The following is a 55,557-nucleotide window of genomic DNA, read 5'->3' on the forward strand; positions in this document are numbered from 1 at the left end:
GCATTGGGACTCCCCGTGTGGAGAGAACTCACCCGGCGCTACGCGCCGACCTCTCCCGCAAGCGGGAGAGGTGAAGTCGGCGCTAGGGGCGCAGCACTTTGGCGGCGCGGCGGTAGTCGGTTGGGGCCATGCCGACATTGGCGGCGAAGAAGCGGGTGAAGCCGCTTTGCGAGGAGAAGCCGAGATCGTAGCCGATATCGGCGATCGGCGCCTCGGTGGCGACCAGCGCGTCCAGCGCCTGCTCCATCATCAGCGTGTTGCGATAGAGATGCGGCGTGACGCCGGTCTGGGTGCGGAACAAGCGGTAGAAGTGAGGCCGCGACAGGCCGGAGGCGCGGGCGATCGAATCCAGCTCGATCTCGGCGCCGGGGCTTTCGGACAACAGCTTGACCGATTTGCGGATGCGAAAATCAGTGATCGCGGCGGCGGTGCGAATTTCCTGCGGGACTTCGGATTGTCGCCAGCTTTCTTCGTAACTGAGATCGATCAGGCGCCGCAATTCGCCATCGAGGCTCTTGAGCGAGGGGGCGCCGCACACGAGCGCTGCGGTGTGGCGGATCAGCCTGTCGAGTATGTCGCTGCACTTGAAATGCGTGCGGCCGAAGCGGAGGCCTTGCGTGCAGGACGCGTCGGGCGCGAACCATTCGGCGTTGACATAAAGCACGAAGAAGATCGCGCCCCTTTCCATGTCCATCGGCAGGAAGTTGTGCGGCTCCCACGGGTTGACCGCAACGACGGAATCCTCGGTCAGGAGCCGGCGCTGATCGCAGACGTCGATCTGCGCCGGCGTGCCGCCGACATGGAAGATCAGATGTCCTTCGCGGTGCGCATGCACGTTGAAGGGACGGTTCAACTGATAGACCGTCGCGCGACCGAACCGGCCGTGGAAGACGGCAAGCGCTTTGCTCATGCCCTCCCGCGGGATGTTCTTGTCTTTTTTAACCAGCGTTCAACATCCAGGAAAAGAACGCAAGCGTGAGAACGCCGCGCCCGTCAACCAACGGTCGGTTCGCACCAGCAAAAATTAGGTCAGTACTTCTTGCATTCCGGGACGGTGCGGCTCGGCAGGCCGATCTTGGCGAACACCGCCGGATCGTAGCCGAGCGTCTGGTTCACGTTCGGGATCACCTTCACGACCTTGCTGAACAGGGCGCCCTTGCCGTCATCCACCACCTCGGTCACGAAATTGGTTCCGATCGCTTGGCGGTTGGAATCGAGCTTGATCTTGCCGTTGGGCGCGTCGAGCTCGATCTTGGCCAGCGCTTCCTTGAGCTTCGCCTGGTAGTTGCTGAGGTCGCCATTGACCTGACGCAGCGCCAGGATCAGGGCCATGGTCGAGCCGTAATAGTTGGTGGCGAGCAGCGAGGGGCTCGGGAAGCGCTTGTTCGGCGGGAAGGAGTCCTGATAGGCCTTCACGAATTTCTGCCAGCCGGGATCCTCCCAGGTGTCGGCCTGGCCGCTCGCGGCGATGGTGCCGATCAGCGCGTTCTTGGCGTTGCCCTTGGAAGACAGAATGGTCTGGTCGATCATGATCGAACCGCCCATCAGATGCGCCTTGCCGCCGGCCTGCTGATACTGGTTGAGGAAGTTGACGGCGTCGGCACCGCCGAGGCCGAGATAGATCGCGTCGACATCGTCGGGCAGGGCGGCGATCACGGAGGCGAAGTCCTTGGTGCCGAGCGGCACCCATTGCCGGTTCGTGACCTGTCCGCCGGCACCGCAGAATTCAAGCACCAGGCCGAACACCTGGGTGTAGATGAAGGAGTAATCCTCGCCGACGGTCGCGATCTTGCGATAGCCCTTGTTTTCATAGGCATATTTGCCGAGACCGACCTGCCACTGCGCGCCGTCCATGTTGTAGCGGAAGAAGTTCGGGGCAGGGTCGACATAGGTCGTCTCCTGCGCACCGGAGGCGGCGTTGACGAAGGTCAGCTCGGGACGTGACTTGGCAAAATTCTTCACCGCGATGCCTTCGTCGCCGGAGAGCGGCGAGAGCAGGATCTGCACCTTGTCCTGCTCGATCAGCTTGCGCACCGCGCGCACCGCGGAATCGGGCGTCGCATCCGTCGAGGCGATGACGAATTCCAGCTCCTTGTCGCCAACCTTCTTGCCGAGCGTGTTGAGCGCGGTCTGGAAACCGCGGATGCCGTCCTCGCCAAGCACGGTGTAGGTGCCTTCGAGGGTTGCGGTGACGCCGACCTTGATCTTCTCCTGCGCGACTGCGGCGCCTGAAAGCAACAGGCCGCCTAGCGCGATCAGTCCCACACTGCCTTTCAACATTGCTCTCCTCCTCCCATTTTGCAGCGTCTTGCATGCGGCCCGCGCGTTTGCGCTGGCTGCGACGTCTGGTTGTTGGGCGAAGGCTAACCGATGGCGGATGCAGCGCGGACGTCTCCGCGCCGCGCGGCTTGACGGGCAGTCTCATTTTGCATGCTGCGCCGCAGCGAGCCGCGCGATGACGGCGTGGCTCACGCTAGGCCGGCTCGGACACGTGAAATCGGCTATGCGCCTCCGCGAGATGCAGGAAGCGCGTCAGACTCTGCGCGATCGGGTCGCGCGTGAGTCCGCGGGTGATGAACACCAGGAACGACGGTTGCCCGGCGTCCTCGCCGGTGAGATGAACCGGCGGGTGCATGGAATGCTGCACGCCATGGATCACCACCGGATTGGCGCCGGCTGACGTTCGGACCAGGCCTTTGACGCGCAGGATGCGGTCGCCGTGCCGGTGCAGCAGTGCGGAAAGCCAGAGCGTGAAAGCAGGCCAGTCGATCCGCTCGGGCAGCGCCAGCGTGAACGAGCCGACGTCCTGATCGTGCTGCGGGACCTCGGTGGCGGTGAATGGCGTCCCACCGCGGGACGCACTCTCGCCCGCCGTCCGGTCGAACAGCCGTGCGAGGCTGAAGTCGGGATCCTGCGCATCGTGCGGGACAAGGTCGGGCGCGATCGTTGTCGCTGCCGCGGTGATGTCGCGGGTAGGATGTGCGGCGCGAAGATCGGTCTTGGTCACCACCAGCGCGTCGGCGATCGCGACCTGTCGCCGGGCTTCGTCAAAGTCCCGCAGATTGCGCAAGCCTGCGACGGCATCGATGACCGCGATCACGCTGACGAGTTCGACATGCTGACGCAGCCATGGGTCGCGCGCGATGGTGCCGACGATCGGGGAGGGGTCCGCAAGTCCGGAGGTCTCGATGATCGCGCGGGTGAAGCGGGACTGTCCGTCCTGCCGCGACATCCGCACCAGATCGTAGAGCGCTCGGCCGACATCGGCGCGCCGCGCGCAGCACATGCAGCCATTACCGATCAGTTCGACGTTCTCGGCGGCATGCACCATCAACCGATGGTCGAGACCGGCCTCGCCGAATTCGTTGACCACGACACCCGTGCCCTGGCCTTCCGGTTCCCGCAGAAAGCGCTGGACCAGCGTCGTCTTGCCGCTGCCGAGAAAACCCGTGACGATAAAGAGCGGCAGGCGATCAGGCATGTCGGCTACCGCCGGCGAACGATGGGTCAAGCGGGTCGATGCGCCGTCCGGACAGCGCCTCCGTCGCCGGCCAGACATCGTTGAGGGTCGGCGCGATCCTGGAGCGGCCGACCCGGTCGAATACCATCAGGGCCTCGCCGTCCCAGTCCTCGCAGCTCGCTTCAAGCGGCGCGAGGATGATGTTCAGGAGCTCGATGCGGCGCTTGCGCTCGTCCCGATAGTGCTGGATGTCATCGAACGGAAAGCGCTCGTCGCGCAGGCGGCCGAAGTCGCTCCAATGCTCGCCGGCGCCGAAGATGGCGCATACTTCACACATCGGCCACCTGTTCGCCAAGCCGGATCTCCATCGCCGGCGTCATCGTCTGCGTCAGGCTCTCCGACACCCGCTTGCGGGCGAGGTCGGCATGGGATCGCGCCAGCTCTTCGGCGCGATCGCCGTCGCGCTCGCGGATCGCTTCCACCAGTTCCCGATGCTCGCGGACGATCTGGCCCACATGGCTGCGATACGAGCGCTCGGTCGGAAAGCACTCGCTGGTCATGGCGAGCCGCGCAATGCGCAGGTCGGCCGTAAGCTGCTGGATATAGAAGCGTTGCAGCAGGGAATTGCGGCAGGCGGCTCCGATCACGGCGTGAAAGCGGAAGTTGGCGTCCAGCATCGCCACCGAGTCGTCCTGCCTGAACGCGGTCTCGAACGCCTTGCGCTCGATATCCATCTTCGCGACCTGCTCGTCGGTGCGGCGGATTGCCGCCCATCGCGTGACGAGGCGCTGTGACACGTCGAACGCTTCGAGATGTTCGCGGATGTCGTTCCAGCCCATCGGCGCGACGCGTGCACCGCGATTGGGGACGAGCTGCACCAGGCCTTCGGCGGCAAGCCGCACAAGGGCTTCGCGCACCGGCGTGCGCGAAACGCCGAAGCGGGCGACCAGCGTCGCTTCGTCCAGATCCTCGCCCGGCACCAAGGTGAAAGAGACGATCTCCTGCATCAGGGCGCGGTACGCATGCTCGCTGCTGGCACCCTTCAGTGCCTTAACATTAGAGCGCGATGCCTTGTTTTTGCTCATTGCGGCCTCCGTCGCTTTATGTATATTTTGTGTATGCACCGTTTGCAACTCATCGTCGACAAGGTTTTTTGATGCTCGCACAAGCCACCGTGAATGGCATCTTGCTGGGAGGCCTCTACGGCCTCGCGACGGTCGGCTTTTCCATGGTGTGGGGCGTGATGGGGGTGATCAATCTCGCCCACACCGCCTTCATCACGCTCGGCGCCTACGTCACTTACGTGCTGTTCGAGCGCTACGGCCTCGATCCCTTGCTCTCGATGCCGCTCGCCATGGCGTCGATGTTCGTGCTCGGCTACGGCATCCAGAGATTGATCCTCAATCACGTCATCCGCACCAGCCTCTTGCTTTCGCTGGTCGTGACGTTCGGCATCGAGCTCGTCCTGACCGATGCCACCGTGCTGATCTTCACTTCCGATGTGCGCTCGGTGAACGCCTCCTACGCCAGCACCTCGGTCGCGGTGTTCGGCACGCTGGTGCCGGTGGTGCGGTTGCTTGCCGCCGGGCTCTCACTTGCGCTGGGCGTCGGGTTCTTCGTGTTCCTGCGCCGCGCCAGCCTCGGGCAGGCGATCCTCGCGACTGCGCTGGACCGCGAGATGTCGAACCTGATGGGCATCAATCCGCAGCAGGTGTTTGCGCTCACCGCAGGCGCCGGCGCGGCGCTGGCGGGGGCCGCGGGCTCGCTGTCGAGCATGCTGTTTCCGGTATCGCCGACCATGGGCGTCAGCTTCCTCGGCGCTGTGTTCGTGATCACTGTGCTCGGCGGCATCGGCAGCGTCGAAGGCTGCATCGTGGCAGGCTTCCTCTATGGCCTCGTGCAGGCCTGGGCTGCCTATTGGCTCGGGACCAGTTTCCAGGAAATCGTCGCGTTCGCGATGTTCCTCGGTGTGCTCGTGGTGCGGCCGCAGGGCCTGTTCGGTCGCGCCTTCTTCGGAGAACACGCATGAGCGAGGCCGCAGTCCTGGAGCAGGGCGCCAAGGCGTCCACCATGCGCCCCCTGGTGTGGGCTGCGGTCGCGATCGGTCTTCTCGTGCTGTGCGCGGCGCCGCTCGGCATCAGCTCCTACTGGCTGCGGGTGCTGACCACGGTGCTGATGTATGTGATCGTCACGCAGGGGCTCAACGTGATCGTCGGCATCACCGGCTATCATGCCTTCGGCAACGGCGTGTTCTTCGGGATCGGCGCCTATGCGTGCGGCACCGCGATGGTGGCGGGGCTGCCGTTCGTGGCCGGCATCGCGCTCGCCATCGTGATGTCGGCGGTTTGCGCGTTCATCCTTGGCTGGCCGATCCTGCGGCTGAAGGGCCATTACTTCGCGATCGCGACGGTGGCGCTGAACCTTGCGGCGGTGCAGATCATCATCCAGATCGGCGGCATCACCGGCGGCGCGCAGGGCCTTGCGCTGCCGCTCAGCGACTGGGACCCGAAGCCGCTCTACATCGCGCTCTATTATCTGATGCTCGGCGGCGCAGTGGCGTCGACCGCCATCGTCGCCATCCTGTTGAAGCGTCCGCTCGGCTTCGCGCTGCGCGCGATCCGCGACAGCGAGCGTGCCGCCGCGGTGATGGGCATTAACACCACGAAGGCGAAGGTCTATGCCTGGGCGATCAGCGCGGGCCTGACCGGTTTCGCCGGTGGCGTCTGGGCCTACTGGATCACTTTCATCGAGCCGTCCAGCGCCTTCGATCCGGCCGTCGGCGTGAAGGCCTACATCATGCTGATCATCGGCGGCATGGGCAGCATCCTGGGGCCGGTGATCGGCGCTTTCGTGCTGGAGATCGTCTCCACTCTGGTCTGGAGCGGATTCCTGAAGGCGCATCAGTTGATCCTGGGGCTCCTGATCGTCGTCGTCTGCATCGTCGCCCCCAACGGCATCATCAACGCCTTTGCACGGCTCGTTCGATCGGTGAGGAGGAACGATGGCGCTGCTTGAAGGCCGCAACCTCACTATCAAGTTCGGCGGCGTGCTCGCGCTCGATGGCGTCAGCTTCGGCGTGGAAGCCGGACAGATCTTCGGCGTCATCGGCCCCAATGGCGCCGGCAAGACCACGCTGCTGAACGCCATCTCCTCGGTCTACAAGCTCGATGGCGGCTCAATTTCGTTCGCCGGGGAGGACGTCACCAACGTTCCCTCGTACCAGCTATCGCAGCTCGGCGTGGCGCGCACGTTCCAGATCGTGCAGCCGTTCAACCACATGACCGTGCGCGAGAACGTGACCGTCGGCGCCATGTATGGCCACGCCCGATTGCGCCAGCGCAACGAATATCTCGATGCCGCCGACGAGGCGCTGGAGCGCGTCGGCCTGATCGCCAAGGCGCATTTCATGCCGCCGCATCTGACGCTGTCGGACCGCAAGCGGCTCGAAGTCGCCCGCGCGCTCGCCATGCAGCCGCGGCTCCTGCTGCTCGACGAGGTCATGGCGGGGCTCAACCTCACCGAGATCGAGCGCATGATCGACCTCGTTCGCGAGATCAATGCCGCAGGCATGACGGTGATCGTGATCGAGCACGTCATGAAGGCGGTGCTGGCGCTGTGCCACCGCGCCATGGTGCTCAATTTCGGCCGCAAGCTGACCGAAGGCCTGCCGCATGACGTGGTCAACGAGCCTGCCGTGATCGAGGCCTATCTCGGCACCCGCTTCGCAAAGACCCGCACAGGGAGTGCCGCATGAGCCTGCTGTCGGTCGAACAGCTCGCGGTCAGCTATGGCGACAGCCGGGTCCTGGTCGATGTCGGCTTTACGCTGCAGCAGGGAGAGATCGTCGCGCTGGTCGGCGCCAACGGCGCCGGAAAGACGACGCTGCTGCGAACCTTGACCGGGCTGGTGTCGCCGCGATCGGGCTCGATCACGTTCGACGGCCAGCCGATCCTCACTGTCCCGCCCTATGAGCGCGCGCGGCTCGGGCTTGCGATGGTGCCGGAGGGACGCCGCCTATTCCAGGGGCTGACGGTGCGACAGAACCTGGAGCTGGGTTCGCGCGCCGCGCCTGATACCTCGCACAAGACAGAAGATATCGACTTCGTCTTCGAGCTATTCCCGGAGCTGGTGCGGCTGCAGAACCGGCTGTCGGGCCTTCTTTCCGGCGGCGAGCAGCAGATGTGCGCGATCGGCCGCGCGCTGACGGCGCGGCCAAGGATGCTGCTGATCGACGAGATGTCACTCGGGCTCGCGCCTGTTGTCGTCGAGCGCATCGCCGGCGTGATCCGCACCATCAACCGCGACCGCGGCATCAGCATCCTGCTGGTCGAGCAAGACGTCGGCCTCGCGCTGGAGATCGCAGCGCGCGGCTACGTGCTCGACACCGGCCGCATCATCATCGACGGCCCGTCGTCGGAGCTGCTGCTTCGCGACGACATCCGAGCGGCCTATCTCGGGCTGCAATAGATCAAGCTGGAGGAGTTAGTGAGCGTAGCCTACGATCTCGTTATCGAAAACGGCACCATCTGGTCGCCGACGTCGTCCTACCGCGCCGACGTCGCGGTGAAGGACGGCAAGATCGCCGCGATTGGCGGCCCGTTCCCCGATGCCGCCAAGCGCATCGACGCGCGCGGGCAGGAGGTGCTGCCCGGCATCTGGCACGTGCACTGCCATTTCCGCGAGCCGGGGCACACCTACAAGGAAGACTTCCAGACCGGATCGGCGGCCGCGGCGGCCGGTGGCGTGACGTTCTGCATCGACATGACCAACAACACGCCGCATCCGACCAGCCTCGAGCATTTCGAGGAGAAGAAGGCAATGGTCGCGCCGAAGGCGCATGTCGACTATGCGCTCTATGGCGGTGGGCTCTATCCGCGCACGGTCGAGGCCCTGGCGAAGGCCGGCGCGATCGGCATCAAGATCTTCAACACCCGTCACATCAAGGAAGTCTATCCCTATATCTCCGAGCTCGGCGTGCTCGACCACGGCATCCTCTACGAGCTCTACGAGGCGACCCGCGATGTCGGCCTGGTCGCCTCCGTGCATCACGACGATCCGGAGTGGTGCAAGCGGCTGACCTTCCGCGACTACATCGACAAGGGCCGCACCGACGCGATGGCCTATCAGGAAAGCTTCGCCAAGGGCTACATGTACGGCCATGGCATGGTCGCCGGTCTCGCCGCATCGCTCTATTACGCGCGGATCGCCGGCGTGAGGCTCCATGTTCTGCATCTCGGCGTGATGCCGCCCGGCGCCAACGAGATGATTCGCCATGCCAAGTTCGAGCTAGGCCAGGACGTTACCGCGGAACTCGAACTCGGCACGCTGTTCATGACCCGCGAGCAGATGGAGAAGGTCGGGCCCTATACCTACAACTGGGGCTACGCGCCAGAGCACGGTTGGAAAGCGATCGAAAACGGCGTTGCCGATTTCATCGTGCTGGAACACGCGCCGCATACCCGCGACGACGTCGAGCCGGGCTGGAAGGACATGTTCTCGGTTCCGCTCGGCATGACCGGGGCGCAGGAATTCGTGCCGCTGATGATCAACGCGGTCAACGAGGGAAGGCTGACGCTCAACCAGGTGGCCCGCATGGCGGCCGAAAAGCCGGCGCGCACCTTCGGAATCTATCCGAAGAAAGGCGTGATCCAGGTCGGCTCGGACGCCGACTTCAGCATTATCGACATGAACCGCGAAGGCGAATTCCGGCATGAGGACATGCTGTCGAAGTCGGCGCATACGAGCTGGGTCGGCATGCGCACCAAGGGCGCGGCGACCTACGGCATCGTTCGCGGCACCGTGGTGATGCGCGACGGCAAGGTCGTCGGCTCGCCCGGCTATGGCCAGTTCACGCCCGGCACCGCCGGCCGTTCGACCTAACTGCGAACTGAAGGGGGAAGGCGATGAGGATGAGTAGATCTGCGTTTCTGGCTGGCGCGCTTGCCAGCGGTTTGTTGCTGATCGGCGGCGCGCAGGCGCAGGAGGTCGTCAAGATCGGCGCGGCCGTGAGCCTGACCGGCAACTTCTCGCGCGAAGGCAATCTTCTCAAGAACGGCTATGCCTATTGGGAAAAGCTCGTCAACGAGGCGGGCGGCATCAATGTCGCCGGCAAGAAGGTCAAGGTCCAGGTCATCTATTACGACGACGAAAGCAAGCCGCAGAGTTCGGCGCGCCTGACCGAGAAGTTGATCACGGAAGACAATGTCAACTTCATCCTCGGGCCGTATTCGTCCGGCATCGCCACCGCCACGGCGGCGATCAGCGAGAAATACAAGGTCATCACCATGACGCCGATGGCCACCGCCGACAGTCTCTATCAGCGCGGCTACAAGTTCATCTTCTGCCCCGCGCCGCTCGCCTCGACCACGCTCGATCCGATGCTGGACATGATCAAGAAGCTGCCGACGCCGCCGGCGACGGTCGCGATCGCCGGCCCCGACGATCTATTCCCCAACGTCTTCGCGGGCGCCGCGCAGAAGAAGGCCGAGGCGCTTGGCTTCAAGATCGCCTACAACAGCAAGTATCCGAAGGGCGCCGTGGATCTGTCGTCCGTCGCCACCGCGCTGAAGGACGCCAATCCCGAGGTGCTGATCCTGACCGGCTATGTGCAGGATTCGATCCAGCTCGTGAAGGCGCTGCAGTCCTTGAAGGTGAACCCGAAGATCATCGGCTTTGCTTTCGCCGTCGGCATTCCCGACGTCCTGAGCGCGCTTGGACCGGCTTCGGAAGACCTCATCGGCGTGCAGATCTGGGATCCCGCGGTCAAGTACAAGGGGCCGCTGGTGGCCGACGCTGCCGCCTATGTCAGCGGATATGAGAAGGAGTTCGGCGGCTCCAAGCCGAACTACATCACGGCATCGGGCACGGCGGGAGCGCTCGCGCTGCAGCTCGCGATCGAAAAGGCCGGTTCGCTCGATCCGGTGAAGGTGCGCGACGCCATGCTGCAGCTCGATGTGGAGACCTTCTTCGGCCACGTCCAGTTCGATCAGACCGGGGTCGACAAGAAGGCATCGGCGGTGATCTCGCAGGTTCAGGGCGGCACTGCCGTTCCGGTTTATCCGGCGGAGATCGCGGCCAAGCCGGTGCGCTATCCGCGCAAGCCGTTCGAATGATCATCGACGTACACGCCCATGCGCTCACGCGCGCGTTCCTGTCGGAGCTCGCGCGCGAGAAGGCATTCGGGATCGAGGCGAGGGAAGAGGGCTTCGGGTTCGGCGGCTATGGGCCGCTCGATCCGCTCCTGTTCGATATCGAAAGCGCCGCACAGAGTGTTGCCGCGCGCGGCATCGCATTGCAACTTGTGTCACCACCGCCGCGCATCGTCAGTCATGCGAGCTGGGGAGCCGATCGCGCATTCGCGCGCAGGCTGAACCGGCAGACCGCGGATTTCGTAAAGGAGGCTGGTCGGCGCCATGGCGGTCTCGCGGTGCCGGCATTGACCGAGCCGGAGCATGCCGTCGCCGAGATCAGCCGCGCGCTCGACGAGGATGGACTGACCGGCGTAGCGCTGCCGACCTCGGCGGCAGGCCGGCCGCTCGACGATCCGGCCTTCGAGCCATTGTTTGCGGAATGCGCCCGGCGCGGCGTGATCGTGTTCATGCATCCGACCACCGGCATCGAACGCCCGGCGTTCGGCCAGTACACGATGCTGCAACTGGTCGGCTGGCCGTCGGAGACGGCGTTGTGCGTAGCGCGTCTCATCTTCGCCGGTGTGTTCGAGCGCCATGCGGGATTGAAGCTTGTGTTGGCGCATGGCGGCGGAACGCTGCCGATGCTCGCCGGACGGCTCGATCTCGCCTATGAGGCGCCGCGCTACGAGGCCAATCCCGATTGCCGCAAGAACATCTCGCGGCCGCCGAGTTCATATCTGAAGCAGATTTTCTACGACACTGTGGTCGCCCATGCCGCGCCGTTGCGCTACCTGATCGACCTCGTCGGTCCCGGGCAGATCGTGTTCGGCTCTGACTTCCCGTTCGAGATCGGTGATCCCGTCGGCGCCAAGGCGCTGCCGGCGATCGCGCAGCTTCCCGAGGCTACCGCGGCCGCAATCCTACACGGCAATGCGTCGCAGATTCTCGGCGGGAGCAGACCGAACGCGGTGTGACGGAAGCGGGTATCGTGTGGGAGGCTTGATACTTTCAGGGCGGCGTTTCGGGTTGAAACGCCGCCCTGATTTCTTGTCTATGGCTTGCGACAGCCTTCAGGGTCTCAATAGGCCACGAGGTCGAAGCGGTCGAGGTTCATGACCTTGGTCCAGGCCGCCACGAAGTCCTTTACGAACTTCTCCTTCGCGTCCGAGCTCGCATAGACTTCCGCTAGCGCGCGGAGCTGCGAGTGCGAACCGAAGATCAGGTCGGCGCGGGTGCCGGTCCACTTGACGTCGTTGGTCTTGCGGTCGCGGCCCTCGAACACCAGTCCGGCGCTGTCGGACGCCTGCCACTGCGTGCTCATGTCGAGCAGGTTGACGAAGAAGTCGTTCGTCAGCTTGCCCGGCTGCTTGGTCAAGACGCCGTGCCCGGACTTGCCCGTGTTGGCGCCGAGGACACGCAGGCCGCCGACGAGAGCCGTCATCTCCGGCGCCGTCAGCGTCAGCAACTGCGCCTTGTCGACCAGCAGCTCCTCGGGCGAGATGTGCTGCGCGCCGTGCTGATAGTTGCGGAAGCCGTCGGCGATCGGCTCGAGCGGCGCAAAGGATGCGACGTCGGTCTGCTCCTGCGAAGCATCCGTGCGACCGGGCGTGAAGGGCACCTTCACGTCGAGGCCGCCGTCCTTGGCGGCCTTCTCGATCGCCGCGCTGCCGCCGAGAACGATCAGGTCGGCAAGCGAGACTTTCTTGCCGCCGGACTGCGAAGCGTTGAACTCCTTCTGGATTCCTTCCAGCTTCTGCAGAACCTTCGTAAGTTGAGCCGGCTCGTTGACCTCCCAGTCCTTTTGCGGCGCAAGGCGAATGCGCGCGCCGTTCGCGCCACCGCGCTTGTCGGAGCCGCGGAACGTCGAAGCCGACGCCCAAGCCGTCGAGATCAGCTCGGAAACCGACAGCCCGGATGCCAGGATCTTCGCCTTCAGCGCCGCGATGTCCTGCTCGCTGACCAGCTCATGATTGACGGCGGGAACATGATCCTGCCAGATCAGCTCTTCCTTCGGAACGAGCGGGCCGAGGTAACGCACGATCGGACCCATGTCGCGGTGGGTGAGCTTGAACCAGGCGCGAGCAAACGCATCCGCGAACTGATCCGGGTTCTCATAGAACCGCCGCGAGATCTTCTCGTAGTCCGGATCGACCCGCAGGGCGAGGTCCGTGGTCAGCATGGACGGCGCGTGACGCTTCGAGGCGTCGTGCGCATCCGGCACCGTGTTGGCGCCTCCGCCGTTTTTCGGCGTCCACTGATGCGCGCCGGCCGGGCTCTTGGTCAGCTCCCATTCGTAGCCGAACAGGTTCCAGAAGAAATTGCTGCTCCACTTGGTGGGCGTCGTGGTCCAGATCACTTCCAGGCCGCTGCCGATCGCGTCACCGCCCTTGCCCGAGCCATACTTGCTCGCCCAGCCGAGGCCCTGCTGCTCGATGTCGGCGGCTTCCGGCTCCGGGCCGACCAGCGTCGCATCGCCGGCACCGTGCGTCTTGCCGAAGGTGTGACCGCCGGCAATCAGCGCAACCGTTTCCTCATCGTTCATCGCCATGCGGTGGAACGTCTCTCTGATATCGCGAGCCGCCGCCAGCGGGTCCGGATTGCCATTCGGCCCTTCCGGGTTGACGTAGATCAGGCCCATCTGCACGGCAGCGAGCGGATTCTGAAGGTCGCGGTCGCCGCTATAGCGCTCGTCCGCCAGCCACTTGCCTTCGGGACCCCAGTAGATGTCGACTTCAGGCTCCCAGGTGTCCGCGCGTCCGCCGCCGAAACCGAAGGTCTTGAAACCCATCGACTCCAGCGCGACGTTACCGGTGAGGATCATCAGATCGGCCCAGGAGATCTTGCTGCCGTATTTCTGCTTGATCGGCCACAACAGGCGGCGCGCCTTGTCGAGGTTCACGTTATCAGGCCAGCTATTCAGCGGCGCGAAACGCTGCTGGCCGGCTCCGGCGCCGCCGCGGCCGTCGTGGATACGGTAGGTGCCCGCGCTGTGCCACGCCATGCGGATGAACAGCGGCCCGTAATGGCCGAAGTCGGCCGGCCACCACTCCTGCGAATCCGTCATCAGGGCTCGAAGGTCCTTGATCACGGCATTCAGGTCGAGGCTCTTGAATTCCTTGGCGTAGTCGAACGCCTCGCCCATCGGATTGGACAGGCTCGAGTGCTGGTGGAGAACCGAGAGGTCGAGCTGATTCGGCCACCAGTCTTTGTTTTGATTTATGCGGGTCGCACCCGAAAACGGGCACTTCGTAGTGTCATCCATCATCGCCTCCTGCGGCAGTTTCTGGTGGGGGTCTGGAACAACTCTAAACAACCGATATCATAAGGTGAAATTGACTTTCGTGATTGTTGCGATAAGCTTTCCTGATGATCCAGTTTACCCTGCGACAACTTCGTTATTTTGACGCTCTGGCGCGTCACGGCCATTTCGGACGCGCAGCGGAGGCATGCGCCATCACGCAGCCAGCGCTGTCGATGCAGATCAAGGAGTTGGAAGAAGCGGTCGGCGGCGTCCTGCTCGAGCGCAGCGCCCGGCAGGTCGTGCTGACGAAGTTCGGCGAAGAGCTCGCTCAGCGGGTCCGCGAAATCCTGCGCTCGGTCGATGAACTCGGCGACTTTGCGCGGGCGTCGCGGGACCAGCTCGTCGGCCGGCTGCGCATCGGCATGATCCCGACGATTGCTCCCTATCTGCTGCCCAAGGTGATCGGCAACCTCACGCAGATGCATCCCGAACTCGACATTCACGTCCGCGAGACGGTGACGCCGAAGCTGATCAAGGAGCTGGCGGAAGGCCGGCTCGACACGGCCATTGTCGCCCTGCCGGTGTCTGAGCCCTCGCTGACCGAGGTCGCGCTGTTCACGGAAAATTTCCTGCTGGTGCGGCCGGGGGAGGACGAGGGAACGCCGGTGCCGAGCAGCGAAGCGCTGCGCGAAATGAAGCTTCTCCTGCTGGAGGAGGGACATTGCTTTCGCGAACAGGCGCTGTCGTTCTGCAACATGAAATCATCGCCGCCGCGCGAGGTGCTGGAGGCGAGCTCGCTGTCCACCCTCGTTCAGATGGTCGGCGCCGGCATCGGCGTCACCTTGATCCCGGAAATGGCCGTGGGGGTGGAGACGCGCTCTGCATCGGTGTCGGTCGCCCGCTTCAAGGACCCGCAACCCTCGCGAACCATCGGTATGGTCTGGCGCAAGACCAGTCCTCTGTCCAGGCAGCTCATGCAGATTTCCGAAGTGGTTTGTTTGTCAGCCGATGCGTTGCGCGAGCAGGGCGCTCCAAAGTCTTCATCGCGATCGCGCCATCGCCGGGCCTAAACAAAGAAACGAGAGGAGATCGATACGATGGCGGGACAGTGGATCGACATCGCCGCAAAGGACGGCGGCGGCGGCTTTAAGGGATATCTCTCCGTGCCCGCTTCGGGCTCCGGTCCCGGCATCCTGCTCCTGCAGGAAATCTTCGGCGTCAACGCCTCGATGCGCGCGGTGGCGGACTACTACGCTGAGGAAGGCTATGTCGTGCTCGCGCCGGATCTGTTCTGGCGCATGGAGCCGGGCGTCGAGCTCGGCTACAGCGAGGCGGATTTCGGCAAGGCGATGGGCTACTACCAGCGCTTCGATGTCGACCAGTCGATCAAGGATGCGGCCGATGCGCTGAAGGTCCTGCGCGCGCGTCCCGAATGCAAAGGCGGGGTCGGCACGCTCGGCTTCTGTCTGGGCGGCAAGCTCGCCTATCTCCTCGCCGCGCGCACCGATGTCGATTGCGCCGTCAGCTATTACGGCGTCGGCATCGAGGCCGATCTTGGCGAGGCCGGCAACATCAAGGGACCGATGGTGTTTCATTTTGCCGAGCTCGACCGCTTTGCGCCGGCGGAGGCGCGCGAGCAGATCAAGGCTGCGTTTGCGGTGCGTCCCGACGTCGAATTCTATCTCTATCCCGGTTGCGATCACGCCTTCGCTGCGCCGGAGCGGACGAGCTTCGACAAGCCAGCATCGCTGATGGCGCATACGCGTTCGATCGCGTTGTTCCGGAAGATGCTGGGTCCCCAGTACGATCTTTCCGCACTATGGGACAAGCATACCGAGCTCGAATTCGCGACGCGCTCGGCCGAAGAGACCATGAAGACAATGGTGGCCGAGCCCTATGTCAACCACATCCCGACCATGACCGGCGGCGTCGGCTATCGCGACCTGCTCCGCTTCTACAAGAACCACTTCATCCCGAAGACGCCGCAGGACACCAAGCTGGTGCCGATCTCGCGCACCATCGGCGCCGACCGCATCGTGGACGAGATGCTGTTCTGCTTCACCCACGACATCGAGATCGACTGGATGCTGCCCGGCATTCCCCCTACGGGCAAATATGTGGAGATCCCGCTGGTCGCGATCGTCCGTTTCCGCGGCGACAAGCTCTACAATGAGCATATCTATTGGGATCAGGCCTCGGTGCTGGTGCAGATCGGATTGCTCGATCCTGCGAAGCTTCCGGTGGCGGGCGTCGAGACCGCGAAGAAACTGGTCGACGAGTCCTTGCCGTCGAACACGCTGATGACGCGCTGGGCTGAGAGCGCTTCGAAATAATAGGAACTAATCATCGGCCGCGCGGCGCTAGCCGCTGTCGCGCAGCACCAGTTCGAAGCCGAGATCGATCCGGCGCTCGCCGCCGCGCTCGAGCGTCAGTGTCGCGGCGGTGCGGCCGATCGCATCGCCATGGACGCTGATGGTGCTGAGACTCGGCGAGATCAGCCGTCCCATCTCGAGATCGCCGAGGCCGACAACGGCGACCGGCTGCGCCGCGGCCGGGCCGTCGCGGAGCAGTCCGGCCTTGCGCAGGCCGGCCATGAAGCCGATGGCATGGGCGTCGTTGGCCGCGAACACGGCATCGACGCCGGGCAAATTCGCATGCGCGGCGACGCTGCCGGACGCGTTGCGTTCGAGGATCAGCCGCCGCGGCGGTTGCAACCCGCACGCCAGCGCGTGGTCTTGGAAGCCGAGCCATCGCCGCGTTCCGCGCGGGTCGTCGCCGCCGATGAAGGCGAGATGCTGACGGCCGTGCTCGATGAAGTGGCGCGCGACGGCGACGCCGGCTTGGTAATTGTCGAAACCCGCAACGGCGTCGATCGGATCGATCGGCAGCTCCCAGGTCTCGACGATCGGAATGCGCGCGTGACGCAGCAGGCGCTTGCCGTCCTCGGTCGCGGGCGAGCCGACCATGATGATCGCTTCCGGCCGCCGCGACAGCAGCGCCGCGAGCATGCGGTCCTCGCGCGCGGCGTCGTAGCGTGACTGCGCGAGGATCACCGAATAGCCGAGCGGCTCGAGCTTGTCGGACAGGCCCTGCACAGTGTCGGCAAAGATCGAGTTCGCGATCGTCGGCACCAGCACGCCGACCGAATTGGTCTTCGCGCTCGCCAGCGCTCCGGCGACCAGGTTGGGCACGTAGCCGAGTTCCCGCATCGCCTTCTCGACCCTGGCGCGCGTCTCCGGCGCAACCAAGTCCGGCAGCCGGACCACCCGGCTCACGGTGATCGATGAAACGCCGGCGCGTTTGGCCACTGCCGACAGCGTCGGGGCGACCTCGTCTGAACTGGTGTTGGTCTCAGTCAATTCGGAACCCATGGTGGTGGTGAAATCTGCACGATTCCGGATTGCGCATCCATAGTGACAGCGCTAGCATTCCCCATGATAGCGCTAACATTCGGACATGATAGCGCTAGCATAACAAAAGGAGGAACCGCCGTATGATTTCAGCCGAAGTGGTCCAGGCCTACCGGCGCGACGGGGTGATCGTCGTCCCTGATGTGCTCGACAACGATACTCTGGCGCGGGTCCGCGACGTGCTGGCCGAACTGGTTGCCGGCGCGGCTGATGTGACCGAGCATACCGACGTCTATGACCTCGAACCCGGCCACACCCAGGAGAACCCGAGGGTCCGCCGCATCAAGGCGCCGCACAAGGTGCACGCGATCTTCGATCAGATCGTGCGCAGCGAGCCTGTCATCTCCATCCTTACCAAGCTGATCGGACCCGGCCTGCGCCTGCATGGCTCCAAGCTCAACATGAAGTCCGCGCAGTACGGCTCGCCAGTCGAGTGGCACCAGGACTGGGCGTTCTATCCCCACACCAATGACGACATCCTTGCGATCGGCGTGCTGCTCGACGATTGCGACCTGGAGAATGGTCCCATGCTGGTGACACCGGGATCGCATGTCGGCGACACCATGTGGAATCATCACGGCGAGGATGGCTGCTTCGCCGGCCTGATCGATCCCGACCTGATTCAGGACGAGATCAAGCGTGCGGTGCCCTGCATCGGTAAGGCCGGCAGCATGTCGTTCCATCACGTGCGCGCGCTGCACGGCTCGGCGACCAACACGTCGAACCGCCCGCGCAACCTTCTGCTCTATGAAGTCGCGGCAAGCGATGCCTGGCCGCTGGCGGGCGTGAAGGATCTCGCCGAGTTCGACAGCCGCCTGCTCGCCGGCGGCTCGGTGGTTGCGCCGCGCATGACCCGCGTTCCGGTGCGGATGCCGTTGCCGCCGCCCAAGCGCCAAGGCTCGATCTACGAAACGCAGTCCGCGTCGAAAAAGACCTACTTCACGCGCGCCGCCTAAAAGAATTCCGACGAAGCCCGCGGGGAGCAACACCCGCGGGCTTCGTGTTTGCGACGACCAATAAACAAACAACAGGGATGGAAACCAATGACCGAGCTCAAGGCCGGCGCCGCCGGCCAATCGCGTTTACGTGTGATCCTTGCTGCGAGCGTCGGCTCCGCGCTCGAATGGTATGACTTCTTCCTCTATGGCACCGCGGCTGCCCTGGTATTCGGCGAGCTGTTCTTTCCCAAGAGCGATCCTGTCGTCGGAACGCTGCTGGCGTTCCTGACCTTCGGCGTCGGTTTCGTGGTGCGCCCATTGGGCGGCATCCTGTTCGGCATCATGGGCGATCGCTATGGCCGCAAGCCGGTGCTGGTTGCGACGCTGTTGATGATCGGCATCGGCACCACCGCGATCGGCCTGTTGCCGACCTATGCGCAGATCGGGATCTGGGCACCCCTGCTGCTGGTCGCAATGCGCGTGGTGCAGGGCCTCGGCGCCGGCGCCGAATATGGCGGTGCGGTGATCTATCTCGTGGAGAATGCGCCGGCCCGCCATCGCGGTTTCTGGGGCGGCTTCGCGCCACTTGGTGTGTCGGTCGGCAATCTGCTTGCCGCCGGCGCCTTTGCCCTCGTGACCATGCTGCCGCGCGAGGCGATGTTGAGCTGGGGCTGGCGCCTGCCGTTCCTGGCGAGCTTCCTGTTGATCCTGGTTGGTATCTTCGTGCGCTTGCGCGTGACGGAAACGCCCGTCTTTACCGAAGCCGTCGTTGCGCGCGGCAAGGTCGAGCGCAATCCGGCCATGGAGGCGCTGCGCCAGCATCCGCGCAACTTCATGGTCGTGCTGGGCGCGCGGATGGCCGAGAACGGGCTCGGCTATTTCTTCCCGGTGTTCGGGCTCAGCTACGTCATCACCACGGTGGGCGTACCGAAATCGGATGCGCTAAGCGCGCTGATGCTCGCATTCACCATCGAACTGTTCGCGATTCTTGGCTTCGCGGCGCTGTCGGATCGCATCGGACGGCGGCCGGTCTATCTGTTTGGTGCGCTCGCAGGCGTGGCGCTGGCTTTCCCGTTCTTCTGGATGGTCGGGACCAAGGAATGGATCTGGATCGCGGTGGCCTTCATCCTGGCGAGGGCCGTGGTGACGGCCGCGATGTTCGGACCGCAGGCTGCTTACTTCGCCGAGCTCTTCCCGCCGCAGCGGCGCTTTGCCGGATTCGCATTTGCACGCGAACTCGGCTCGCTGCTCGCGGGCGGGCCGGCGCCGTTCGTCGCAACGGCGCTGGTCGCCGCCTACGGCAGTTGGTGGCCGGTCGCCTGCTACGCGGTGTTCCTGTCGCTATGTACGGTGATCGCGATCTGGATCGGGCCGAGACCTATCGGGAAGATATCGCTGCGGACGAGCCCGTCGTGCAGCACGAGTTGCCCGTGGCGATGCCGCAGCGGGCCTGAGGGGCAGCGCAGCCACTCCGCGTCCAGTCGCCGCTCCGGTTGATGGAGCGGCGATTGGCCGACGCGGCAACGTCGCCGCTATGACGGCAGCGGTTTGCCGGCCTGTTCATTGACGATGTACTCGGCGTACCAGTCAGGCCAGTTCGCGTCGTGCTGGCCGCCGTTCCGCTTCTCGTGCTCGCCGTGCGCGGCCGCCGCGCGCCGGAGTGCGCTCGCGAGTTCGGTCGATGAGTTGAATGTCGTGCCGACCGTGTCCACGCGTCCCGGCAAGCGCGCGGTGATCTCCTGGAGCAGCCAGCCGTTGCCGTCAGGATCGCTGAAGGAGGCAAACGACTGGTAGCTGCCACGCTCGGGATCGCGGCCGCTGACCCGCAGCCGGCCAAACAAATAGGGTTCGTCACTGCCAGTGTGCACGTCGCCGCCGCCGTGGAAGGCCTCGCTGACCTTGATGCCGCGACCGAGCAGATCGTTGCGGGCGGCCTCGATGTCGGGGACGACGAGGTACAGGCCTTGCGCGGAGCCGGGCGCCGCCGCGGTGACATTCTTGCCGAAGATGACCGAGGAGGGCGAGCCGGCCGGCGTGAACTGGATCACGCGCCAATCACCAGCGGCGAAGTCGGCATCGAGCCTCCAGCCAAGGTTCGCGTAGAACTGCTTCGCGCGGTCGACATCCGAAACGGGAATGACGACGATCTCCAGTTTCATCTCGACCCGCGCCCTCGCGCCTTCGGTTGCATCTGTCATGGATCTCTCCCTGATGTTGATAGTTGATCGGCGAGCACGCGGCGCGTGCCTGATCATCCTATATCGATTGCCGCAGGCGATACGGCGTGAGGTGGTCACGGACTTTCGGTTCCCTTTTCTCACGTGCTTTCACGATCTTTTTATTCCCACATCGGGACTATGGGATGCGGATTCGGAGAGGCCTCACAATTTACTTGAAATGACAGCCGTCATCTGACGGGGGATTGCCTAAATTTTGCCTGGAGCCGCATATGGGTGAAGTCGTTCGATTTGTTCCAAAGGCTGAGCTCGAGCGGGCTCGGCTTATTCGAGAGGCGCGCGCGATATACGACGCCATATTCCCGGCGGCCGATGAGGCCAGCTCACAACAGGGCGACGAGACGCCGCAACGTCGGTGACTTTACCGTTCAAGACGGCCGCTGCTCGCGTGCATTGAGCGCTCGGGCAGCCTCGATCGAAATCTGCTTTGGCGCCGGCTACGATCCACGCGCTACGTTCGACGTTTCCCCGCGGCCGACCGCGATGAGATCCGCTGCTCCAGTACCGAGAATTTCCTCGGCACGTTGCCCATCCCAGATCATATCGACCGTCATTGTGGTCATACCTGCGCCCCCTCGGGTCGCGCGGAGGAAATACCTATGGAGCTCGCTCGACTACCAATCACCAGATGTCGCCGATCCCCCTTGAGTTCACTGGGAAACCAAGTGTAAAAGGACAACGACAAAATAGAACATCGTTCTGCTGCACAGAACGATGGGTTGGAGGAATCGAGCGTGAACCCTGATGCGGCATCGACCGACCGGCCATCTGGCGCGTTCGACAATCAGGTGGTCGAAGCGTTCAAGACCATTCCGGAATTGCTGTCGCGCGATGAGGAGCTGATCAGCCGCGGCCGGCTGCTTGATGTGGAGTGTCTGCTCGGACCCACGGTGCAGCCCTTTCATGTGACCATTTGCGGCGGGCAAATTCTCGATATGACTCCCGCACCGGTGCTGATGCGGTCCTGGCGTTTCGCCTATCGCGCGACGCCGGCCGCATATCGCGCCTATTGGCAGGCGATGCCGCCGCCGGGCTGGCACGATCTGCTCGCGCTCACCAAGCGCGGGGAGGCGACGCTGGAAGGCGATCTGCATCCCTTCATGTCGCACCTGCAGTACTTCAAGGATCTCCTGGCGTTGCCGCGTGGCGGCGGTTTGGTGGGCGCGTCATGAGTGGCTTTGTCGAACCGATCGTTGGACGCTACGTCCATGTCGAGATCGATGGCGAGATCAACCGCATCTATTTCGAGGAAAATGGCACCGGCATTCCCCTGGTCTGCCTGCACACCGCCGGCTCCGATGCGCGGCAGTGGCGCCATTTGCTCATCGACGAAGAGTTCACGAAGCAATTCCGCATCATCGCGTTCGACATGCCCTGGCACGGCAAGTCGAATCCGCCGGACAGCCGATATGGCAACGAATACAGGCTGACGACCGCGACCTACACGGCCACCATCCGCGCCTTTTGCAGCGCCTTGAGGCTCGATCGGCCTGTCGTGATGGGCTGCTCGATCGGGGGACGTATCGTCCTCAATCTTGCGATATCGCATGCCAGCGAGTTCCGCGCGCTGATCGGACTCGAGGCCGCCGACTTCCAGCAACCCTGGTACGACACGGCCTGGCTGAACCGGCCCGATGTCCATGGCGGCGAAGTCTGCGCCGCGCTGGTCTCCGGCCTGATCGCGCCGAACGGTCCGCAGGTCGCGCGCGACGAGACCATTTGGGGCTACAAGCAGGGCGGTCCCGGTATCTTCAAGGGCGATCTCTATTTCTACCGGGTCGACGGCGATCTGCGCGGCCGCGTCGGCCAGATCGATGTGCGCCAGTGCCCGCTCTATCTCTTGACCGGCGAATACGATTTCTCCTGCACGCCGGAGGACACGCTACGTACTGCCGCAAGCATTCCAGGCGCCAAGGCCACGATCATGGAGCGGCTTGGCCATTTCCCGATGAGCGAGAATCCAGCGCAGTTCCGCGCCTATATCGCTCCAGTACTGCAGGACATCCTGAGCAGGCGGAATACTTGAGTTAGGTAGGGAGCGTATTGATGAAGTTGTGTTGGACGATTGTGGCCGTGCTGGCCGCGCAGGTGAGCGTCGCGTCGGCAGCCGATAACGTCATTCGGATCGGCGTGCTCAACGACCAATCCGGTGTGTTCGCCGACAATGGCGGCCGCGGCTCGATCGCCGCGGCGAAGCTCGCGGCGGAGGATTTCGGCAACGAAATTCTCGGCAAGAAGATCGAGATCATCACCGCCGATCACCAGAACAAGCCGGACATTGCCTCTGCCACCGCACGCAAATGGTTCGACAACGAAGGCGTCGATATGATCGCCGATGGCGCCGCATCCTCCGCGGGCTTTGCCATCCTGGAAATCGCGCGGCAGAAGAACAAGATCTTCGTCATCAGTGGGCCCGGCTCGTCCGACTTCACCGGAAAATCCTGCTCGCCGATCAGCTTTCACTTCAACTACGACACCTATGCGCTGTCGAAGCTGACCAGCGATGCGATCACGCGTGCCGGCGGCAAGACCTGGTACTTCGTCACGGCCGACTATGCGTTCGGCCATGCGTTGCAGCGTGACGCCACCAAGTTCATCGAGGCCGCCGGCGGCAAGGTGATCGGTTCGGCCGCACACCCGCTGGGCACCGCGGACTTCGCCTCGTTCCTGCTGCAGGCGCAAGGCTCCAAGGCCGATGTCGTCGGGCTCGCGACCTCGGGCGCGGACGTGCAGACCGCGATCAAGCAGGCCGGCGAGTTCGGCATCGTCGAGGGCGGGCAGAAGCTGGCCGGTCTCCTTGTGTTCATTACCGACGTCAACTCGCTCGGGCTGAAGGCGACGCAAGGCCTGCAGGTGACGACCTCGTTTTACTGGGACCTCAATGAGGAAACCCGCGCCTGGTCGAAGCGCTATGCGGCGTTGATGGACGGCAAGGTCGCGAGCATGGTTCAGGCCGGCGTCTATAGCGGCGTCCACCACTATCTCGCCGCGGTCAAGGCGGCCGGCACGACCGATACGGCCGCCGTTGCCGCCAAGATGCACGAGATGAAGGTCAACGACATGTACAACAAGGATGTCGCGGTCCGCCCTGATGGACGCGTGCTGCACACCATGTATCTGGTGCAGGTGAAGAAGCCGGAAGAATCCAAGTACAAATACGATTATTACAGGATCGTCAGCTCCAGGCCCGGCGAAGAAGTGTTCCGGCCCATGAACGAAGGCGGCTGTCCGCTGGTCAAGTGAAGCTATCGAGACGGGCAGGCGTTCGCATCGGTCGCCGCCCCAAAGTGTGAGGAGAATGCCTGCATGACAGGGACAATCGGTTTCATCGGTCTTGGCGTCATGGGCGAGCCGATCTGCCGCAATCTGGTGCGCAAAAGCGGACGGAAAGTGCTGGCGTTCGACCTTGCGGCGGAGCCGCTGGCGCGGATCGTCGCCGATGGCGCCGCGGCCGCCGGATCGGTTGCTGATGTCGTCAGCGGCAGCGAGGTCACCTTCACCTGCCTGCCGAGCGCAAACCATGTGTCATCGGCCTTCGAGGGCGGCATCGCGCAGTCGATCCGAAGCGGTCAGACCGTGATCGACCTCGGTACCTCCGAGGTCGGCATGACCCGCGAGTTTGCGCGGCGGCTGGCGGAAAAGGGTGCGCTGTGGATCGACGCGCCGATCGCGCGCACCCGCCAGGCGGCGCAGGAGGGTACGCTCAGCGTGATGGTCGGCGCGACGGCCGATGCGTTTGCCAAGGTCGAGCCGCTGATCCGCCATTTCGCCACCGACGTCACGCTCTGCGGCGGCACCGGCGCCGGACAGGTGACGAAGATCCTGAACAACATGGTGTTGTTCGAGACAGTCAATGCATTGGCGGAAGCTGTTGCGATTGCGAGCCACAGCGGCGTCGAACCAAGACTGCTGCTGGAAACCCTGTCCAAAGGATCGGCGGACAGTTTTGCGCTCCGCAACCACGGCATGAAGGCGATCGTTGCGAAGGAATTTCCGCTGCGCGCGTTCTCGACCGAATATGCGCTGAAGGACCTGACCTATGCGCTGGAGCTGGGAGGGCAGGCCGGCCTGAACCTGCGGGGCGCGGCGCTCATGCGCAGCATTTTCGAGGAGACGATCGACAAGGGGATGGGCGATGCGTACTTTCCCGTCATCGCCAAACTGATCGATCCGGCCGGCTTCTCCAAATAGGAGATACGAGACACCATGCGTTCGCCCGGCGTCGCCGCCGTCGACCGTGCGCTCACCATCCTGGGGGCGTTCGAGGAAAAACCAGAGCCGATGAGCCTCGCCGAGCTCTCCCGGCATACCGGGATGTACAAAAGCACGCTGCTGCGGCTGATGACCTCGCTGCAGGAATTCGGCTATCTCGTGCAGCTCCCCGAGGGCCGCTACCATCTCGGGCCGACGCCGTTCCGATTGGGCGCGATCTATCAGCGCGCCAACAATCTGCATGACCAGGTGATGCCGGTCCTGAGGCAACTGGTGGCCGCGGGCACGGAAAGTCCGTCGTTCCACGTTCGGCATGACGGCAAGCGCCGCCTGTGCGTCTTTCGCATCGATTCCCAGCATTCGACGCTCGACCGCGTCGAGGCCGGCATGCTGCTGCCGCTCGACCGCGGCGCCGCGGGACGAGTCATCCTGGCGTTCGATGGCGAGAACGGCGAGGCCTATGATCGTATCAGGAGGGGCGCGATTGCGGTTTCGTTCGGCGAGCGCGACCCGGACTGTGCCGGCATTGCCTGTCCGGTGTTCGGACCGAACGGGAAGCTCGTCGGCGCGCTGTCGCTGTCCGGCCCCAAGCCGCGCTTCACCAAGGACAGCATCAAGACGATGTCATCGCTGCTGTCGCAAGCGGCGGCACGGCTGACGCGGTCGCTTGGCGGACCGACTGAACTCCTGGATCGCGTTGCTCCGCCGCTCGAGGGGACGGCGCGCTCGCCGCGGCGGGCAAGGAAATAGCGCGGAGCGTTCGCTACTGCTTCTGCAGAAGTTTCAAGCGGCAGCGCAGCGCTTCCCTGATATGGGCGCGCGCCAATTTCTCCGCCTTGTCGCCGTCGCGGGCGGCAATCGCGCTGATGATGGCCCGATGTTCCCTACGGCTGGTCGAGGGGCGGCCGGTCACGGAGAAGGTGGTGGGGCCGAGCAGCGCAATCCAGTCCTGCAGCTCCCTGGAGGCACCATCGAGATAGCGATTGCGGGCAGCGCGGCAGATCGCTTCATGGAAGGCGCGGTTGAGCTCTGCCATCTCCGTGGGATCGTCGGGGTGTTCCGCAAAGGCCTGCTCGATATCCGTCAGGGCATCGATCTCGGGCCGTGAGGCGTGTTCGGCGGCAAGCCGGGCGGCCGCGCCTTCCAGGATCTCGCGCATGGTATAGAGCTCGAGCACTTCGCCGACATCGAGGCTGCGGACGATCAGCCCGCGGCCGCCCGCCGGCGCCACGAAGCCGCGCTCCGCAAGCCGGCCCAGCGCCTCGCGCACCGGGGTGCGGCTGACCTTCAGCCGCTGCGCAACTTCCTCTTCCCGCAGCCGGTCTCCGGCCCGATAGGCTCCCGCCTTCAGCGCCTCGCACAATGAGCGGAACACGGCTTCCCCGAGCTGAACGCCGGAGCCGCGCGAAATCGATCCGATCGCCTTGTTCGGCCGCTTTGCCATCCTGCCTCCGGTCGCAGGCGCATTAATCCCATGCAAAGACGGCGCTTGCGGCGCTTATATATATCTTTGTATACAAAAAGGACAATGGTGCAGGCATCCCGGAAAGCGCCGAAAATGGCCTTTCTCGGTTGGGCAGAGGAATGAACAGCAAATACGACGTGCTGGTGATCGGTGGCGGCAATGCGGCCCTGTGCGCGGCGATCAGTGCGCGGCGTGCCGGCGCCTCCGTGCTGGTGCTCGAGGGGGCGCCAAAATTCTACCGCGGCGGCAATACCCGCCACACACGCAACATGCGCTGCGCCCATGACGCGGCGACCGAGATCCTTACCGGCCCCTATACCGAGGAGGAGTTCTGGAAAGACCTGCTGCTCGTGACCGGCGGCCAGACCGACGAGGAACTTGCCAGGTTCATGATCCACGAGTCCAAGGACATCCTGAACTGGATCGTGGAACAGGGCGTGCGCTGGCAGCCCTCGCTCGGCGGCACGCTCAGCCTCGGCCGCACCAATTCATTCTTCCTCGGCGGCGGCCGTGCGATGCTGAACGCGCTCTATCTTACGGCGGAACGGCTCGGCGTCGAGATCCGCTACGACGCCGAAGTCGTCGATCTCAGGATCGAAGACGGCATGTTCCTCTCGGCCGAGCTGAAGCAGCCGATCGACGGCGCGACCGAGATGCGCGCCGCGGCGCTGGTTGCGGCCGCCGGCGGTTTCGAAGCGAATATCGAATGGCTGAAGGAATATTGGGGCGAGGCCGCCGACAATTTCCTGATTCGCGGCACGCCCTATAATCGCGGCTCGATCCTGAAGATGCTGCTGGCCAAAGGCGTGCAGGAGGTCGGCGATCCCACCCAGTGCCACGCCGTGGCGATCGACGCCCGCGCGCCGAAATTCGACGGCGGCATCATCACACGACATGACTCCGTCGTGTTCGGCATTGTCGTCAACAAGCATGCGGAGCGCTTCTACGACGAGGGCGAGGACATCTGGCCGAAGCGCTATGCGATCTGGGGCCGGCTGGTCGCCGCGCAGCCCGACCAGATCGCCCATATCATTTTCGATTCAACCGTCGTGACCAGCTTCATGCCGACGCTGTTCCCGCCGATCGCCGGCGCCACGATCGCTGAGCTTGCCGGCAAGCTCGAGCTTGATCCAACGGCGCTGGAAAAGACCATCACCGAGTTCAATGCCGCGGTGCGGCCCGGCACCTTCGATCACACCATCCTCGATGATTGCCGCACCGAAGGCATCACGCCGCCGAAGACGCATTGGGCGCGCCGGATCGAGACGCCGCCCTATCTCGCCTATCCGGTGCGGCCCGGCATCACCTTCACCTATCTCGGCACGCGCGTGAACAGGCAGGCGCGGATGCTGATGAAGGATGGAAAACCTTCCGCCAACATGTTCGCGGCCGGCGAGATCATGGCCGGCAATGTGCTGGGACGCGGCTATGCCGCCGGCATCGGCATGACCATCGGCAGCGTGTTCGGCCGGATCGCAGGACGGGAAGCGGCAAAGAATGCACGGAACTAGGACATTGCAGGAAGCCGATCGTCTGATGACGGTCTGCAATTCGTGTCGCTATTGCGAGGGATTGTGCGCGGTATTCCCCGCGATGGAGATGCGCCGCTCGTTCTCCGACGGCGACCTCAACTATCTCGCCAATCTCTGCCATGCCTGCGGCGCCTGCTACGTCGACTGCCAGTTCTCGCCGCCGCACGAATTCAACGTCAATGTGCCGAAGACGCTGGCGGTGGCGCGCGCCGAATCCTATGCCGCCTACGCCTGGCCGCGCGCGCTGTCCGGTATGTTCGCACGCAACGGGCTCGTCATCAGCCTGATTGCCGCGTTCAGCATGGCCGCTTTCATTCTCGGCTTTGCCGCGTTCAACGATCCGACGCTGCTCTTCGGCGTCCACACCGGCCCCGGCGCCTTCTACAGACTGATGCCGCACAATGCGATGGCGGCACTGTTCGGTGCGGCCTTCCTCTATGCCATCCTGGCCCTCATCATGAGCGTGCGCGCGTTCTGGCGCGACATTGGCGAGCCGATCAGTGGCCGCGCCGATGGCGGCTCGATCTTCCAGGCGATCCGCGATGCCGGCGAGCTGCGCTATCTCCATGGCGGCGGGGTCGGCTGCTACAATGAGGATGATCGGCCGACCGACCGGCGCAAGCTCTATCACCATCTCACCTTCTACGGCTTTCTGCTCTGCTTCGCGGCGACGTCGGTTGCCACGCTCTATCACTACCTCCTGGGACGTGAGGCGCCCTATGCGTGGTGGGACCTGCCGGTCGTGCTCGGCTCGCTCGGCGGCATCGGTCTGATCGTCGGGCCGATCGGGTTGTTGCTCGCGAAAGCCCAGCGCGATCCCGCGCTGCTCGATGATACCAGCTATGGTATGGATGTCGGCTTCATCGCCATGCTGTTCCTGACGGGCGTCACCGGAATGGCGCTGCTGGTGTTGCGTGCGACGCCGGCCATGGGACCGCTGCTCGCGCTGCACCTCGGCGCCGTGTTCGCGCTGTTCATCACCATGCCCTATGGCAAGTTCGTCCACGGCATCTACCGCTTCGCCGCGCTGGTGCGTTACGCGCAGGAGCGGCGCGACGGCTTGAATGGTTAGGCGAATCAAGGAGGGCGAGATGTTGACCATCACCGCGATCATCCGGGCCAAGAAGGGCCATGAGGCCGCCATGCGTCAGGCGCTGCTCGAAGTCGCAGCGAGCGTTCGAGCGAACGAAACGACGACTGTCGGCTATCACATATCGCAGGACACGACGGATCCGTGCGTGTTCACGACCTACGAACGCTACGTCGATCGCGCGGCGATGGATCGGCATAACAACTCCGAAGCCGTCCTCCGCTTCTTCGGCGTAGCCAAACCCATCATTGACGGCGAGGTAACGCTGGTCGCCGGCACGGAAATTTCCACCAAGTCGAACGAATAGGTTTAAAATCTATCCGGTCGCGCGGGGCAGGCTTCCGTTCGCGGCGATCTCAGCCGACATCTGCTCGATTGTTTTGCGCTGCTCCATGGCAGCTCGCCGGATCAGTGCAAAAGCGGCAGGTTCGGCAACAGAGTGCGTATGCATCACTTGCAGGACGGCAGCCAATACGACACGGCGCGAGCGAAGACGTTCTTCCAGCTTGAGGACTTGCTGCTTTAGCTCGCTGGTGCGCTCGGCCCGCTCGAAGGCCATCACCAGCGCCGCATAGATGCCCGCGGAGCGCAGCGGCTTGACCAGAAACGACGCCGGATCGAGTTCCAGCACCAGCTTCAGCCGGCTTGGGGTCTCCGTGCCCAAAAGGGCGATGACGGGACATCGTCCAAGCAAGGCCCGCTGCGCCGGCGAGGTGAGCGGCAGGAATTCATCGTCGATCAGCGTGACATCCGGATGGCACCCGAGAGCGCTTCCTTGCTCCCATGTGAGGACGTCGATTCCCAGACGTTCGAACTGGCGCCTGACGATCGACAGGTCACGCTCGTCCTTGATGGCGACGAGGGCCTTGCGGCCGCGGAGGGAAAATGAAGATGGTTTGCTCATTTCACGACCCGCAAGTGGAGTGCACTCGGCGACGATCCGTCCCTTGACTTCTCACGCACGGGGCCGACGGCGACGTCGAGCTGTGTCAGGTAGGGATCCGGCTTAACCGGCGCGTCGGACTCCCAGAAGATGTCGAACTGTCCCTGCGCATTCGATACGGCCAGGCGTGGCGTAAGGACGCAATGGTTATTGGCACCATCGATCCAGACCGGTCCCTGCGGCGAATTGTAGCGATACCCGGCGGCCGCGCGCCGCACTTCACCAATGTTGGACGTCCCGGCCCGATGCAGCGCACGCGCCAGCAGATACACCGCGACATAGGCGGATTGTCCATCGACGGATGGGCTGCTCGCCTCGCCATGACGCGCCTTCCAGCGCTGCACGAAAGCAAGGTTCTCGGGCAGGCGGATGCTCTCGAAATAGGCTGACGATGTGATGCATCCGGCGGATGCGGGTCCGACGATCTTGAGCTCCGGTTCGCAGAGGCTGCAACTCAGCATCGGAATGTCGAGACCTGCAGCCGTGGTGGCGGCATGAAAGGCGCGGATGAAATCGTAGCTCGAACTGCCGACGAGCGTATTGAAGACGACGGGCGGCTTGCGGCGGACGATTTCGTCGACGATGTGCCCGACTGCGCTTTCGCCCAGCTCGAGCAGCCGTTCGGCAAGGATGCTTCCCTGCGCCGCCGTCACCAGCTCGCGGGTGACGCGATTGGTCTCCCACGTCCAGACATAGTTGGATCCGACGCAGAAGATGTGCCTTGACAAATTGTCGAGCACGTACCGCACGAGCGGCAGGACATTATGATTGGGCGATGCGCCGACGTAGATGACATTGTCTGAACATTCGAACCCTTCGTAACGCGCGGGATACCAGAGCAGGCGATCGGTGCGCTCGACGATCGGCAGCACTTGCTTGCGCGAGGCGGATGTGTAGCAGCCGATGATATGCTCGACTCCGGCGTTGCGAATGAGATCGTCGCAAACCGTGTGGTATTCCAAAATGACTCCGCGGGGATCGCGGACATGCGCAGTGAGCGAGAAATCAAAGTCAGGGTGATCGTTGATCTCGTCGACCGCCATCAGGGCGCTCTTCAATATCTCGCGCCCCATGGCCTGATAGGGCCCGGACTGCGAACATATGATGCCAACTGGAACCGACGGCTTTGTCATTGATGGCTTTCGAAGGGGCGGAGCCTTGAGGAAATCATCATCGCCGATACCGGTGCAAGAGGTCTTGCCGATTTACTGCGCATGACGCTTGCGAAATTTGTGCAACCTCCCTCGTTGACAATGCGCTAGGCACGAACCTAGACTTTTTGACTACCGGGCTTACTGTCGAACCTTAATCTGCTTCGGTCAGGCCGATGACGTCCTGATCCCTGCAGCGACTGCTCCGTTCGATCTTGAGCCCATGCGATAGACCATAGCAGCGGCATTTGAGCCATTCGTCACCTCATTCCGGAGGGGCGGGTGGCTTTTTTCTTTTGCCACACAAGAAACTGGCGAAACATGCGTGTCGCCAGGCCGATGGCGCGTACGCGACGATCGGCCTGATGCGCCTGGGAAGCGACGAGCGAGGAGCGAAAGGCGATGCCGACGACAGATATTGGTTATCTCGGGCTGGTTGAGGTTGGGCAGCAGATACAGGCGAAGAAGCTGTCGCCCGTCGAAGTGACGAAGGCGATGCTTGAACGGATTGAGCGGCTCGATTCGAAGCTCAAGAGTTACGCCTATGTCATGGCTGATTCCGCGCTTGCGGAAGCGGCCGTTGCGGAAAAGGAAATCGCGTCTGGAAAGCTGAAGGGGCCGTTGCACGGCGTGCCGGTTGCGATCAAGGACCTTTGCTGGGTCAAGGGTGCGCCGGCCGCGCACGGCATGACCATCCACAGCGACTTCCGTCCGAATGAGGATGCCACGGTCGTCGCACGGCTGAAGGACGCGGGCGCGATCATCCTCGGCAAGCTGCAGCAGACCGAAGGTGCTTACGCCGATCATCATCCGAAGATCGACCCGCCGAAAAATCCGTGGAATGCGGATTTGTGGTCGGGCGCGTCGTCGAGCGGTTCGGGTTCCGCCACCGCGGCCGGCCTCTGCTTCGGCTCACTCGGCACCGATACCGGCGGATCGATCCGCTTTCCTTCCGCAGCCAACGGCATCACGGGGCTGAAGCCGACCTGGGGGCGGGTCAGTCGCTATGGCGCATTCGAACTCGCGGCGACGCTGGATCATATCGGGCCGATGACGCGCAGCGCGGTCGATTGCGGCGCCATGCTCGGTGCGATCGCGGGCGAGGACGCCAAGGACACCACCGCTGTGCCGCTGGCTGTGCCGGATTATCTTGCAGGACTGTCCGGTAGTCTGCGGGGCGTTGTGATTGGTGTCGATCGACGCTGGACCAGCGAAGGCACCGATGAGGCCGCAAGCAAGGTCCTCAGTGAAGGTTTGCGCGTCGCGGCGGACCTCGGCGCAGAGATCAGCGAGATCACCTTTCCGGATGCCAAGGCCATTGTCGACGACTGGTTTCCGCTTTGCGGCATCGAGGCGGCGGTCGCGCATGAGGGAACCTATCCCTCGAGCAAGGACGAATATGGCCCATCCCTCGCTGGACTGCTCGATCTTGGCCTGCAACAGTCCGGCACCGACTATCAGAAGATCGTGCTGCGGCGCGAAGCGTTTCGCGGCGCGGTACGGCGGCTGTTTGAGACGGTCGATCTCATCGCTGTGCCGGCCCAGGCCTTTGCCGCACCCACGCTAGCCAAGATGGCGACGCTCGGCGAAGACGCTTCCCTGATTGCCGGATTGTTGCGCTTCACCAGTCCGTTCGACATGACCGGAAGCCCGACCATTACCCTTCCGGGCGGCTTCGCCCCGAACGGCGGCCCGGTCGCCTTCCAGTTTGTCGGCCGCCACTTCGACGAAGCGGGTCTCGTCCACGCGGGTGACGCGTTCCAGCGTGTCACCGACTGGCACAAGCGCCATCCCGCTCTCTGATCCAAGGAGCCGTTCGCATGAAAACAGAAGACTGGTTGCAGAGTTCCCTCATGTCGAAGCGCGCCGTCGCCAAGGGGGTGGCCGGCGCGAAGCGTAGTCTGACGATCGAGCAGCAGGGGGCCTTCCACTACGTCTACGGACCTTATGCGAAGCCGACGCTGTCGATCGATCCGGGAGAGATCGTTGTCGTCGAGACCGAGGACGCCTTTGGCGGCGTACTCACGAGCGAGAGCGACAGTCCCACAGCGAAACTGAACTTTCCGTACCTCAACCCGCAATGTGGACCGATTGCGGTCAAGGGCGCCAAGAAGGGCGATTGTCTCGCCGTCTATATCCACGACGTCGAGACGCGCGGCGAGCAGCCCGCCGGAACGACCTGCATCATCCCCGAGTTCGGCGGGCTTGTTGGGACGAGCTCCACCGCGATGCTCAATCCGCCGCTGCCCGAGCGCGTCCGCAAGCTGCATGTCGACAGAAACGGCGTGCGCTGGAACGATAAGATCACGCTGCCCTATGAGCCGTTCATCGGCACGATTGGTGTGTCGCCCGAGATCGAGGCGATCTCCTCGCTGCAGCCGGACTATCACGGCGGCAACATGGACCTGCCCGATGTCGCGCCCGGAGCCATTCTCTATTTGCCCGTGCATGCCGAGGGTGGGCTTCTTTACGTCGGCGACTGCCACGCAACACAGGGCGATGGCGAACTCTCCGGTGTCGCGCTCGAGCAGCGTGCGACGGTCACGCTACAGATCGATCTGATCAAGAACTGGAGCTTTGCCTGGCCGCGTCTGGAGACGCGCGACTTCATCATGACCATCGGCAGCGCACGCCCGCTCGAGGATGCGGCCCGCATCGCCTATCGAGAACTCACGCGATGGATGAGTGCGGACTACGGCTTCGACGAGATCGACGCGTACATGCTGCTCAGCCAGGCCGGGCGCATGCGGCTCGGCAACATGGTCGACCCGAAATACACGATGGGTGCATCGATCCTGAAAACTTATCTCAAGGCGTGAACTTCAGCCGCTTTTCAACAAGGGGACATTTCAATGAAATCCGGACATCTGTTCAGAGCTGCCTTTCTTGGCGTCGTGCTGGGGACGGCGGCCCTCGGCGCCGCTCGGGCAGCCGAGCCGCCGTTGAAGGTTGGTCTGCTCGAAGACGTCTCCGGCGATCTGGCGTTCATGGGCATGCCGAAACTGCACGGCTCGCAGCTTGCGGTCGAGGAGATCAACAAGAGTGGCGGCATCCTCGGGCGGCAGATCGAGCTCATCCATCTCGACCCGCAGGGCGATAATGCCCGCTATCAGGAGTTTGCGCGACGGCTGCTCAGCCGCGACAAGGTCGACGTGTTGATCGGAGGCATCACGTCCGCTTCGCGCGAGGCCGTTCGGCCGATCATCGATCGGACGACCACGCCGTACTTCTATACCAACCAGTACGAAGGCGGCGTGTGCGACGCCAGCATGATCAGCATGGGGGCGGTACCCGAGCAGCAGTTCTCGACGCTGATCCCCTGGATGGTCGAGAAGTTCGGCAAGAAGGTCTACGTCATCGCCGCCGACTACAATTTCGGACAGATTTCGGCCGAGTGGAACCGGAAGATCATGAAGGATCTGGGCGGAGAGGTCGTCGGAGAGGAATTCATCCCGCTCGGCGTTTCCCAGTTCGCGCAGACGATCCAGAACATCCAGAAAGCGAAACCGGATTGGCTTCTGACGATCAATGTCGGCGCCGCCCAGGACTCGTTCTTCGAGCAGGCCGCCGCGGCGAAGCTCAACCTGCCGATGGGCTCGTCGATCAAGGTCATGCTCGGTTTCGAGCATAAGCGGTTCAAGCCGCCGGCGCTCAACAACATGCATGCGACCGCGAACTGGTTCGAGGAGATCGATACGCCCGAAGCCAACGACTTCAAGAAGCGCTGGCATGCGAAGTTCCCCGACGAGCTCTACATCAACGACATGGGCTACAATGCCTATAACGCGCTCTACATGTACAAGACGTTGGTCGAGAAGGCGAAATCGACCAAGCTCGAGGACATGCGCAAGGTGATCGCGACCGGCGATGCCTGCATCGATGCGCCCGAAGGCAAGGTCTGCATCGACCCGAAGAGCCAGCACACGTCTCACCGCATGCGCCTGATCTCCGTCGGTCCTCAACACGAAGTGACGGTCGAGAAGGACTACGGAACGATCAAGCCGTATTGGCTTGGCGACATCGGCTGCGATCTCACCAAGAAGAATGACAAGGATCAGTACACGCCGAGCCATTTGCCCAACAAGTCGTGACGCCACTCATCGGATCATGACTTCGGACTGCGCGGGCGCCGCATCGCTGCGGCGTCCATGATGAAGGAGCAGGAGACCGATGATGTCGGCTGAACTTTTCTCGGTATTCTACCAATTCGCCGACGTCTTTGCGTTTCTGATCCTCTCGGCCGCAGGCCTCGCCATCGTGTTCGGCATGATGGGCGTCATCAACATGGCGCATGGCGAGTTCATCATGTGCGGCGCCTATGTGACGGTCGGACTCGTGAAGCTCGGCGTGCCGCTTGCCATTGCCCAGGGGCTCGCCGCGGTGACGGCCGGATTGATCGGAGTTGCCGTCGAATACCTCATTGTTCGTCGGCTGTATAAGAGGCCGCTCGACTCCTTGCTCGCCACCTGGGGGCTCAGCCTGATCGTGACGCAATCGATGCTCCTGATCGTGGGATCATCGATAACGGGGATTGGCACGCCGGAGGGCAGCTTTGCGATCGGCGGCTACACATTCTCGACCTATCGCCTGGTGCTGTTCGCCTGCGCGGTCGCCGTGCTGATCGGTCTCTACGTGATCTTCATGAAGACGCGCTTCGGCGTGATGGCGCGTGCGACCATGCAGAATGCCGCAATGGCAAAGGCATTGGGTGCGCGCACCGGACGGATCTACGCAATCAGTTTCGGCATCGGCGCCGGGCTCGCGGGCCTTTGCGGCGCGCTTTATGCACCGACGATGACGCTGATTCCGACGATGGGTGCGACGTTCGTGGTGGAGAGTTTCGTTACCGTCGTGGTCGGAGGCGCAAATGTCCTGCTCGGAACCGCGCCGGCCGCCGTGTTCCTGGCGATGATTCGAATGGCCTTGAATGCAAGCTATGGGCAGATCATCGGCCAGATCGGCATGTTGTTTGCAGTGATCCTGATCATCCGTGTCTTGCCCGAAGGCCTTTCCAGCGTGTTGGTCCGTCGCGGGCGCTAAGCGGGGGTGTGATGTTCAAACTGCTTGATGGTCCGCAGACCTTGGGACGTGGACGGACGTTCTGGTCCTGCTTTCTCGCCGTGCTGGCAGCCGCGTTGATCTATCCGGTCTTTGCGGACTCCTACGATGTCGGCAACTTCTCCTATTTCCTGATCTGGGTTTTCATGGCGCTCGGCCTCTGCCTGATCTGGGGCTATGGCGGCATGCTGTCGTTCGGCCAGACGTTCTTCTTCGGCATCTCCGGTTATGCCTATGGCGTGCTGGCCATCAACATGGGTGGAGGTTCGACGACGATCGCGGCGCTCGTACTGTCGGTCATCATCGCGATGATCGCGGCGGGGATCCTCGGTTACTTCATGATCTGGGGCGGCATCAGCGGCATCTTCTTCGGTATCGTGACGCTGTCGGCGACGCTGGTGCTGGCGTTCTTTCTTGGACAGACGGCCGGACCGGAATGGCACATCGGCACTGCGCGGCTGAACGGCTTCAACGGCATGAAAGGCATGGATCCGCTCACCGTCGGCGATTTCTACATCGAGGGGTCTGCGCTCTACTATGTCATGGTGGCGCTCATCGTGATCGTCTACATCGCGCTGCGCATGCTGGTGAACTCGCGCATCGGCAACGTGATCGTTGCGACGCGCGAGAACCCGCAGCGCGCCGAGATGCTCGGCTACGACGTCCGCAAGTATCAATTGCTCACGTTCATCATCGGAAGCGGGCTCGCGGGCCTCAGCGGCGCGCTGTATACGTCGTGGGGGCAATTCATCACCCCGTCGAGCATCGGGCTGCCGGCCGCCGCGATGCCGATCGTATGGGTGGCTTTCTCCGGGCGAAGCGATCTGACAGCGACGCTGGTTGGCTCGTTCCTGCTGCTGTTCGGGTTCCAGACCATCACCGTCTATAGCCAGCAGGCCGCGCTCGTGCTGATGGGTACGCTGCTGCTCGCCACCGTGATGTTGGCGCCGCAGGGTTTTGTGCTCGGTGTTGGCAAGCTTGTGGTTGACCGATGGACTAGGCGCCGGCGGCGTGACGCGAATTCCACTTTGGCGGACGCCGGCCGCCTGCAATCGGACGAGGCCTGACATGGCGCTTGTCGATGTGAAGGGCGTGACCAAACGCTTTGGCGGATTGACGGCCGTCTCCGACGTCGATCTGACTGTCAATGTCGGGGAGGTTCATTGCCTGATCGGCCCCAACGGGGCCGGCAAGAGCACGCTGTTCAAGCTGATCGTCGGCCTCTATCCGCCGACCAAAGGCAATATATTCTTCGACTCCATCGATATCACCGAAGAGCGGCCCTTTGCGCGTGTGCAGCGGGGCATGAGCATCAAGATGCAGGCGCCGAGCGTGTTCAAGGAGCTGCCGGTCCGGCAGAATATCCAGATCGCCCTGCAGGGGCGTTTCTCGGGCGCGGAGCGCGACGTCGAGGAGGAGCGGCTGCTTACGCTGCTCGATCTGGCGTCGGAGAGCAGCAAATTGGCCGGAGCACTTTCGCATGGCCAGCAGCAATGGCTCGAGATCGGCATGGCGCTGGCGCTGCAGCCGCAGCTATTGCTGCTGGACGAGCCGACGGCCGGCATGTCGCCGGAGGAGACGTTCAAGACCGGCGAACTCATCAAGTCGTTCAATGCCGAGGGCATGACGGTGCTCGTCGTCGAGCACGATATGGCGTTTGTGCGCCAGATTGCGCAACGCGTGACTGTGCTGCATCTTGGCAAGATCTTTGCGCGAGGCAGTCTGGAGACCATCATTCAGGACGAGAAGGTCGCCGAAATCTACCTTGGGAAGACGCATGCCCACTGATCGGATTCTGGAGGTATCGGAACTCTGGGCGGGCTACGGCGCCACGCCGATCCTGCAGGGCGTGAGCATGTCGGTATCCCGCGGCGAGATCGTCGGCGTGATCGGCCGGAACGGCGTCGGCAAGTCGACGCTGATGCGATGCCTGATCGGGCTTCTGGAGACGTGGCGCGGCACGATCACTTTCTTGGACCAGGATGTAACCCAGTTGCAGGCGGACGCCCGGGCGCGCGCCGGCTTCGGCTACATCCCGCAGGGACGGGATGTGTTTCCACAGATGAGCGTCGAGGAAAACCTGCAGGTCGGCGAGCTGATTGGCGGACCGGAGGGCAAGAAGCTGCCGGAACTCGTCTACGAGTATTTTCCGCGATTGAAGGAACGACGGCGGCAGGTTGCCGGCACCATGTCGGGAGGCGAGCAACAGCAACTCGCGATCGGCCGGGCTCTGATCGGAAACCCGACCTTGATGATCCTCGATGAGCCGTCCGAGGGCATTCAGCCGTCGATCGTGCAGCACATTTGCGATGCGCTGAAATCGTTCCGGGCTGAGCTGGGCACGACGATCGTTTTCGTCGAGCAGAACCTCGACACGATCCTGGAGATCGCCGAGCGCTGCTACATCATGGAAAAAGGCAAGATCACGCGATCACTGATCGGCGGGGACGTCAACGCCGACAATGTCCGCGCGCAACTGTTGTTGTGAGGCTGATCCGCCGTTTTTGAGAACGCGTCTTGTTCATCAGCGTGCCATTTGAAGTCAAAAATGACCAGGGAGGGAGACGAACATGGATTTAGGACTCAAAGGAGCTAACGTTCTCGTCACGGGCAGCACCAAGGGCATCGGCAGGGCGATCGCCGAGACCTTCGCCGCTGAAGGCGCCAATGTCGGAATTTGCGCGCGCAATCAGGCGGACGTGGACAGCACCGTCACCGCCCTCAAGGCAAAGGGTGTTGCGGCCTTTGGCGGTTCGGTCGATGTATCCGACGGCGCGGCGCTCAAGGCCTGGGTGAGCGACATGGCATCGAAGCTCGGCGGCGTCGATGTCGTCGTCGCCAATGTCAGCGCCCTTTCCATCGGGCAGGACGAGGAGAGTTGGGAGAAGGAATTCTCCACCGACATGATGGGAACGGTCCGCCTGGTGAACGCCGCGATGCCATATCTGGAAAAGAGCGGCGCTCCTGCGATCGTGACGATCGCCAGCGTGTCGGGACGCGAGGTCGACTTTGCGAGCGGCCCCTACGGCACCTTCAAGGCGGCGATCATCCACTATACGCAGGGCCTGGCCTACCAGCTCGCCGCGAAGGGCATACGGGCCAACTCCGTGTCTCCGGGCAACACCTATTTCGAGGGCGGTGTCTGGAACATGATCAAGGACAGCAATCCCGAACTGTACAAGACCGCGCTGGCGCTCAATCCGACGGGACGGATGGGCACGCCGCAGGAGATGGCGAATGCCGTCGTGTTTCTCGCGAGCCGGGCCGCCAGCTTCATCACGGGAACGAACCTTGTCGTGGACGGTGCCTTGACGCGAGGCGTCCAGTTCTAGAGCATTTTCGGTTCTGATTGAATCAGAACCGAAGCTCTAGATTCTTGTTTTGACGCGTTTTCTTCACGCGAACCGGTATCCACTTCGCTCGAAAACGCTCTGAGGCGCAGCCCCGATGACAACAGGAACTCGATATGTCTGCGGATCAACTGCACTACAAGTCCATAACTGAACTGTCCGAATTGTTTCGCCGCAAGGAGCTGTTGCCTTCAGAGGTCACCGAAGCAACGTTGAACCGTATCGACAAGCTCGATGGAGGCTTGCACGGATATGCCATCGTCCTCGCGGAACGGGCCATGGCGCAGGCAAGGAAGCATGACAGCGAGATCGTCAAGGGCATTTGGCGCGGCCCCCTTCATGGCGTTCCGATCGGTCTGAAGGATCTGTGCTACACGACATTCGCACCGACGGCGGGCGGCACGAAGATTCATGCGAACTTCGTGCCGTCGTTCAATGCGACCATCGTTGATCGGCTCGAGCGCTCCGGCGCGGTCACGCTCGGAAAGCTCAAGATGACGGAAGGCGCCTATACCAGCCATCATCCTAATGATCAGGCCCCGCTCAATCCCTGGAATGCGGATTATTGGGTCGGCTCTTCGTCGACTGGATCGGGCGTCGCCACCTCCGCCGGTCTCTGCTACGGATCGATCGGAAGCGACACGGGCGGTTCGATCAGGTTTCCATCGGCGACCTGCGGGCTGACCGGAATCAAGCCGACATGGGGCCGGGTGAGCCGCTATGGCATTTTCCCGCTGGCGGACTCGCTCGATCATATCGGGCCGATGTGCCGAAGTGCTGCAGACGCCGCAGCGATGCTGGGCGTCATCGCAGGCGCGGATGCCAACGATCCGACGGCTTTGCAGGCTCCCGTTCCGAATTATCTGGCTCGGATTGGCGATGGCGTACGCGGCCTCAGGATTGGGGTGGATCGCAAATACACGCAGGAAGGAATCGACCCGCAGGTCGTAGCAGCCTTGCTGGAGGCCGAGCGCACGCTGGTGGATCTCGGTGCCGAAATCCGTGAGGTTCGATTTCCCTCCTACGAGAAGCTCGTGAGCCTGTGGATTCCGATGTGCTCGGTCGAGACGGCCGAAGCGCACCTCAAGACCTATCCGTCGCGCAAGTCGGAATACGGTCCGGACCTTGCGCAGTTGATCGAGCAGGGCAGGTCGGTCAGCGGTATCGAAATCGCCGCCATTCATCATGAGCGCCTCAAGTTCTGCGGCAGCCTCGCAGCATTGTTTGGGGATATCGACCTTTTGCTCATTCCGACGATGCCGGTGCCGATTCCGACGCTTGCGAAGATGAGTGAATATGGCGCTGATCCGAATGTGTTGTTGAGCATCCTGCGATTCACCGCGGTGTTCGACTTCAGCGGAAGTCCGACCATTACGCTCCCCATGGGGGTTGCGTCAGATCGGATGCCGTTGAGCATGCAACTGGTCGGCCCGCATCTATCTGAGGGTGTGCTTGCTCGCGCAGCTCACGCGTTCCAGTCGACGACGGACTGGCATACCCTGCGGCCGCCGATTGGATGACCCTGGCCGGGACCGGCCTATTGCGTGAAGAAGAGCACGGCGGCGATAGCGCCCGACAGCGCAATCGCCGCGATCGTCGCGGTGGTCGACAGGACACCCATCGCTCGCATCGCGCCGGCGAAGATCATGATCAGAGGCGTCGCGGTGAGGAGGCCGACCTGCGCGTCGCTCATGGTTCCAACTCCGATTCGTAGATCTCTTTGTTTGAGCATGATCTCCACGCAAACGCTTCGCGTTTGTCGCGAGGGAAAACCGGTTTCCACTTTTCCGGATCATGCTCTGACGCCGGCCGCCTTCGCGCGACCGTGCTGACCCGGACCCTACGCGGCGGGCTGCACCCGTCTTTGTCCCGCAACAAAGATCGCCGCTGTCATCCCCGATAGCGATCCCAGCGACGACCCCGCCCGGAGGATCCATGTCGGCTCAAGATTGCGAAGTGCAGGAAAGCGGCCTGCTGGCTGAACTCCCCGGCGACCCCATGATCTGGGTCCTGATCTTCAGCGAATTCGCCGTCTTTGGTCTGCTGCTGGGCGCGTTCGCGGTCGCCCGCGCCGTCAACCCCGTTATCTTTGCCTCCGGCCAGGCCGTCCTGGATCCCGGCCTTGCGGCCCTCAACACCTTGGTGTTGGTGACCAGTGGGTGGGCCGCTGCACGTGGCGCGGCGGCTGCTCGCGCGCGTGCAGCGGCGGCCTGCCGTCGCTGGCTGCTGCTCGCGATCGCGCTTGGAGGCGCGTTCGTTGCGATCAAGCTTCTCGAATACGATAGCGAGATCGCGACCGGTGTGGGACTGGAGACCAGCACGTTCTTCACGCTGTACTTCCTGCTGACCGGCTTCCACCTGCTGCACATCGTGCTCGGCATGGTGATCCTGGCAGTGGTCCAGCGCGGTGCGGAACCCGACGCGGTCGAGACCGGAACGTCGTTCTGGCACATGGTCGACCTGGTCTGGATCCTGATGTTTCCGATCATCTATCTGGTGCGCTGAAATGATGGCCCGTCATCCGCTCGAAACGACCCTGATTCTCCTGATCGGCCTCGCGATCGCGACGCTCATCGCTTCCCGAAGCGTGCCGGTTGCCTGGTTGGGCAACGTCGTCGTGCTCGCCCTCGCGGCCCTGAAAGGGCGATGGATCCTGCTCGACTTCCTCGGACTTCGCGCGGTGCCGGCGATCTGGCGCGGACTGGTCAGCGCCTGGGTGCTCGGCGTGGCATCGTTCGCCTTGGCTGCCTCCGTCGCCAGACTGCTGATCTGAGGCGGCGAATGCGACGCTGGTTGCTCCAGCACAAAGAACCGATGGGGCTGCCACGTAGATTGGCGCGGCGCTCGCACTATCAACAAGAACGGGAAAGGATAGGTGATGGCTGAACGCCTCACGAAAACGGCTGCCCGGAACGTCTTCTACGGGGGATCCGCCTTCTTCTTTGCGATCTTCCTCGGCCTGACGGCCCACAGCCACTACTACATGGTGAACACCTCGACGAACGCCTCGACGCTGACGGATTCGGTCGCGCGCGGCAAACATGTCTGGGAAAAGAACTCCTGCATCAACTGCCACACGCTGCTGGGCGAGGGCGCCTATTTCGCGCCGGAAGTCGGCAATGTCTGGGATCGCTGGGGCGGCAAGGAAGACCCGGCCGCTGCAAGGGACATCCTGAAGTCGTGGATGCAGGCGCAGCCGTCCGGCGCGCCGGGCCGGCGGCAGATGCCGCAATTCAACCTGACCGACCAGGAACTCAACGATCTCGCCGACTTCCTGCAATGGACCGGCACCATCAAGCGCCATGACTGGCCGCCCAACAAGGCCGGATGAGCACCGCGTCCCGACAGCCCTTCAACAAGTGAGCTTTTCGATGAAATACCAGACCCAGAAAGTCGCGATGCTGTATTTCTACGGCGCGCTGACGCTTTTCCTCGCGCAGGTCGTCTTCGGCCTGCTCGCCGGCACGATCTACGTCCTGCCGAACACGCTTTCGGTCATCCTGCCCTTCAACATCGTCAGGATGATACACACCAACGCCCTGATCGTGTGGTCGCTGATCGGCTTCATGGGCGCGACCTACTACCTGTTGCCGGAGGAGACCGAGACCGAGCTCTTCAGTCCGCTGCTCGCGAAGATCCAGTTCTGGATGTTCTTCGGCGCCGCGGGCGCCGCGGTCGTCGGCTATCTCTTCCACTACCATGAGGGGCGTGAATTCCTCGAGCAGCCCTTCATCATCAAGGTCGGCATCGTCGTCGTCTGCCTGATGTTCCTGTTCAACGTGACGATGACGGCGCTGAAGGGGCGCAAGACCACGGTGACGAACATCCTGCTGTTCGGCCTGTGGGGAGTCGCGATCTTCTTCCTGTTCGCGTTCTACAATCCGGCGAACCTTGCAGTCGACAAGATGTACTGGTGGTACATCGTGCATCTGTGGGTCGAGGGCGTCTGGGAGCTGATCATGGCCTCCGTGCTCGCCTTCCTGATGATCAAGCTCAACGGCATCGACCGCGAGGTGGTCGAGAAGTGGCTCTACGTCATCATCGGTCTGGCGCTGTTCTCGGGCATCCTCGGCACCGGCCACCACTTCTACTGGATCGGCGCGCCGGGATACTGGCAGTGGATCGGCTCGCTGTTCTCGACGCTGGAGGTCGCGCCCTTCTTCACCATGGTGATCTTCACCGTGCAGATGACCTGGAAGGCCGGACGCAAGCATCCGAACCGTGCGGCGCTGTTGTGGTCAGTCGGTTGCTCCGTGATGGCGTTCCTCGGCGCCGGCGTGTGGGGCTTCCTGCACACCCTGTCCTCGGTCAACTATTACACGCACGGCACCCAAGTGACCGCTGCGCACGGGCACCTCGCGTTCTTCGGTGCCTATGTGATGCTGAACCTCGCGGTGATGGCTTACGCGATCCCGGAGATACGCGGACGCGCGCCATACAACCAGTGGCTCAGCATGGCAAGCTTCTGGATCATGTGCACGGCGATGCTGACGATGACCTTCGCGCTCACCTTCGCCGGCATCATCCAGGTCCATCTGCAGCGCGTGCTCGGCCAGAGCTACATGGAAGTGCAGGACCAGCTCGCAATGTTCTACTGGGTCCGTCTCGGCTCCGGTGTGTTCGTCGCGATCTCCGCGCTGATGTTCGTCTGGGCGGTGCTGGTGCCCGGACGTGAGAAGCACTCCCTGGCCGGCGGAGCCCTGCAGCCGGCCGAGTAGAGCAACGCGGCGGCCGCGCACCTCGCGGCCGCCATTCCCCTGGATGTCCCGGAGAACCATCATGAAATCCGTCCTTCAGGCTGTAGCAGGCTCCGTTTCGGAGATTCCGGCTTATGTGCCGAGTGGAAACGAGTGCGCGCTGTTCGAGCACGCGTGGCGTCACCGCCTGCCGGTGCTGCTGAAAGGCCCAACGGGCTGCGGCAAGACCCGCTTCGTGGCTCACATGGCCGCACGCCTCGGCATCCCCTTGCATACCGTCGCCTGCCACGACGACCTCACCGCGGCCGATCTCACCGGCCGCTATTTGCTCAAGGGCGGCGACACGGTCTGGACGGACGGTCCCCTGACGCGGGCGGTACGCGAAGGCGGCATCTGCTATCTCGACGAGGTGGTGGAAGCCCGCAAGGACGTGACGGTGGTGCTGCATCCATTGACCCACGACCGCCGGCTCCTGCCGCTCGAACGGACCGGCGAGGAGCTCGTCGCGCCGCCGGGCTTCATGCTGGTCGTGTCCTACAATCCCGGCTACCAGAGCCTGTTGAAGGCATTGAAGCCTTCGACGCGGCAACGCTTCGTTGCCATCGAGTTCGACTTTCTGCCGCCGGAGCAGGAGATCGCCGTCGTGTCGGCGGAAAGCGGGCTTCCACCGGATCGCGTGCGCCCGCTGGTTCAGCTTGCCCAACGCCTACGCGCGCTGAAGGGACATGACCTGGAGGAGGGCGTCTCGACGCGCCTCATCGTCTACTGCGCCACCCTCGTCGCGGCCGGTGTTTCCGTCACCGAGGCCGTCCTCGCCGGCATGATCGAGCCGCTGACTGACGATAGCGACGTCAAGGCCGCGCTGGTGGAGGTCACACGGGCCGTGATTGGATAGGTGAGCGCCGATGCTGGATTTTCTCGAGCTGGAGGAGACCGTCGGCCGTGCGTGGCATCGCCTGGTCGGCGCGACTGCGTCCTATCCGGTTCATGCCGAACACGCCGTCGCACTCTCGGAGATGCAGGGACAGATCGCCGTCATGTTCCGCGCGCTCGGCGGCGAGGCGGGCGTTGCGCTCGCCGGCGCGGGCGCGCGCAAATCCGGACACCGGCTCGCCTGGAGGCAGAGGATTGGCCTCGGTGATGAATCCCTTGCCCATCCCGGGCGCGACGCGGCGACCGTCTTCCTGCCCGAGCGCATCGCTTTGTTTCCGGATCGCGGCCTGAACGCGGCTCTCTATCGTTGGCTCGCTGCGTGGTTTGCGATCGTGCCGCTGGAGGCGATAGATGAGACCGATCCGCTCCGGCGCGATCTCCTCATCTTGCGTCGCGCCCGCGCCACGGCCGCCATGGTCGCCGCTCGATTTCCGGGACTAGCCGGCTCCTACACGCGACTGGCCGCGGCAGTCGCATCTGGCCGGCCGCAGCGGCCATTGCCTCGCGTGGAGCGCGAGGTCGAACAGATCGTGCTCGCGCTGCTTGGCGCCGCGGCGCCGCCGCAAGGAAAGCTTTGGCTTTCGCTGACCGGCGACAAGGCGCTGCGAGAACGGGCGCCGCCCGGATATCGTCCGGTGCTGCCATGTCCATTGTGGGGCGATTGCTGGACCCGCGACGTCGGGCAGGTATCTCAAGATCAGGACGACGCCTCGCACGACGCCCAGGCGGACGCGCCGGACTCGCGAAAGCGCTTTGCGACCCGCGAGCGGGAGAACGGAGCCGACAAGAGAGATCCGTTCATCCTCAACCGGTTCGAGAAGATCCTGGCCATGGCGGAGATGGTGAACGTCGACCGTCCCTCCGACGACACCGAGGACGAAAATGCGCGCAAGGCGGCCGACGATCTGGAAGAGCTGTCAATCGGGCGGCGCAGCGGAAAGCCTGCGACGAAGCTGAAGTTCGATCTCGATCTGCCGCCGGAAGCGGTCGATCCCTCGCGGCTCGACGGCGAACGGCTGTATCCGGAATGGGATTACCGCAGTCGCAGCTACATGCAGGACCACTGCCGTGTGTTGACGGCGCATGCGAGCGAGACCGGCGAAAGCTGGGCGGCGGACCAGGCCACGCACCGTCGCATCCGCCAGGTGCGGCGCCAGTTCGAGGCGCTGCGGCCCCGCCACGAGCTCGCGAGGGCACAGCCCGACGGGCACGACCTCGACATCGACGCGCTGGTCCGTGCCCGTTGCGATCTCCGTGCCGGCAGCGGCACGCTCGATCGCGTTCACCTCGCGATGCGGCCGCAAGGCCACGATCTGGCGGTGACGCTGCTCGTCGACGTGTCGCTCTCGACCGACGCCTGGGTCGACGGGTACCGCGTGCTGGACGTGGAGAAGGAGGCGTTGCTTGTCCTCGCTCACGGACTGTCGGCCTGCGGCGATCACCACAGCATCCTGACCTTCACCTCGCGCCGGCGTTCATGGGTGCGGCTCGAAACCGTCAAGGCGTTCGGAGAGCCGATGAGTGCGCAGGTCGAGCGGCGGATCGGGGCGCTCAAACCCGGATACTATACCCGCATCGGCGCGGCTGTGCGCCACGCCGCGTCCGAACTCGCAGCGCAGCCGCAGCGGAAGAAATTGCTGATCGTTCTCACCGACGGCAAGCCGAACGACGTCGACCACTATGAGGGGCGCCTCGCCATCGAAGACACCCGCAAGGCCGTCCAGGAGGCGCGCCGGCTCGGCGCCGCAGTCTTCGGCGTCACGATCGATGCAACCGCCCAGAGTTATTTTCCAACGCTGTTCGGGCGAAGCGGCTATGCGATCGTCGGCAACATCCGACGCCTGCCGGCCGCCTTGCCGGCGCTCTACCGGCAACTCACGCAATAGCCAGCTTCTCGGGCAGATGCTGGGCTATCGCATATAGCTGTTTGATGGCCGTGAACGAGGCGGGCCTCATGGTTCTCCGAGCGATGCGCAGCATCGTCTCGAGACGCGCCGCAAGCGGCGCTCCTCACCATGAGGATCAAAGATTCCGCCGCGAAATCAGACCTCATCCTGAGGAGCCCGCCAAAGTCGGGCGTCTCGAAGGATGGGCCGCGATGGAACCGCCCACCAAGTTCTATTCCATATGCAATAGCACTGCCCGCAAGCGGAGGAAGTGTAGCCAAGCTGCAATCGATCAACCTGATCGGATCATGCTCTCGTTAGTTCAGACCGCGCGACTGTGCGTGGCTACGGATCGTGGAAGATGCGCGTCGAATGCCGAAGCGACGCTGCGGACCAGGAATTCGGCGCCGTCGTTGACCAAGAGGCGGTCGTCGAACATCGTCACAGCGCCATCGGCGATGAGGCTATCGATCCGTTGCCGATCGACGATCGCGGAGTTCGGATCGCGGCCGTGCAGCCGCGATACCTTGGGGAGGTCGACGGCAAGATCGCACATGATCCGCTCGATGATGTCGGCGCGGAAGAGATCTTCCTCGGTAAACGCGTAGCCCTTGACCGTGGCGAGCCGGTCCTCGACGATGCGCGCAAGATAGTCGCGCGTCGGCACGGCGTTCTGTACGAATCCTTGAGGCATGCGGCCGATGGCGCTGGCGCCAAGACCAATGAGCGTGTCGGCCGAATCGTCGGTGTAGCCCTGGAAATTCCGCCGCAACCTGCCTTCCCATCTTGCCACGGCAAGATTGTCGGTGGGAAGGGCGAAGTGATCGAGGCCAATGCGCACGTAGCCTGCATCGAGCAAGGCCTGCGCGATCGTCTCGGACTGAAGATGCCGCTCGATGCTGTCAGGCAGGGATTCTTCGGCAATCTTGCGCTGGTGCTTCTTGAACGACGGAATGTGCGCGTAGCCGAACACCGAGAAGCGATCCGGACGCAGCTCGACACATTTTGCAACCGTGTCCAGGCACGAATCCACCGTCTGCAGGGGAAGGCCATAGAGCAGGTCGAAATTGAGCCTGCAGACGCCAGCCCGGCGCAGCCGCTCGACGGACGCGGCGGTCTGTTCGAAGCTCTGGTGCCGATTGATGGCGCGCTGCACGGCCGGATCGAAGCTCTGGACGCCAAGGCTCGCACGGTTGACGCCGCAATAGCCCAGCGCCTCCGCCATCGGCTCGGTCAGCGTGCGGGGATCGATCTCGACGGCGATCTCGGCTTCCGGCAGCACGAAGAACGAATAGCGCAAGGCGCCGATGAGATCCGCGAACGTCTCCGGCGACATGATCGTCGGCGTGCCGCCACCGAAGTGGATATGGGAGAGCGGCAGCCTTTGTCCAATCGTCTCGGCGACAAGGAGCGCTTCCGTGCGCAGGCCCGCCGCGTAGATCGCGATCGGTTCGTCACGCTTGCTCACGGACGTATGACATCCGCAGTACCAGCACATCGCTCGGCAGAACGGGACGTGGAGGTAGAGCGACGCCGGCTGGCGAATGGGTATCGATTTGAGCCACCGCCGATAGTCGTCCTCGCCGATTTCAGGTGAAAAATGCGGGGCCGTCGGATAGCTGGTGTAGCGTGGCAGCCGGTCCTGCCCGTAGGATTGCGCTAAGTCGGATCGCATCTGCCTTCCTCCTTCGTCTCCGCATCATCTATCGGACCCGTGGGGGAATGACTTTGTTCTAGCTCAACCCGTCCGTTTGTCGTCGAACGCTCATGTTCGCGGCAGCAGCTTCGCCACATTCCGGGAGATCGCCGCGGCGACCGAGCTGGAACGCTCGACGACGAGCCTAAAGCCAAGATTGGTCGGCGGAATGCCCACGGCGCATCCGCCGGACTTGGGATCGCGGATGAAGTCGGTCATGTAGGCGCGGTGGACTCCCTCCACGACGCGGAGCCCGCAATTCGTGTTGGTGATCCGCTCGCCTCCGTCGTCGAGCGAGGCGCGGACGAAGCAGCTATCCGTCCACTCCCAGACATTGCCGGCCAGGTCGTCCAATCCGTTGCTGTTCGTGCCGAACGCGCCCCCGGGCTGCGCGGCCTTCTCGGCGGGCTTGGAGCGGGCAGATTCGGCTTCATAACGGGCGATCCAGGCCTGCGCCGGATCCGCGGGGTCGACCAGCGGCAACGCTTCGTCGCGGGCCTTCTCGGCGGCCGCGAATGTCCACTCCTCGTCCGTCGGCAGACGGTGGATAACACCGGTCCTGCGCGACAACCATGCAGCATAGGCCGAGGCGTCGTGCCAACTGACGCCGACGACGGGCACGTCCAGGGAGCCGTTGGGGACCGGCACCTTTGGACAGGCTCCGTCGTCGACGCAGCGCACGTACTCGGCGACCGTGACCTGCCGCTTCATGACGATAAGATCAGCAGGCAGGCGGAGTTTGCGCAGGGGCCCTTCGACCGGTCTGTCATTCCGCGAGAAATCGCCAGCAGCCCGATAGCTGAAGGAAACAGGAGAGAGGCGCACAGCACCATTGTCATCATGCGGAGGCGCGGGCGAGAACACGGTGGCCAGGATCGGCGCAGCCAGCGCGCCAGCGAGCATGGCCGTTTTCATTTTCATCAGGATGAGCATGATGTCGCCTCCGATTGGTGAAACGGCCCGCGGGTAGGGACCGCGGGCCGTTCCTTCAGCTCCACCTACCGGCTTAGGGTCACCGGGTCGGCGGCGCCGAGCTTGTCGGCCGGGATCGGGCCGGGAGGAGAGACCTGCTTCATGAGGTCATCGCTCCATTTGCCTTCCACCTTGATGTGCGCCGCGGCGCCGAGTTCGAAGGCCTCGATCAAGTTGTGGTTGAGATAGGCGTACACACCGGGCTGGCGGAAGGTATACAGCGCGGCTGCCGCCGAACCGCCACGCACCAGCCAGGTCTCGAGATCCTTCTCCGGCGGGTTGTTGAACTTGCCGGTCTCCCAGACATAGTCGCCGTGCCCGCCGATCAGGTGCGGACGGGTGTCGCGGTTGGCCTGCGAATGCACGATCATCACGGTCTCGCCGACCTTCGCGGTCAATGCATTCTTGCCGGTCAGCGCACCGACCCGTCCGTTGAAGACGACGTGCGTCGGGATCAGCTTGCGCATGACCTCCGTGGTGTCCGCATAGGACTCGCCGACCGTGTCGTAGGTCTTGTACTTGCCGTTCGCGTCCTTCGGCACATAGAGGTCGTTTTCGCCGATGTAGAAGATCTTGTCGTAGCGCAGCGACTTGCCGTCACGGTCCTTCAGCCCATCACGCGGCAGCACCATCACCGTGCCATGCATGCCGGAGACCACGTGCCATGGGACCATGCCCTCAGGAGCGCAGTGATAGACGAAGACACCGGGACGCGTCGCCTTCCAGCGCAGCACGGCCTGTTCGCCCGGATTGACCTTGGTCAGCGCGCCACCGCCCAACGCTCCGGTCGACGAGTGAAGGTCGATGTTGTGCGGCATGGAATTGGTCGCGGGATTGACGAGCGTCAGCTCCATGTAGTCGCCTTCGTGCACCACCATCATCGGGCCGGGCATGGAGCCATTGAAGGTCATCGCATGAAACTTGGTGCCGGCGTCGTCGATCACGACTTCCTTCTCCTGGACCGTGAGCTTGAACTCGACGATCTTCGGTCCGGCCTTGGTCGCCTGTTCGTGCGGATGCACGAAAGGCGGCGCGACCAGCTCGACTCGTTCACGCGGCAGCTTGAGGTCGTCGGCGGCCAGCGCCGGCGCGCTTATCATCAGCGCCGCGATCGCGGCTCCCATCAGGGCGGTCCTTCTCGTCAGCATGATGTTCTCCATCGCTTCAATCGTCCTAATTCGATGCCTGCATCATGTTGGATCTGGTGGCCAGACACTTTGCTCTGGAACAATGAGATGTCGATTTATTCGACGAAGCGATCTGCTCGAGAATTTGCGGACGATCAAAGAGAACTGAAGGCCGACACGTTAAGGTAGCGACATGAAATCGAACGCAGTGCCTACCGCGGATATGATGGTCGACGACGTGATGCGTCGATGGCCGCTCGCGATAGGCGTCTTTCTCGACTTCCGGATGCTATGTGTCGGCTGTCCGATCGGCGCTTTCCACTCGATCGAAGAAGCATGCGGCGAACACGGCGTAGACACCGACGTCTTCGTGTCGAAGCTTATGGATACTGCGAGGGCGGCTTAGATCATGATCCGATTAGAAGGAATCGGATCATGCTCTAGGGCTCGCGCTTGTGTGCCTGAACGGCTTCTTCGCCTTCGGCAAGATCATGCAGCCGATGCGTGTCGCACAGAACGATGCGCTGTCTGCCGCCCTCGACCAAGCCCTGCTGCTCCCACGCGCTGAGAATACGGCTGACGGTATGCAGCGTCGTTCCGGTCATCTCGGCGACGTCCTGCCGGCTGATCGGGAAGTCGATCTCGACGCCGGCATCGACCTTCCTTCCGGCCTGTTTCGCCAGGCGGAGCAGCGCATGGGCGACGCGCTGCTCGACCTGCTCGCTCGACATCTCCATGACGCGCGCTTGCGTATCCTGAAGACGGCTCCCCACGGTTTGGAGCGCGGTGCTGGCGAGGCTCGGGTATTTGACGATCAGGCGATGCCAGGAAGAGGAAGGCCAGGCGAGCGCGATGCTGTCCACGGCGGCGACGGCGGTTGCCGGATAGTTCGTCAGGTTCATGGCCTGCGCGACGCCGAAGAGCTCGCCCGCCGAGACGTAGCGGACCACGGACTGCTGTCCCTGCGACGTCGTCTTCTCGACCCGAAGATGTCCGTGAAGCAAAAGGAAGAAGCGATCCGCTTCCGCGCCCTGGTCGAACACCGCGGCTCCCTTTGGGTATCGAATCGAACGCGCCTCGCGCAGCAGTTCGTCCTGTTCGGTGGGCGTAAGCCCGGCGAACATCGGCAGGTTCGCGACCAGCGAGCGGTCGACTGCGGCCATCGATATCCTCATTCCAATATGCCGCGGCGACTATCCGCGGCCGATGCAAGCCCCAACGGCTCGTCAGGTTCTTAGTCCAGGATTCTACGACGAAGTTGAGCTGGCGCAACCTAGGCCGGGCGAGGCGGGGATATCTGACACGCGGGAGCCCGGTGGATTTCGGGCGCAAGTTTCAGGAAATGGAAAGCATGAGACAGATTGCGATGTTGGTTGGCGCCGCGGCGGCTCTAATCCTGGCCGGAAGCGCCCAGGCGGCGGACGTGGAAGTCAAGCTCCTGAACAGGGGAGCCGATGGTGTGATGGTGTTCGAGCCGGCCTTCGTGAAGATCGCACCCGGCGACACCGTGAAGTTCCTGTCCCCCGACAAGGGCCACAACGCCGAGTCCGTCAAAGGCATGCTTCCGGAGGGCGCAACGCCGTTCGTCGGCAAGAACGGTGAAGATATTGCCGTCAAGTTCGACAAAGAGGGCGTCTACGGCGTGAAATGTCTGCCTCACTACGGCATGGGCATGGTCGCGATGATCGTGGTCGGAACGCCCGGCAACGTCGACCAGGCCAAGGCGGTCCCGCAGAGCGGCAAGGCAAAGCAGGTGTTCGCGACGCTCTTCGACAAACTCGAAGCCGGCAAGACCGCGTCCAAGTGACGGTCTACCGGCCTCAGCTTCGCCAGAGTGTGATGCGATCAGATCGCTTGGCATCCCCGATGGCAACTGCGCTCCCTCTCCTGCTTGCGGGGGAGGGCTGGGGTGGGGGTGTCTCCGCGATTCACGCTGTCCTTGCAAGCGGAGAGAGCCCCACCGACGCTGGCGCGCCGACCTCCCCCGCAAGCGGGAGAGGTAAAGCAGTCGCTGCGGATTTAATCAAATCGCATCAGGCTTTAGTAAGTCGAATGGCGGGAGCCAGCCGCCGTCCGGGGCAGCGCCACACATTGACAGCTATTCTATTGCCGAAAGCGACAGGCGCATTGATATAGCGCAAAGCCAGACCTATTGACGCACCTTCTCTTCGACCGGGCAGCAGGCAGCCTTGCTCTCGGGGAAAATCAGGATCGACGTTCCCTCCTCGAGCCTCCGGAGAATATCGTCGGTGATAGCCTCGAAAAGTTTGCGTTCGATCACGCGATCTCTTCGGCTTCGTCGTCGCAATCTTTCGAAAATCCGCATCGCGTCCTCCGTTCATGATGAACCCGATATTGCAGATTTGGGGCGGTTCGATCTTTGTCGGGGATCAAACAGCTAGAGCTTCGGTTCTGATTGAATCAGAACCGAAGCTCTAGATTCTTGTTTTGACGCGTTTTCTTCACGCGAACCGGTGTCCACTTCGCTCGAAAACGCTCTATGTGAAGGACACGGCAATTTGTGCTCCGACAAAGAGCCCTCGATCGTGACGACCTACGATTACGGTTATTGAACGAGAATGACGCCCAAAGACGCCAATGGCGGCGATGCAGAGAGAGTTCTGAGATCACGATGATCGGCGCCAGCATATCACGATGGACGATGAGCTACTTCGCGATGGCGATCGCCTGGCTGTTCGTCGCGCTGGCGCTGATGGTGGCGGGCGTCGGCTTTCCCGCGGCCGATGTTGCAGCACCGGATACGCTCGTCCTCGCGCACGTGGTCTGCATCGGATGGCTCAGCCTCGCAATGTGCGGCGCGCTGTTCCAGTTCGTGCCTGTGCTCGTGGCGAAGCCGCTGTTCTCGGAGAAGTCGGCTTTGCCTGCTCTGGGTCTTCTGACCGCCGGTCTCGCCTCGCTGCTCGCGGGCTTCCTGGCATTGGGAGGTCGGCTGCCGGCCTGGCTCTGGCTGCTTCCGCTCGGCGCGGTCCTGCTGATCGCTGGATTCGGGCTGATCGTCGTCGATCTCGGGCTGACCGTATGGTTGCGGCCGGTAGGGCCGGCCCGCTTCGTCCTCGTCGGGTTGGCCTCGCTCTGTGTCACCGTCGCCTTCGGCGCGGTGTTCGCGTTCGCACTCGTGGGGTGGGCGGGATCGACCGGGCAATCGCTTCTGGCCGGCGGCGTGCCACTGCACGCGATCGCCGGTCTTGGCGGCTGGCTGACGTTGACGGCGATGGGCGTCAGCTACCGGCTATTGTCCATGTTCATGCTCTCGCCTGACGTCGACGACCGGAAAAGCGGCACGACGTTGATGGCGGGCGCGCTCGCGATCGCCGTTACAGTGGTCGGCGGTGTCCTCGCGGTCGAGCTCTTTGCCGGATTGGACGTGGTGCTATCGATTGCCGCCGTCCTCGGCCTCGCAACTGCCGCTCTATACGGGCGCGACGTGTTCGCAATCTTCCGCGCGCGCAAGCGCCGCCAGCTCGAGCTCAATACGCGGATGGCGATGCTGTCTTTCGCGAGTCTGGCGGGGACAGCGCTTCTCGGTGCAGCGCTTGTCGTGACCGGCGACTTTGCCGCGCATGTGGGCGCGTTCGCCTTCCTCGCCGTCTTCGGCTGGCTGTCGGGCCTGGTCCTCGCCAAGCTCTACAAGATCGTAGCGTTCCTGACCTGGCTGGAGACCTATGGTCCCGTGATGGGACGAACCCCGACTCCCCGCGTTCAGGACCTCGTCGCGGAGCGGAGGGCATCGAAGTGGTTCGTGATCTACTACGCGGGCGTCTGGACCGGAACGCTGCTGCTGCTGGTCGGCCAACCCTGGGGATTCCGAGCGGCCGCGATGGCGATGACGGCCGGAGTCATCGGCATCGTTCGCGAAGTGATCCGGACGCGGCAGCTTGCTGATGTCGCGAATCCGCTGCGCCTTCCGGGCGGCGTCCGCGCGCCCCATCTGCTGTTCGCAAGGAACTAGAGCATGATCCGGAAAAGTGGAAACCGGTTTTCCGAAAAGATCATGCTCAAACAAAGAGATGAGATCATGATCCGATTCCGTTTAATCGGATCATGATCTAAAGACCAAACGGAGGGAAGAAGCATGACCGAATACATCGACGTAGATGTCCGTCCGATCCTGCGTGCAGGCGGCGAACCGTTCTCGGTCATCATGGCCGCACTCGAACGCCTAGAGGCAGGGCAGGGGCTCCGCCTTTACGCCACGTTCAAGCCGATCCCGCTATTCGCCGTCATGGCAGACAGAGGGTTCATGCATTCCGAGCGCGCGCTCGACGGCGGCGAATGGGAAGTTCTGTTCACGCCGACGGAGGCGACGGAGAACGCGGCCGCTCCGAGCGGCACGCCGAGCTTCGACAATTGGCCGGAGCCTGCTGTGACGCTCGACAATCGCGACCTCGATCCTCCTGAGCCCATGGTCCGGATCCTTGCGGCCGCCGAGAAACTAGGTCCCGGCGAGACTCTTTCCGCGCTGCTGCGCCGCGAGCCCGTCTTTCTGTTTCCGCAGCTCGAGAAGCGTGGATACCGCTGGCTCGGCGGGTTCACGCCTGATGGCGCGACCTACGAACTGACCGTGAGGGCTCCGTCATGACAAGCGAACTCGTCGACCGTATCAGGGACGCGCTGCGTGTCGTGATCGATCCCGAGCTCGGTCACAACATCGTCGATCTCGGCTTCGTCTATGACATCTCGGTCATCGGAGACGCCGTCCGCATCACGATGACGGCGACCACCCCAGGATGCCCCGCGACCGGTTTCCTGCAAGAAGGCGTGACCAGCTGTGTTGCGGAGGTGCCGGGCGTCGGCTCGGTCGATGTCGAGATGACGTTCGATCCGCCCTGGACTCCAGCACGTATCGATCCAGCCGTCCGCGCGGCGCTTGGCTTCGCCGCGGTCAACTGACCTGATCGTGATCCGATTAGACGAAATCGGATCACGATCTCATCTCTTTGTTTGAGCATGATCTTTTCGGAAAACCGGGGCTCCACTTTTCCGGATCATGCTCTGGGACAACGACATC

General features: G+C 63.3%; 56 protein-coding genes. 39 read left to right on the forward strand and 17 right to left on the reverse strand.

Annotation, left to right across the window (positions count from 1 at the left end):
* Window positions 1-82 precede the first annotated feature (82 nt).
* The 5 genes from CWO89_RS03515 to CWO89_RS03535 form a co-directional block, all read right to left on the reverse strand.
* A complete protein-coding gene (locus CWO89_RS03515) occupies window positions 83-910 on the reverse strand; it encodes a helix-turn-helix transcriptional regulator (RefSeq protein WP_130577279.1) in 828 nt (275 codons plus the stop codon).
* Window positions 911-1,029: 119 nt separating this feature from the next.
* Entirely contained in the window at window positions 1,030-2,280 is a 1,251-nt protein-coding gene (locus tag CWO89_RS03520; protein ID WP_130577280.1) for an ABC transporter substrate-binding protein, read from the reverse strand.
* Window positions 2,281-2,473: 193 nt separating this feature from the next.
* Window positions 2,474-3,481 (reverse strand): CobW family GTP-binding protein, encoded by a 1,008-nt coding sequence (locus tag CWO89_RS03525; protein ID WP_165420976.1) that lies wholly within the window; start codon window positions 3,479-3,481, stop codon window positions 2,474-2,476.
* Entirely contained in the window at window positions 3,474-3,815 is a 342-nt protein-coding gene (locus tag CWO89_RS03530) for a hypothetical protein (RefSeq protein WP_245475688.1), read from the reverse strand. The genes CWO89_RS03525 and CWO89_RS03530 overlap by 8 nt, the downstream gene beginning before the upstream one ends.
* Window positions 3,790-4,545: a GntR family transcriptional regulator gene (locus tag CWO89_RS03535; RefSeq protein ID WP_130577282.1), complete on the reverse strand. Its 756-nt coding sequence runs from the start codon at window positions 4,543-4,545 to the stop codon at window positions 3,790-3,792. The genes CWO89_RS03530 and CWO89_RS03535 overlap by 26 nt, the downstream gene beginning before the upstream one ends.
* Window positions 4,546-4,616: 71 nt before the next feature.
* Here CWO89_RS03535 and CWO89_RS03540 point away from each other — a divergent pair, with 71 nt between their 5' ends.
* From CWO89_RS03540 to CWO89_RS03570, 7 genes are read left to right on the forward strand one after another with little or no spacing between them, the layout of a single operon-like run.
* Window positions 4,617-5,489 carry a branched-chain amino acid ABC transporter permease gene (locus tag CWO89_RS03540; protein ID WP_130577283.1) on the forward strand — a complete coding sequence of 291 codons (873 nt, stop codon included), beginning with the start codon at window positions 4,617-4,619 and terminating at the stop codon, window positions 5,487-5,489.
* On the forward strand, window positions 5,486-6,475 hold the full coding sequence (locus CWO89_RS03545) for a branched-chain amino acid ABC transporter permease (protein ID WP_245475689.1): 990 nt from the start codon (window positions 5,486-5,488) through the stop codon (window positions 6,473-6,475). The genes CWO89_RS03540 and CWO89_RS03545 overlap by 4 nt, the downstream gene beginning before the upstream one ends.
* Complete coding sequence (locus CWO89_RS03550) at window positions 6,462-7,214, forward strand: ABC transporter ATP-binding protein (protein WP_130577284.1); 753 nt, start codon at window positions 6,462-6,464, stop codon at window positions 7,212-7,214. The genes CWO89_RS03545 and CWO89_RS03550 overlap by 14 nt, the downstream gene beginning before the upstream one ends.
* Window positions 7,211-7,927, forward strand: coding sequence for an ABC transporter ATP-binding protein (locus CWO89_RS03555; protein WP_130577285.1), 717 nt, complete (start codon window positions 7,211-7,213; stop codon window positions 7,925-7,927). The genes CWO89_RS03550 and CWO89_RS03555 overlap by 4 nt, the downstream gene beginning before the upstream one ends.
* A gap of 18 nt (window positions 7,928-7,945) precedes the next feature.
* Entirely contained in the window at window positions 7,946-9,340 is a 1,395-nt protein-coding gene (locus CWO89_RS03560; RefSeq protein ID WP_130577286.1) for a dihydroorotase, read from the forward strand.
* 29 nt (window positions 9,341-9,369) lie between these two features.
* Window positions 9,370-10,572, forward strand: a complete 1,203-nt coding sequence (locus CWO89_RS03565; RefSeq protein WP_165420977.1) for an amino acid ABC transporter substrate-binding protein — start codon at window positions 9,370-9,372, stop codon at window positions 10,570-10,572.
* Entirely contained in the window at window positions 10,569-11,564 is a 996-nt protein-coding gene (locus CWO89_RS03570; RefSeq protein ID WP_130577288.1) for an amidohydrolase family protein, read from the forward strand. The genes CWO89_RS03565 and CWO89_RS03570 overlap by 4 nt, the downstream gene beginning before the upstream one ends.
* Before the next feature lie 104 nt (window positions 11,565-11,668).
* Here the strand turns inward: CWO89_RS03570 and katG are convergent, their stop codons facing one another.
* Window positions 11,669-13,852, reverse strand: coding sequence for a catalase/peroxidase HPI (gene katG / locus CWO89_RS03575; protein WP_130577289.1), 2,184 nt, complete (start codon window positions 13,850-13,852; stop codon window positions 11,669-11,671).
* 104 nt (window positions 13,853-13,956) lie between these two features.
* Between katG and CWO89_RS03580 the strand changes: the two genes are divergently transcribed.
* Window positions 13,957-14,901 (forward strand): hydrogen peroxide-inducible genes activator, encoded by a 945-nt coding sequence (locus CWO89_RS03580; RefSeq protein ID WP_130577290.1) that lies wholly within the window; start codon window positions 13,957-13,959, stop codon window positions 14,899-14,901.
* Window positions 14,902-14,928: 27 nt separating this feature from the next.
* Window positions 14,929-16,164 carry a dienelactone hydrolase family protein gene (locus tag CWO89_RS03585; RefSeq protein WP_130577291.1) on the forward strand — a complete coding sequence of 412 codons (1,236 nt, stop codon included), beginning with the start codon at window positions 14,929-14,931 and terminating at the stop codon, window positions 16,162-16,164.
* A gap of 27 nt (window positions 16,165-16,191) precedes the next feature.
* Here CWO89_RS03585 and CWO89_RS03590 read toward each other — a convergent pair whose 3' ends face one another.
* Entirely contained in the window at window positions 16,192-17,190 is a 999-nt protein-coding gene (locus CWO89_RS03590; protein WP_165420978.1) for a LacI family DNA-binding transcriptional regulator, read from the reverse strand.
* 134 nt (window positions 17,191-17,324) lie between these two features.
* On the opposite strand from CWO89_RS03590, the gene CWO89_RS03595 reads away from it, so the two are divergent.
* Together CWO89_RS03595 and CWO89_RS03600 are read left to right on the forward strand one after the other, a co-directional pair.
* Window positions 17,325-18,197, forward strand: coding sequence for a phytanoyl-CoA dioxygenase family protein (locus CWO89_RS03595; protein ID WP_130577293.1), 873 nt, complete (start codon window positions 17,325-17,327; stop codon window positions 18,195-18,197).
* Window positions 18,198-18,284: 87 nt separating this feature from the next.
* Entirely contained in the window at window positions 18,285-19,676 is a 1,392-nt protein-coding gene (locus CWO89_RS03600) for an MFS transporter (RefSeq protein WP_130577294.1), read from the forward strand.
* A gap of 35 nt (window positions 19,677-19,711) precedes the next feature.
* Here the strand turns inward: CWO89_RS03600 and CWO89_RS03605 are convergent, their stop codons facing one another.
* Entirely contained in the window at window positions 19,712-20,338 is a 627-nt protein-coding gene (locus CWO89_RS03605; protein WP_463699326.1) for a VOC family protein, read from the reverse strand.
* A gap of 812 nt (window positions 20,339-21,150) precedes the next feature.
* Between CWO89_RS03605 and CWO89_RS03610 the strand changes: the two genes are divergently transcribed.
* From CWO89_RS03610 to CWO89_RS03630, 5 genes are all read left to right on the forward strand, one after another.
* Entirely contained in the window at window positions 21,151-21,588 is a 438-nt protein-coding gene (locus CWO89_RS03610; protein ID WP_130577296.1) for a hypothetical protein, read from the forward strand.
* Complete coding sequence (locus CWO89_RS03615; RefSeq protein WP_130577297.1) at window positions 21,585-22,442, forward strand: alpha/beta fold hydrolase; 858 nt, start codon at window positions 21,585-21,587, stop codon at window positions 22,440-22,442. The genes CWO89_RS03610 and CWO89_RS03615 overlap by 4 nt, the downstream gene beginning before the upstream one ends.
* 20 nt (window positions 22,443-22,462) lie before the next feature.
* Window positions 22,463-23,659, forward strand: coding sequence for an ABC transporter substrate-binding protein (locus CWO89_RS03620; protein WP_130577298.1), 1,197 nt, complete (start codon window positions 22,463-22,465; stop codon window positions 23,657-23,659).
* 63 nt (window positions 23,660-23,722) lie between these two features.
* A complete protein-coding gene (locus CWO89_RS03625; RefSeq protein WP_130577299.1) occupies window positions 23,723-24,607 on the forward strand; it encodes an NAD(P)-dependent oxidoreductase in 885 nt (294 codons plus the stop codon).
* A 15-nt stretch (window positions 24,608-24,622) separates the two neighbouring features.
* A complete protein-coding gene (locus CWO89_RS03630; protein WP_130577300.1) occupies window positions 24,623-25,378 on the forward strand; it encodes an IclR family transcriptional regulator in 756 nt (251 codons plus the stop codon).
* 13 nt (window positions 25,379-25,391) lie between these two features.
* Here CWO89_RS03630 and CWO89_RS03635 read toward each other — a convergent pair whose 3' ends face one another.
* Complete coding sequence (locus CWO89_RS03635; protein ID WP_130577301.1) at window positions 25,392-26,072, reverse strand: GntR family transcriptional regulator; 681 nt, start codon at window positions 26,070-26,072, stop codon at window positions 25,392-25,394.
* A gap of 140 nt (window positions 26,073-26,212) precedes the next feature.
* Here CWO89_RS03635 and tcuA point away from each other — a divergent pair, with 140 nt between their 5' ends.
* Genes tcuA through CWO89_RS03650 form a run of 3 tightly spaced genes read left to right on the forward strand, consistent with a single transcriptional unit; the run spans window position 26,213 to window position 29,022 of the window.
* A complete protein-coding gene (tcuA, locus tag CWO89_RS03640) occupies window positions 26,213-27,604 on the forward strand; it encodes an FAD-dependent tricarballylate dehydrogenase TcuA (RefSeq protein ID WP_130577302.1) in 1,392 nt (463 codons plus the stop codon).
* Entirely contained in the window at window positions 27,591-28,697 is a 1,107-nt protein-coding gene (tcuB, locus tag CWO89_RS03645; protein ID WP_130577303.1) for a tricarballylate utilization 4Fe-4S protein TcuB, read from the forward strand. Before tcuA ends, tcuB begins: the two co-directional genes overlap by 14 nt.
* Before the next feature lie 19 nt (window positions 28,698-28,716).
* The gene (locus CWO89_RS03650) at window positions 28,717-29,022 is read left to right on the forward strand and encodes a putative quinol monooxygenase (protein WP_130577304.1); all 306 of its coding nucleotides are present in this window, start codon (window positions 28,717-28,719) and stop codon (window positions 29,020-29,022) included.
* Window positions 29,023-29,031: 9 nt separating this feature from the next.
* On the opposite strand, the gene CWO89_RS03655 is transcribed toward CWO89_RS03650, so the two are convergent.
* Together CWO89_RS03655 and CWO89_RS03660 are read right to left on the reverse strand one after the other, a co-directional pair.
* Window positions 29,032-29,619, reverse strand: a complete 588-nt coding sequence (locus CWO89_RS03655) for an ANTAR domain-containing response regulator (RefSeq protein WP_130577305.1) — start codon at window positions 29,617-29,619, stop codon at window positions 29,032-29,034.
* The gene (locus CWO89_RS03660) at window positions 29,616-30,791 is read right to left on the reverse strand and encodes a transporter substrate-binding domain-containing protein (protein ID WP_130577306.1); all 1,176 of its coding nucleotides are present in this window, start codon (window positions 30,789-30,791) and stop codon (window positions 29,616-29,618) included. Before CWO89_RS03660 ends, CWO89_RS03655 begins: the two co-directional genes overlap by 4 nt.
* A gap of 420 nt (window positions 30,792-31,211) precedes the next feature.
* Between CWO89_RS03660 and CWO89_RS03665 the strand changes: the two genes are divergently transcribed.
* The 9 genes from CWO89_RS03665 (at window position 31,212) to CWO89_RS03705 (ending at window position 40,737) form a co-directional block, all read left to right on the forward strand.
* Window positions 31,212-32,612 carry an amidase gene (locus CWO89_RS03665; protein ID WP_130577307.1) on the forward strand — a complete coding sequence of 467 codons (1,401 nt, stop codon included), beginning with the start codon at window positions 31,212-31,214 and terminating at the stop codon, window positions 32,610-32,612.
* A 17-nt stretch (window positions 32,613-32,629) separates the two neighbouring features.
* Complete coding sequence (locus tag CWO89_RS03670) at window positions 32,630-33,628, forward strand: acetamidase/formamidase family protein (protein ID WP_130577308.1); 999 nt, start codon at window positions 32,630-32,632, stop codon at window positions 33,626-33,628.
* Between the two features lie 33 nt (window positions 33,629-33,661).
* On the forward strand, window positions 33,662-34,900 hold the full coding sequence (locus tag CWO89_RS03675; RefSeq protein WP_165420979.1) for an urea ABC transporter substrate-binding protein: 1,239 nt from the start codon (window positions 33,662-33,664) through the stop codon (window positions 34,898-34,900).
* A gap of 82 nt (window positions 34,901-34,982) precedes the next feature.
* Window positions 34,983-35,849, forward strand: coding sequence for an ABC transporter permease subunit (locus tag CWO89_RS03680; RefSeq protein WP_130577309.1), 867 nt, complete (start codon window positions 34,983-34,985; stop codon window positions 35,847-35,849).
* An 11-nt stretch (window positions 35,850-35,860) separates the two neighbouring features.
* A complete protein-coding gene (locus CWO89_RS03685) occupies window positions 35,861-36,934 on the forward strand; it encodes a branched-chain amino acid ABC transporter permease (RefSeq protein ID WP_130577310.1) in 1,074 nt (357 codons plus the stop codon).
* Window position 36,935: 1 nt separating this feature from the next.
* Window positions 36,936-37,655, forward strand: a complete 720-nt coding sequence (locus CWO89_RS03690) for an ABC transporter ATP-binding protein (protein WP_130577311.1) — start codon at window positions 36,936-36,938, stop codon at window positions 37,653-37,655.
* Complete coding sequence (locus CWO89_RS03695) at window positions 37,645-38,355, forward strand: ABC transporter ATP-binding protein (RefSeq protein ID WP_130577312.1); 711 nt, start codon at window positions 37,645-37,647, stop codon at window positions 38,353-38,355. The genes CWO89_RS03690 and CWO89_RS03695 overlap by 11 nt, the downstream gene beginning before the upstream one ends.
* Before the next feature lie 82 nt (window positions 38,356-38,437).
* Window positions 38,438-39,199, forward strand: a complete 762-nt coding sequence (locus tag CWO89_RS03700) for an SDR family NAD(P)-dependent oxidoreductase (protein WP_130577313.1) — start codon at window positions 38,438-38,440, stop codon at window positions 39,197-39,199.
* A gap of 134 nt (window positions 39,200-39,333) precedes the next feature.
* Window positions 39,334-40,737, forward strand: a complete 1,404-nt coding sequence (locus tag CWO89_RS03705; protein ID WP_130577314.1) for an amidase — start codon at window positions 39,334-39,336, stop codon at window positions 40,735-40,737.
* 17 nt (window positions 40,738-40,754) lie between these two features.
* Here CWO89_RS03705 and CWO89_RS45675 read toward each other — a convergent pair whose 3' ends face one another.
* On the reverse strand, window positions 40,755-40,910 hold the full coding sequence (locus CWO89_RS45675) for a hypothetical protein (RefSeq protein WP_165420981.1): 156 nt from the start codon (window positions 40,908-40,910) through the stop codon (window positions 40,755-40,757).
* Window positions 40,911-41,152: 242 nt separating this feature from the next.
* Between CWO89_RS45675 and CWO89_RS03710 the strand changes: the two genes are divergently transcribed.
* The 6 genes from CWO89_RS03710 to CWO89_RS03735 all read left to right on the forward strand — a co-directional run bounded on the left by CWO89_RS03710 (window position 41,153) and on the right by CWO89_RS03735 (window position 46,733).
* Entirely contained in the window at window positions 41,153-41,722 is a 570-nt protein-coding gene (locus tag CWO89_RS03710; RefSeq protein ID WP_130577315.1) for a cytochrome c oxidase subunit 3, read from the forward strand.
* A 4-nt stretch (window positions 41,723-41,726) separates the two neighbouring features.
* Window positions 41,727-41,990, forward strand: a complete 264-nt coding sequence (locus CWO89_RS03715; protein ID WP_130577316.1) for a hypothetical protein — start codon at window positions 41,727-41,729, stop codon at window positions 41,988-41,990.
* Window positions 41,991-42,095: 105 nt separating this feature from the next.
* Entirely contained in the window at window positions 42,096-42,548 is a 453-nt protein-coding gene (locus tag CWO89_RS03720; RefSeq protein WP_130577317.1) for a c-type cytochrome, read from the forward strand.
* Between the two features lie 40 nt (window positions 42,549-42,588).
* Entirely contained in the window at window positions 42,589-43,935 is a 1,347-nt protein-coding gene (locus tag CWO89_RS03725) for a cbb3-type cytochrome c oxidase subunit I (protein WP_130577318.1), read from the forward strand.
* 61 nt (window positions 43,936-43,996) lie between these two features.
* Window positions 43,997-44,809 (forward strand): CbbQ/NirQ/NorQ/GpvN family protein, encoded by an 813-nt coding sequence (locus tag CWO89_RS03730; protein WP_130577319.1) that lies wholly within the window; start codon window positions 43,997-43,999, stop codon window positions 44,807-44,809.
* 10 nt (window positions 44,810-44,819) lie between these two features.
* Entirely contained in the window at window positions 44,820-46,733 is a 1,914-nt protein-coding gene (locus tag CWO89_RS03735) for a nitric oxide reductase activation protein NorD (RefSeq protein WP_130577320.1), read from the forward strand.
* A gap of 322 nt (window positions 46,734-47,055) precedes the next feature.
* Here the strand turns inward: CWO89_RS03735 and hemN are convergent, their stop codons facing one another.
* From hemN to nirK, 3 genes are all read right to left on the reverse strand, one after another.
* Complete coding sequence (gene hemN, locus CWO89_RS03740; RefSeq protein WP_130577321.1) at window positions 47,056-48,408, reverse strand: oxygen-independent coproporphyrinogen III oxidase; 1,353 nt, start codon at window positions 48,406-48,408, stop codon at window positions 47,056-47,058.
* Window positions 48,409-48,498: 90 nt separating this feature from the next.
* Entirely contained in the window at window positions 48,499-49,362 is an 864-nt protein-coding gene (locus CWO89_RS03745) for an SUMF1/EgtB/PvdO family nonheme iron enzyme (RefSeq protein ID WP_130577322.1), read from the reverse strand.
* 65 nt (window positions 49,363-49,427) lie between these two features.
* Entirely contained in the window at window positions 49,428-50,549 is a 1,122-nt protein-coding gene (nirK, locus tag CWO89_RS03750; protein ID WP_130577323.1) for a copper-containing nitrite reductase, read from the reverse strand.
* Between the two features lie 205 nt (window positions 50,550-50,754).
* Here nirK and CWO89_RS03755 point away from each other — a divergent pair, with 205 nt between their 5' ends.
* A complete protein-coding gene (locus CWO89_RS03755; RefSeq protein WP_349645054.1) occupies window positions 50,755-50,934 on the forward strand; it encodes a DUF1858 domain-containing protein in 180 nt (59 codons plus the stop codon).
* 34 nt (window positions 50,935-50,968) lie between these two features.
* Here the strand turns inward: CWO89_RS03755 and CWO89_RS03760 are convergent, their stop codons facing one another.
* The gene (locus CWO89_RS03760; RefSeq protein ID WP_130577324.1) at window positions 50,969-51,691 is read right to left on the reverse strand and encodes a Crp/Fnr family transcriptional regulator; all 723 of its coding nucleotides are present in this window, start codon (window positions 51,689-51,691) and stop codon (window positions 50,969-50,971) included.
* 188 nt (window positions 51,692-51,879) lie between these two features.
* Between CWO89_RS03760 and CWO89_RS03765 the strand changes: the two genes are divergently transcribed.
* Entirely contained in the window at window positions 51,880-52,335 is a 456-nt protein-coding gene (locus CWO89_RS03765; RefSeq protein ID WP_130577325.1) for a pseudoazurin, read from the forward strand.
* A gap of 342 nt (window positions 52,336-52,677) precedes the next feature.
* Here the strand turns inward: CWO89_RS03765 and CWO89_RS48785 are convergent, their stop codons facing one another.
* Window positions 52,678-52,809 carry a hypothetical protein gene (locus CWO89_RS48785; protein ID WP_282526816.1) on the reverse strand — a complete coding sequence of 44 codons (132 nt, stop codon included), beginning with the start codon at window positions 52,807-52,809 and terminating at the stop codon, window positions 52,678-52,680.
* 381 nt (window positions 52,810-53,190) lie between these two features.
* Here CWO89_RS48785 and CWO89_RS03770 point away from each other — a divergent pair, with 381 nt between their 5' ends.
* The 3 genes from CWO89_RS03770 to CWO89_RS03780 all read left to right on the forward strand — a co-directional run bounded on the left by CWO89_RS03770 (window position 53,191) and on the right by CWO89_RS03780 (window position 55,439).
* A complete protein-coding gene (locus CWO89_RS03770; protein ID WP_245475690.1) occupies window positions 53,191-54,498 on the forward strand; it encodes a hypothetical protein in 1,308 nt (435 codons plus the stop codon).
* A 123-nt stretch (window positions 54,499-54,621) separates the two neighbouring features.
* Entirely contained in the window at window positions 54,622-55,128 is a 507-nt protein-coding gene (locus CWO89_RS03775; RefSeq protein WP_130577327.1) for a DUF2249 domain-containing protein, read from the forward strand.
* On the forward strand, window positions 55,125-55,439 hold the full coding sequence (locus tag CWO89_RS03780; RefSeq protein ID WP_130577328.1) for a metal-sulfur cluster assembly factor: 315 nt from the start codon (window positions 55,125-55,127) through the stop codon (window positions 55,437-55,439). The genes CWO89_RS03775 and CWO89_RS03780 overlap by 4 nt, the downstream gene beginning before the upstream one ends.
* Window positions 55,440-55,557 lie beyond the last annotated feature (118 nt).

Source organism: Bradyrhizobium sp. Leo170, assembly GCF_004296405.1.
Classification (GTDB): Bacteria; Pseudomonadota; Alphaproteobacteria; order Rhizobiales; family Xanthobacteraceae; genus Bradyrhizobium.

Coding starts and splice junctions, on each gene's coding strand:
- CWO89_RS03635 (WP_130577301.1), bottom strand. CDS start 26,072: ATGGCAAAGCGGCCGAACAAGGCGATCGGATCGATTTCGCGCGGCTCC.
- CWO89_RS03625 (WP_130577299.1), top strand. CDS start 23,723: ATGACAGGGACAATCGGTTTCATCGGTCTTGGCGTCATGGGCGAGCCG.
- CWO89_RS03660 (WP_130577306.1), bottom strand. CDS start 30,791: ATGACAAAGCCGTCGGTTCCAGTTGGCATCATATGTTCGCAGTCCGGG.
- CWO89_RS03535 (WP_130577282.1), bottom strand. CDS start 4,545: ATGAGCAAAAACAAGGCATCGCGCTCTAATGTTAAGGCACTGAAGGGT.
- CWO89_RS03665 (WP_130577307.1), top strand. CDS start 31,212: ATGCCGACGACAGATATTGGTTATCTCGGGCTGGTTGAGGTTGGGCAG.
- CWO89_RS03540 (WP_130577283.1), top strand. CDS start 4,617: ATGCTCGCACAAGCCACCGTGAATGGCATCTTGCTGGGAGGCCTCTAC.
- CWO89_RS03755 (WP_349645054.1), top strand. CDS start 50,755: ATGGTCGACGACGTGATGCGTCGATGGCCGCTCGCGATAGGCGTCTTT.
- CWO89_RS03685 (WP_130577310.1), top strand. CDS start 35,861: ATGTTCAAACTGCTTGATGGTCCGCAGACCTTGGGACGTGGACGGACG.
- CWO89_RS03775 (WP_130577327.1), top strand. CDS start 54,622: ATGACCGAATACATCGACGTAGATGTCCGTCCGATCCTGCGTGCAGGC.
- CWO89_RS03525 (WP_165420976.1), bottom strand. CDS start 3,481: ATGCCTGATCGCCTGCCGCTCTTTATCGTCACGGGTTTTCTCGGCAGC.
- CWO89_RS03725 (WP_130577318.1), top strand. CDS start 42,589: ATGAAATACCAGACCCAGAAAGTCGCGATGCTGTATTTCTACGGCGCG.
- CWO89_RS03605 (WP_463699326.1), bottom strand. CDS start 20,338: ATGAAACTGGAGATCGTCGTCATTCCCGTTTCGGATGTCGACCGCGCG.
- CWO89_RS03705 (WP_130577314.1), top strand. CDS start 39,334: ATGTCTGCGGATCAACTGCACTACAAGTCCATAACTGAACTGTCCGAA.
- CWO89_RS03570 (WP_130577288.1), top strand. CDS start 10,569: ATGATCATCGACGTACACGCCCATGCGCTCACGCGCGCGTTCCTGTCG.
- CWO89_RS03615 (WP_130577297.1), top strand. CDS start 21,585: ATGAGTGGCTTTGTCGAACCGATCGTTGGACGCTACGTCCATGTCGAG.
- CWO89_RS03710 (WP_130577315.1), top strand. CDS start 41,153: ATGTCGGCTCAAGATTGCGAAGTGCAGGAAAGCGGCCTGCTGGCTGAA.
- CWO89_RS03760 (WP_130577324.1), bottom strand. CDS start 51,691: ATGGCCGCAGTCGACCGCTCGCTGGTCGCGAACCTGCCGATGTTCGCC.
- CWO89_RS03655 (WP_130577305.1), bottom strand. CDS start 29,619: ATGAGCAAACCATCTTCATTTTCCCTCCGCGGCCGCAAGGCCCTCGTC.
- tcuA (WP_130577302.1), top strand. CDS start 26,213: ATGAACAGCAAATACGACGTGCTGGTGATCGGTGGCGGCAATGCGGCC.
- CWO89_RS03600 (WP_130577294.1), top strand. CDS start 18,285: ATGACCGAGCTCAAGGCCGGCGCCGCCGGCCAATCGCGTTTACGTGTG.
- CWO89_RS03555 (WP_130577285.1), top strand. CDS start 7,211: ATGAGCCTGCTGTCGGTCGAACAGCTCGCGGTCAGCTATGGCGACAGC.
- CWO89_RS03675 (WP_165420979.1), top strand. CDS start 33,662: ATGAAATCCGGACATCTGTTCAGAGCTGCCTTTCTTGGCGTCGTGCTG.
- CWO89_RS03515 (WP_130577279.1), bottom strand. CDS start 910: ATGAGCAAAGCGCTTGCCGTCTTCCACGGCCGGTTCGGTCGCGCGACG.
- CWO89_RS03695 (WP_130577312.1), top strand. CDS start 37,645: ATGCCCACTGATCGGATTCTGGAGGTATCGGAACTCTGGGCGGGCTAC.
- CWO89_RS03700 (WP_130577313.1), top strand. CDS start 38,438: ATGGATTTAGGACTCAAAGGAGCTAACGTTCTCGTCACGGGCAGCACC.
- CWO89_RS03595 (WP_130577293.1), top strand. CDS start 17,325: ATGATTTCAGCCGAAGTGGTCCAGGCCTACCGGCGCGACGGGGTGATC.
- CWO89_RS03620 (WP_130577298.1), top strand. CDS start 22,463: ATGAAGTTGTGTTGGACGATTGTGGCCGTGCTGGCCGCGCAGGTGAGC.
- CWO89_RS03745 (WP_130577322.1), bottom strand. CDS start 49,362: ATGCTCATCCTGATGAAAATGAAAACGGCCATGCTCGCTGGCGCGCTG.
- CWO89_RS03715 (WP_130577316.1), top strand. CDS start 41,727: ATGGCCCGTCATCCGCTCGAAACGACCCTGATTCTCCTGATCGGCCTC.
- CWO89_RS03565 (WP_165420977.1), top strand. CDS start 9,370: ATGAGTAGATCTGCGTTTCTGGCTGGCGCGCTTGCCAGCGGTTTGTTG.
- CWO89_RS03780 (WP_130577328.1), top strand. CDS start 55,125: ATGACAAGCGAACTCGTCGACCGTATCAGGGACGCGCTGCGTGTCGTG.
- CWO89_RS03585 (WP_130577291.1), top strand. CDS start 14,929: ATGGCGGGACAGTGGATCGACATCGCCGCAAAGGACGGCGGCGGCGGC.
- CWO89_RS03680 (WP_130577309.1), top strand. CDS start 34,983: ATGTCGGCTGAACTTTTCTCGGTATTCTACCAATTCGCCGACGTCTTT.
- tcuB (WP_130577303.1), top strand. CDS start 27,591: ATGCACGGAACTAGGACATTGCAGGAAGCCGATCGTCTGATGACGGTC.
- katG (WP_130577289.1), bottom strand. CDS start 13,852: ATGGATGACACTACGAAGTGCCCGTTTTCGGGTGCGACCCGCATAAAT.
- CWO89_RS03670 (WP_130577308.1), top strand. CDS start 32,630: ATGAAAACAGAAGACTGGTTGCAGAGTTCCCTCATGTCGAAGCGCGCC.
- CWO89_RS03690 (WP_130577311.1), top strand. CDS start 36,936: ATGGCGCTTGTCGATGTGAAGGGCGTGACCAAACGCTTTGGCGGATTG.
- CWO89_RS03720 (WP_130577317.1), top strand. CDS start 42,096: ATGGCTGAACGCCTCACGAAAACGGCTGCCCGGAACGTCTTCTACGGG.
- CWO89_RS03550 (WP_130577284.1), top strand. CDS start 6,462: ATGGCGCTGCTTGAAGGCCGCAACCTCACTATCAAGTTCGGCGGCGTG.
- CWO89_RS03735 (WP_130577320.1), top strand. CDS start 44,820: ATGCTGGATTTTCTCGAGCTGGAGGAGACCGTCGGCCGTGCGTGGCAT.
- CWO89_RS45675 (WP_165420981.1), bottom strand. CDS start 40,910: ATGAGCGACGCGCAGGTCGGCCTCCTCACCGCGACGCCTCTGATCATG.
- CWO89_RS03770 (WP_245475690.1), top strand. CDS start 53,191: ATGAGCTACTTCGCGATGGCGATCGCCTGGCTGTTCGTCGCGCTGGCG.
- hemN (WP_130577321.1), bottom strand. CDS start 48,408: ATGCGATCCGACTTAGCGCAATCCTACGGGCAGGACCGGCTGCCACGC.
- CWO89_RS03580 (WP_130577290.1), top strand. CDS start 13,957: ATGATCCAGTTTACCCTGCGACAACTTCGTTATTTTGACGCTCTGGCG.
- nirK (WP_130577323.1), bottom strand. CDS start 50,549: ATGCTGACGAGAAGGACCGCCCTGATGGGAGCCGCGATCGCGGCGCTG.
- CWO89_RS03520 (WP_130577280.1), bottom strand. CDS start 2,280: ATGTTGAAAGGCAGTGTGGGACTGATCGCGCTAGGCGGCCTGTTGCTT.
- CWO89_RS03765 (WP_130577325.1), top strand. CDS start 51,880: ATGAGACAGATTGCGATGTTGGTTGGCGCCGCGGCGGCTCTAATCCTG.
- CWO89_RS03630 (WP_130577300.1), top strand. CDS start 24,623: ATGCGTTCGCCCGGCGTCGCCGCCGTCGACCGTGCGCTCACCATCCTG.
- CWO89_RS03545 (WP_245475689.1), top strand. CDS start 5,486: ATGAGCGAGGCCGCAGTCCTGGAGCAGGGCGCCAAGGCGTCCACCATG.
- CWO89_RS03650 (WP_130577304.1), top strand. CDS start 28,717: ATGTTGACCATCACCGCGATCATCCGGGCCAAGAAGGGCCATGAGGCC.
- CWO89_RS03730 (WP_130577319.1), top strand. CDS start 43,997: ATGAAATCCGTCCTTCAGGCTGTAGCAGGCTCCGTTTCGGAGATTCCG.